The organism is Calidifontibacillus erzurumensis (assembly GCF_013303125.1).
GTDB lineage: Bacteria > Bacillota > Bacilli > Bacillales > Bacillaceae_J > Calidifontibacillus > Calidifontibacillus erzurumensis.
The window spans coordinates 1-57,671 of sequence record NZ_JABTTE010000010.1 but is presented as its reverse complement, the minus strand read 5'-3'; the positions used below and the strand labels follow the sequence as shown (position 1 = coordinate 57,671).

46 protein-coding genes, 16 tRNA genes, 1 rRNA gene and 1 pseudogene are annotated in these 57,671 nt (G+C 34.8%); 14 read left to right on the top strand and 50 right to left on the bottom strand.

What is annotated here, in order from left to right:
- Positions 1–56: 56 nt before the first annotated feature.
- Together HR057_RS08985 and HR057_RS08980 are read right to left on the bottom strand one after the other, a co-directional pair.
- A complete protein-coding gene (locus HR057_RS08985) occupies positions 57–674 on the bottom strand; it encodes a type I restriction enzyme endonuclease domain-containing protein (protein WP_230474405.1) in 618 nt (205 codons plus the stop codon).
- Between the two features lie 4 nt (positions 675–678).
- Positions 679–972, bottom strand: a pseudogene (locus tag HR057_RS08980) (type I restriction-modification system subunit M N-terminal domain-containing protein); the annotation flags it as partial.
- A 264-nt stretch (positions 973–1,236) separates the two neighbouring features.
- On the opposite strand from HR057_RS08980, the gene HR057_RS08975 reads away from it, so the two are divergent.
- The 4 genes from HR057_RS08975 (at position 1,237) to istB (ending at position 4,357) form a co-directional block, all read left to right on the top strand.
- Positions 1,237–1,536, top strand: a complete 300-nt coding sequence (locus HR057_RS08975; RefSeq protein WP_173731091.1) for a hypothetical protein — start codon at positions 1,237–1,239, stop codon at positions 1,534–1,536.
- Positions 1,537–2,281: 745 nt separating this feature from the next.
- On the top strand, positions 2,282–3,091 hold the full coding sequence (gene istA / locus HR057_RS17025; protein ID WP_329955859.1) for an IS21 family transposase: 810 nt from the start codon (positions 2,282–2,284) through the stop codon (positions 3,089–3,091).
- 154 nt (positions 3,092–3,245) lie between these two features.
- Positions 3,246–3,587: a hypothetical protein gene (locus tag HR057_RS17020; protein WP_230474404.1), complete on the top strand. Its 342-nt coding sequence runs from the start codon at positions 3,246–3,248 to the stop codon at positions 3,585–3,587.
- The gene (gene istB, locus HR057_RS08965) at positions 3,584–4,357 is read left to right on the top strand and encodes an IS21-like element helper ATPase IstB (protein WP_173731090.1); all 774 of its coding nucleotides are present in this window, start codon (positions 3,584–3,586) and stop codon (positions 4,355–4,357) included. The genes HR057_RS17020 and istB overlap by 4 nt, the downstream gene beginning before the upstream one ends.
- 290 nt (positions 4,358–4,647) lie before the next feature.
- Here istB and HR057_RS08960 read toward each other — a convergent pair whose 3' ends face one another.
- Both HR057_RS08960 and HR057_RS08955 read right to left on the bottom strand, forming a co-directional pair.
- Positions 4,648–5,220 (bottom strand): copper amine oxidase N-terminal domain-containing protein, encoded by a 573-nt coding sequence (locus tag HR057_RS08960; protein ID WP_173731089.1) that lies wholly within the window; start codon positions 5,218–5,220, stop codon positions 4,648–4,650.
- A gap of 144 nt (positions 5,221–5,364) precedes the next feature.
- The gene (locus HR057_RS08955; protein WP_173731088.1) at positions 5,365–5,526 is read right to left on the bottom strand and encodes a hypothetical protein; all 162 of its coding nucleotides are present in this window, start codon (positions 5,524–5,526) and stop codon (positions 5,365–5,367) included.
- Positions 5,527–5,751: 225 nt separating this feature from the next.
- Between HR057_RS08955 and HR057_RS08950 the strand changes: the two genes are divergently transcribed.
- From HR057_RS08950 to HR057_RS08935, 4 genes are all read left to right on the top strand, one after another.
- The gene (locus HR057_RS08950) at positions 5,752–6,996 is read left to right on the top strand and encodes a GNAT family N-acetyltransferase (RefSeq protein ID WP_173731087.1); all 1,245 of its coding nucleotides are present in this window, start codon (positions 5,752–5,754) and stop codon (positions 6,994–6,996) included.
- 251 nt (positions 6,997–7,247) lie between these two features.
- Positions 7,248–7,469: a DUF1659 domain-containing protein gene (locus tag HR057_RS08945; protein WP_173731086.1), complete on the top strand. Its 222-nt coding sequence runs from the start codon at positions 7,248–7,250 to the stop codon at positions 7,467–7,469.
- A gap of 52 nt (positions 7,470–7,521) precedes the next feature.
- Positions 7,522–7,743, top strand: coding sequence for a DUF2922 domain-containing protein (locus HR057_RS08940; RefSeq protein ID WP_173731085.1), 222 nt, complete (start codon positions 7,522–7,524; stop codon positions 7,741–7,743).
- 239 nt (positions 7,744–7,982) lie between these two features.
- A complete protein-coding gene (locus HR057_RS08935; protein WP_173731084.1) occupies positions 7,983–8,144 on the top strand; it encodes a YvrJ family protein in 162 nt (53 codons plus the stop codon).
- Between the two features lie 1,174 nt (positions 8,145–9,318).
- Here the strand turns inward: HR057_RS08935 and HR057_RS08930 are convergent.
- From HR057_RS08930 to HR057_RS08880, 11 genes are all read right to left on the bottom strand, one after another.
- Complete coding sequence (locus HR057_RS08930; RefSeq protein ID WP_173731083.1) at positions 9,319–13,782, bottom strand: hypothetical protein; 4,464 nt, start codon at positions 13,780–13,782, stop codon at positions 9,319–9,321.
- The gene (locus HR057_RS08925) at positions 13,775–14,533 is read right to left on the bottom strand and encodes a DUF6063 family protein (protein ID WP_173731082.1); all 759 of its coding nucleotides are present in this window, start codon (positions 14,531–14,533) and stop codon (positions 13,775–13,777) included. Before HR057_RS08925 ends, HR057_RS08930 begins: the two co-directional genes overlap by 8 nt.
- A complete protein-coding gene (locus HR057_RS08920) occupies positions 14,533–16,047 on the bottom strand; it encodes a hypothetical protein (protein ID WP_173731081.1) in 1,515 nt (504 codons plus the stop codon). The genes HR057_RS08925 and HR057_RS08920 overlap by 1 nt, the downstream gene beginning before the upstream one ends.
- Positions 16,048–16,065: 18 nt before the next feature.
- Positions 16,066–17,139: a Wadjet anti-phage system protein JetD domain-containing protein gene (locus HR057_RS08915; RefSeq protein WP_173731080.1), complete on the bottom strand. Its 1,074-nt coding sequence runs from the start codon at positions 17,137–17,139 to the stop codon at positions 16,066–16,068.
- Between the two features lie 557 nt (positions 17,140–17,696).
- The gene (locus HR057_RS08910; RefSeq protein WP_173731079.1) at positions 17,697–18,341 is read right to left on the bottom strand and encodes a Fic/DOC family protein; all 645 of its coding nucleotides are present in this window, start codon (positions 18,339–18,341) and stop codon (positions 17,697–17,699) included.
- On the bottom strand, positions 18,334–18,696 hold the full coding sequence (locus HR057_RS08905; protein ID WP_173731078.1) for a hypothetical protein: 363 nt from the start codon (positions 18,694–18,696) through the stop codon (positions 18,334–18,336). The genes HR057_RS08910 and HR057_RS08905 overlap by 8 nt, the downstream gene beginning before the upstream one ends.
- A 619-nt stretch (positions 18,697–19,315) precedes the next feature.
- Complete coding sequence (locus HR057_RS08900) at positions 19,316–20,278, bottom strand: bile acid:sodium symporter family protein (RefSeq protein WP_173731077.1); 963 nt, start codon at positions 20,276–20,278, stop codon at positions 19,316–19,318.
- A 488-nt stretch (positions 20,279–20,766) separates the two neighbouring features.
- A complete protein-coding gene (locus HR057_RS08895) occupies positions 20,767–21,132 on the bottom strand; it encodes a DUF5367 domain-containing protein (protein WP_173731076.1) in 366 nt (121 codons plus the stop codon).
- Between the two features lie 362 nt (positions 21,133–21,494).
- On the bottom strand, positions 21,495–21,932 hold the full coding sequence (locus HR057_RS08890) for an SRPBCC domain-containing protein (protein WP_173731075.1): 438 nt from the start codon (positions 21,930–21,932) through the stop codon (positions 21,495–21,497).
- A gap of 56 nt (positions 21,933–21,988) precedes the next feature.
- Positions 21,989–22,339 (bottom strand): DUF2200 domain-containing protein, encoded by a 351-nt coding sequence (locus tag HR057_RS08885; protein WP_173731074.1) that lies wholly within the window; start codon positions 22,337–22,339, stop codon positions 21,989–21,991.
- Between the two features lie 463 nt (positions 22,340–22,802).
- Positions 22,803–26,585, bottom strand: coding sequence for an S-layer homology domain-containing protein (locus tag HR057_RS08880; protein WP_173731073.1), 3,783 nt, complete (start codon positions 26,583–26,585; stop codon positions 22,803–22,805).
- Positions 26,586–26,893: 308 nt separating this feature from the next.
- Here HR057_RS08880 and HR057_RS08875 point away from each other — a divergent pair, with 308 nt between their 5' ends.
- From HR057_RS08875 to HR057_RS08855, 5 genes are all read left to right on the top strand, one after another.
- Complete coding sequence (locus tag HR057_RS08875; RefSeq protein ID WP_173731072.1) at positions 26,894–28,495, top strand: bacterial transcriptional activator domain-containing protein; 1,602 nt, start codon at positions 26,894–26,896, stop codon at positions 28,493–28,495.
- Between the two features lie 561 nt (positions 28,496–29,056).
- Positions 29,057–31,120, top strand: coding sequence for an ATP-binding SpoIIE family protein phosphatase (locus HR057_RS08870; protein ID WP_173731071.1), 2,064 nt, complete (start codon positions 29,057–29,059; stop codon positions 31,118–31,120).
- Between the two features lie 3 nt (positions 31,121–31,123).
- Positions 31,124–31,474, top strand: coding sequence for an STAS domain-containing protein (locus HR057_RS08865; RefSeq protein WP_173731070.1), 351 nt, complete (start codon positions 31,124–31,126; stop codon positions 31,472–31,474).
- Between the two features lie 235 nt (positions 31,475–31,709).
- Positions 31,710–32,123, top strand: coding sequence for a VanZ family protein (locus HR057_RS08860; RefSeq protein WP_173731069.1), 414 nt, complete (start codon positions 31,710–31,712; stop codon positions 32,121–32,123).
- A 429-nt stretch (positions 32,124–32,552) separates the two neighbouring features.
- Positions 32,553–33,683 (top strand): AbrB family transcriptional regulator, encoded by a 1,131-nt coding sequence (locus HR057_RS08855; RefSeq protein WP_173731068.1) that lies wholly within the window; start codon positions 32,553–32,555, stop codon positions 33,681–33,683.
- Positions 33,684–33,823: 140 nt separating this feature from the next.
- Here the strand turns inward: HR057_RS08855 and HR057_RS08850 are convergent, their stop codons facing one another.
- The 18 genes from HR057_RS08850 to gucD form a co-directional block, all read right to left on the bottom strand.
- Positions 33,824–34,684, bottom strand: coding sequence for a gamma-glutamylcyclotransferase (locus tag HR057_RS08850; RefSeq protein WP_173731067.1), 861 nt, complete (start codon positions 34,682–34,684; stop codon positions 33,824–33,826).
- A gap of 221 nt (positions 34,685–34,905) precedes the next feature.
- A complete protein-coding gene (locus tag HR057_RS08845) occupies positions 34,906–35,895 on the bottom strand; it encodes a tetratricopeptide repeat protein (RefSeq protein WP_173731066.1) in 990 nt (329 codons plus the stop codon).
- Between the two features lie 209 nt (positions 35,896–36,104).
- Positions 36,105–36,263, bottom strand: coding sequence for a hypothetical protein (locus HR057_RS08840; protein WP_173731065.1), 159 nt, complete (start codon positions 36,261–36,263; stop codon positions 36,105–36,107).
- A 3-nt stretch (positions 36,264–36,266) separates the two neighbouring features.
- Positions 36,267–37,718 carry a carbon starvation CstA family protein gene (locus tag HR057_RS08835; RefSeq protein ID WP_173731064.1) on the bottom strand — a complete coding sequence of 484 codons (1,452 nt, stop codon included), beginning with the start codon at positions 37,716–37,718 and terminating at the stop codon, positions 36,267–36,269.
- A 595-nt stretch (positions 37,719–38,313) separates the two neighbouring features.
- Positions 38,314–38,550, bottom strand: coding sequence for a hypothetical protein (locus HR057_RS08830; RefSeq protein ID WP_173731063.1), 237 nt, complete (start codon positions 38,548–38,550; stop codon positions 38,314–38,316).
- Between the two features lie 254 nt (positions 38,551–38,804).
- Entirely contained in the window at positions 38,805–39,143 is a 339-nt protein-coding gene (locus HR057_RS08825) for an FMN-binding negative transcriptional regulator (RefSeq protein WP_268990202.1), read from the bottom strand.
- 4 nt (positions 39,144–39,147) lie between these two features.
- A complete protein-coding gene (locus HR057_RS08820) occupies positions 39,148–39,666 on the bottom strand; it encodes a GNAT family N-acetyltransferase (protein ID WP_173731061.1) in 519 nt (172 codons plus the stop codon).
- 863 nt (positions 39,667–40,529) lie between these two features.
- Entirely contained in the window at positions 40,530–41,204 is a 675-nt protein-coding gene (locus tag HR057_RS08815; RefSeq protein ID WP_173731060.1) for a TetR/AcrR family transcriptional regulator, read from the bottom strand.
- Positions 41,205–41,822: 618 nt separating this feature from the next.
- A complete protein-coding gene (locus HR057_RS08810) occupies positions 41,823–43,778 on the bottom strand; it encodes an oxidoreductase (RefSeq protein ID WP_173731059.1) in 1,956 nt (651 codons plus the stop codon).
- Positions 43,779–44,277: 499 nt separating this feature from the next.
- Positions 44,278–45,021, bottom strand: coding sequence for a (Fe-S)-binding protein (locus tag HR057_RS08805; protein ID WP_173731058.1), 744 nt, complete (start codon positions 45,019–45,021; stop codon positions 44,278–44,280).
- A gap of 2 nt (positions 45,022–45,023) precedes the next feature.
- Positions 45,024–46,298: a (Fe-S)-binding protein gene (locus tag HR057_RS08800; RefSeq protein WP_173731057.1), complete on the bottom strand. Its 1,275-nt coding sequence runs from the start codon at positions 46,296–46,298 to the stop codon at positions 45,024–45,026.
- Between the two features lie 3 nt (positions 46,299–46,301).
- A complete protein-coding gene (locus HR057_RS08795) occupies positions 46,302–47,147 on the bottom strand; it encodes a hypothetical protein (protein ID WP_173731056.1) in 846 nt (281 codons plus the stop codon).
- Complete coding sequence (locus HR057_RS08790) at positions 47,125–48,132, bottom strand: electron transfer flavoprotein subunit alpha/FixB family protein (protein WP_173731055.1); 1,008 nt, start codon at positions 48,130–48,132, stop codon at positions 47,125–47,127. The genes HR057_RS08795 and HR057_RS08790 overlap by 23 nt, the downstream gene beginning before the upstream one ends.
- A gap of 78 nt (positions 48,133–48,210) precedes the next feature.
- Positions 48,211–48,942 carry a cupin domain-containing protein gene (locus HR057_RS08785; RefSeq protein ID WP_173731054.1) on the bottom strand — a complete coding sequence of 244 codons (732 nt, stop codon included), beginning with the start codon at positions 48,940–48,942 and terminating at the stop codon, positions 48,211–48,213.
- A 68-nt stretch (positions 48,943–49,010) separates the two neighbouring features.
- Positions 49,011–49,436: a Rieske (2Fe-2S) protein gene (locus HR057_RS08780; protein ID WP_173731053.1), complete on the bottom strand. Its 426-nt coding sequence runs from the start codon at positions 49,434–49,436 to the stop codon at positions 49,011–49,013.
- Between the two features lie 40 nt (positions 49,437–49,476).
- Positions 49,477–50,604, bottom strand: a complete 1,128-nt coding sequence (locus HR057_RS08775; RefSeq protein ID WP_173731052.1) for an amidohydrolase family protein — start codon at positions 50,602–50,604, stop codon at positions 49,477–49,479.
- A 404-nt stretch (positions 50,605–51,008) separates the two neighbouring features.
- On the bottom strand, positions 51,009–51,911 hold the full coding sequence (locus tag HR057_RS08770) for a DMT family transporter (RefSeq protein WP_173731051.1): 903 nt from the start codon (positions 51,909–51,911) through the stop codon (positions 51,009–51,011).
- A gap of 58 nt (positions 51,912–51,969) precedes the next feature.
- Positions 51,970–53,436, bottom strand: a complete 1,467-nt coding sequence (gucD, locus tag HR057_RS08765; RefSeq protein ID WP_173731050.1) for an alpha-ketoglutaric semialdehyde dehydrogenase GucD — start codon at positions 53,434–53,436, stop codon at positions 51,970–51,972.
- Between the two features lie 513 nt (positions 53,437–53,949).
- Here gucD and HR057_RS08760 point away from each other — a divergent pair.
- Entirely contained in the window at positions 53,950–55,515 is a 1,566-nt protein-coding gene (locus HR057_RS08760) for a BCCT family transporter (protein ID WP_173731049.1), read from the top strand.
- Positions 55,516–55,922: 407 nt separating this feature from the next.
- Here the strand turns inward: HR057_RS08760 and HR057_RS08755 are convergent.
- From HR057_RS08755 to rrf, 17 genes are all read right to left on the bottom strand, one after another.
- Positions 55,923–56,005 (bottom strand) — tRNA-Leu (locus HR057_RS08755).
- A gap of 22 nt (positions 56,006–56,027) precedes the next feature.
- A tRNA-Leu gene (locus tag HR057_RS08750) sits at positions 56,028–56,116 on the bottom strand.
- Positions 56,117–56,138: 22 nt separating this feature from the next.
- Positions 56,139–56,212, bottom strand: a tRNA-Cys gene (locus HR057_RS08745).
- A 1-nt stretch (position 56,213) separates the two neighbouring features.
- Positions 56,214–56,288 (bottom strand) — tRNA-Gly (locus HR057_RS08740).
- Between the two features lie 16 nt (positions 56,289–56,304).
- Positions 56,305–56,379: transfer RNA gene (locus tag HR057_RS08735), tRNA-Gln, on the bottom strand.
- Positions 56,380–56,433: 54 nt separating this feature from the next.
- Positions 56,434–56,506: transfer RNA gene (locus HR057_RS08730), tRNA-His, on the bottom strand.
- 12 nt (positions 56,507–56,518) lie between these two features.
- Positions 56,519–56,592: transfer RNA gene (locus HR057_RS08725), tRNA-Trp, on the bottom strand.
- Between the two features lie 8 nt (positions 56,593–56,600).
- Positions 56,601–56,685, bottom strand: a tRNA-Tyr gene (locus HR057_RS08720).
- Positions 56,686–56,688: 3 nt separating this feature from the next.
- Positions 56,689–56,764, bottom strand: a tRNA-Thr gene (locus HR057_RS08715).
- Between the two features lie 7 nt (positions 56,765–56,771).
- A tRNA-Phe gene (locus HR057_RS08710) sits at positions 56,772–56,847 on the bottom strand.
- A gap of 9 nt (positions 56,848–56,856) precedes the next feature.
- A tRNA-Asp gene (locus tag HR057_RS08705) sits at positions 56,857–56,932 on the bottom strand.
- A gap of 13 nt (positions 56,933–56,945) precedes the next feature.
- Positions 56,946–57,022, bottom strand: a tRNA-Met gene (locus HR057_RS08700).
- A gap of 24 nt (positions 57,023–57,046) precedes the next feature.
- A tRNA-Val gene (locus tag HR057_RS08695) sits at positions 57,047–57,122 on the bottom strand.
- A 7-nt stretch (positions 57,123–57,129) separates the two neighbouring features.
- Positions 57,130–57,201, bottom strand: a tRNA-Glu gene (locus HR057_RS08690).
- A gap of 19 nt (positions 57,202–57,220) precedes the next feature.
- Positions 57,221–57,312 (bottom strand) — tRNA-Ser (locus HR057_RS08685).
- A gap of 1 nt (position 57,313) precedes the next feature.
- Positions 57,314–57,388, bottom strand: a tRNA-Asn gene (locus HR057_RS08680).
- Positions 57,389–57,400: 12 nt separating this feature from the next.
- Positions 57,401–57,516 (bottom strand): 5S ribosomal RNA (gene rrf, locus HR057_RS08675).
- Positions 57,517–57,671 lie beyond the last annotated feature (155 nt).

The following is a 57,671-nucleotide window of genomic DNA, read 5'->3' as shown; positions in this document are numbered from 1 at the left end:
ATCTAACAATAAATCATAAAGAAAAGGTAGTACATTAACGTAGCACTACCCAAACCTTACATTCCAGCAGCTTGAAGTTTTGCTTGCTCTAATACATCTTCAACAGCTTTTGGCACTTTGATTGGAGGATATCCATGTTTCTTCAGAACCTTTTTAATATATAATCGCATTCTTGCTTGGGCTTGTTCTTTTTTGTCCCAATCATGGGTACGGTGCATTCTCACGGTTTCGACTAGATCTTTTGCAATGGCAACTAACTTTTTATCTTCCATGAGTTTTCTAATATCTGGATCAGCACCGAGTACATCAAAAAATGCTTTTTCTTCATACGTTAATCCGAGGTGTTTTCCTTGTTCAATTGCTTCTTCCAAGTCATTTTTGAATTTGATTAATTCCTCAAATACTTCCAAAACATCCATATGATCGTTTCGATTATGGTAGCGTTCAACGATCGTTTCAAATCGTTCCGAAAAACTTCTACTCACTACTAAATTTGTTTTCATTACATTGGTTAACTTTTCTTTCATAACCCGCATTAAAATATTGACTGCGATATTTTTTTGAGGCATCGCTTGAAGCTTGGCTATGTTTTCTTCATGTAAAAGGTCAAAACTTTCTGATGTAGTTGCTTCCGTTAACACTAATACTTCATCACTTAAGATGGCCTCTTCCAACATTTAATGCTTGGTCAATAATTTGACCAATTTCAGGAAGCTTCGCCCGTTCAGCAATATAACCCCAACGAGCATCTTCTGGAACCCAGAATACACCGTCTGCTGTATAAGCATCTCGATCTTCTGCAAAATCAGGATCAATTTCCATTAACTCATTCCATTTTTCTTGAAACGTATCCGAAACATATTTTAAAAAGATAAGTCCTAAAACAACATGTTTATATTCTGCAGCGTCCATATTGTTACGTAACTTGTCTGCTGCCTGCCATAACTTTTCCTCAAAACCAATTGAAGCCATCTCTCTATCTCCTTAACTCTAATATGTTAGTTTATAGTTCTTTTATACCAATTCTATTATAAAGAATCTGATTATATATTAAAATAAAAGGAAGTGAATTACCAGAATAGCAGTCATTTTTTTAACAATAACCAACCTTAAGCACAGAGCCATTGTCAGAAGAGGTAAAGGAATTTATAATGATAGCAATGAATTATATTTTGAGGACAACAACAAAGAAAAGCAAATAAAGAATACACACCAAAAAAGAAAGGATAAAAAAGCATGAGTGAAAAAATTCTTCAACAAATTTTAGAACAAATAACAAAAATGCAAAATAATATTGAATCAATACAAAATGAAATTAAAGATATTAAAGAGAATATGGCAACTAAGTCTGACATTAAACGGCTTGAAAAATCTTTAGACAAAGCCCATATGGAAAGTTTAGCTTCTGATGAAATAATTCTTAAAACACTTAAAGAAAAGGTTTCTAAAATAGATGATCATGAATATGACATACAAGCATTAAATAAACGCATTTTTAAAGTAGAAAGAGAAATTGAACGCTTAACACACCAATAACTAAAAAATGCAGCACAAAAAATATATTTGGAAACGTATTATCTCACTATAAAACTTTGATATATATCTCGGCAAATAAATAGCTTTTTCTTTATCAATTCATAATAAATATTAAAAAAGGTATTCCCATCCAGAATGTTCCGCAAAGATTGTATTTTCATTAATTGTTAGGTTAAAGATACCATTTTGAATATCCTCTAATCTAAATTAAGTTGTACATCAAAAAAGAAAACTAACTCCTTAGGTGAAACTTCCATAACATTATTTATTTTTGAAAACAATTTTTGGTTAATCTAGTCTTTCCGAAGCTAACCTCTTTAGCTGTGCACTCTAATTAACTTGGACATCATCAATTTCCAACTCTGATTGTTTTAATCTTTTATCCTTATCTTCGAAAAACCAGAGAATAATTTTCATTCTGGGGTGTGGTCGATAGGCCATGAATGTTTTTTGTGTTCTTTTGAACTATTCATATCGATGCCAAACAAAGTAATCAAAGGATACATAAAAACTTTATTTTACAAACAAAAAGTTTACATCTATTAAATATTAACTTCCTTTTAGGTGTCTGATATTTTTAATAAACCTTAATTATATAGTAATACTTTTGTAAACGATAAAATAGATTTAACAGTTTTCCACAAATAAGGTTAAACAAATTTCAACAAATAAGAATCAACAGTTTACCTTTAAGAACGCACTTTCTATATACTTGAAGTAGTCTATGGAAAGTGAGGAACAGGAAGTGGAAAAGTTGACAATCTACAATGAGATTCATAGGCTTCGCAGAGAGGGGTTTTCTAACAGTGCGATTGCTAGAAAATTAAAAATTTCAAGAAATAGGGTGATAGACTACGGGAAAATGACCCCAGATGAATTTCACTTATTTGCGATATCCCTGCAAAGCAGAAGTAAGAAACTTGATCCCTTTCGGGAAAAGATCCTAGAATGGCTCAAGGAACACCCTGATCTGTCAGGAGCCCAAGTCTTTGATTGGCTTCAAGAAAAAGAGAATTTCAGTTCTGTCACAGAAGGAACTGTCAGAAATTATGTGAATGAGCTACGAGAGACCTACCATATTCCAAAAGTGCTATCTGAAAGGGAGTATTCTACAGTGCCTGAACTTCCGATGGGACAGCAGCTTCAAGTAGATTTTGGACAGATAAGGGTTCCCACAACGAAGGGCACACACATGCGGCTTTACTTCATTGGATTTGTGTTAGCCCACTCCAGATACAAATATATAGAGTGGCTGGATCGTCCATTTCGAGCAAAAGACCTGATACAAATGCATGAAAATGCTTTCCGTTTTTTTGGAGGAATGACTATTGAAATCGTCTATGACCAGGAACGGTTATTGGCAGTTAGTGAGAATGCAGGGGATCTTACCATGACAACAGAATTTACGAAGTATCAGCAAGCAAGAAAATTCAAGGTGCATCTCTGTAGGAAATCAGATCCAGAGTCCAAAGGGAAAATCGAACAGGTGGTGAAGTATGTAAAAAATAATTTTGCGAAGAATCGCACATTTGATAACTTAATAGATTGCCCCTAATATTGCGTATGTTGAAAGTGATGAAGAGCATATATACATACGCCTGCAGAAAAATGGACAAGTTTTAGCAAAACATAAAATTTCAAAAGGGAAAGGAGAAGTTATTTCGGACCCTTCTCATCGAAAACGCAGTCAGACAAAACGAGATCTATTAATGAAGCAGATTGAGAGTATGTTAGAGGATAAAGAATTAGTAAAATGGCTGATTGAATTATTGTCAGAACAGTATCCACGGCATTTAATTGATCAACTGAAAGTAGTACAATCTGTCATTTTGAAGTATCCTTTTTTCGTTGAAGAGGCCATACATGAAATGAGACGTCTACGGCTGACAAGTGCGAATGACCTACGAGATATCGCACAATCTTTAGAAATTCAAGGACAAAAGAAAAGAAACACCACAGGTGTCTTGAATGAGAAATATAAGGATCTCATCGCTCCAGAACGGAAAGAGGATATCTATTTCAGTATCCTTCAGGGAGGTGGGAACCAATGAGGCAACCATACGAAAAACTTCAGGAGAAATGCCGCACCTTGCGGCTGGCTGAGACGGCCAAAGAGCTACCTAATCTTCTGAGGGAGGCTGAAGCAAAGGGATGGACCTATTATGAATTTATCCATGAAATCCTCAGATATGAATTAAGTTGTCGGGAGAAAAAGCACAGCGAGAAACTAATGAAGTGGGCGGAATTCCCGGAAGTTCTAACATTCGAGAACTTTCGTTTGGAAGAGCAGACTGCGATTGGAGAAAAACAATTAAATATATTAAAACAACTGGGATGGATTGATGAATGTTTTACCCTAATCATGATGGGACCAACGGGTGTAGGGAAAACCCATTTATCGACGGCCCTAGGTATTCACGCAATTGAACATGGATACCAGGTGTCATTTATCTCCATGGATCGCTTAATCTATGTCTTAAAATCAAGGGAATATATCAGTAAATCGAAAACAAGATATCATCGCATTACTAAGTCTGATCTCATTATCATTGATGATGTCATGTATATGGCATATGAACCGCAGGATGCCCACCTGTTCTTTCAGTTCATTTATGAAATGTACGACAAGGCAGCCTTTATTCTAACATCCAATAAAGGACCAGGGGAATGGGGAAAGTTTCTTGGTGATCCTACGCTAACGACAGCGATATTAGACCGGCTTCTTCACCGTAGTGAAATTTTGACCTTTAGTGAAGAGCAAGATAGCATCAGGATGAAGTACAGAAAAGCGTTATTCAGTAATAAAAAGAAAGATAACTAAAATGTGATGAGTTGAATTTAAAGTTAAAAACAATCCCCTACCTATTCGGGAGAAATAGGTGGGGGAAAATCAAAGTGTTGAATCTTAATTGATGAAAACTGTTGATATTTATTTATCAAAAACTGTTGAATTCTACTTGACGGTTACAACTTTTCCTGTTATAAAGTTTAAGCTTAAATTAGATTATATCTCTTACTATAAAAAACTCCCCTTAAAGATGAAACAATACTGTCTATCTTCAGGGGAGCTTGTATGTTGGGGTCAAGACCATCCCTAGCAAAATTCAGAAATTACTTAACTATGATCGTTCCGTCAGGACCTTTTTCGACTTTTCCCTCATCACTTTCAATGACAATGCTTGCATCAGGGATTTCTAACTCTACAGGATCACCGATTTCAATGATTCTATGATCCGGCTCTTCTTTTTTGATTGGCTCATTATTTGATTTAATTCGGACTTCCCTATTCATTCCGTCCCATTCTACCTTGCAACCTAAAGATTCACCAATAAATCGTAATGGAACGAACGTACGTCCATTTTTAATTTTCGCTGGACTGTCCAAATTGACCGGTTGACCATTTACTTTTGCTTGTTTAGAGCCTGTTTTTAACCAAACTGAATTTCCTGCTTTTGTCGCATAAATTTCTTTAGTTGCATCGTCATAATTAACAGTTGCATTGAGCGATTCGAAAATTCCGCGTAAAGGAACGAGTACCCGGTCATTTTCTATCATAGGCTGTTGATCAAAATATTGTTGCTTCCCATCGATGAAAATTTTTATTGTTGCAGCTTCACCAATATGACCCATTGAAAGCCACATGATGACTGCAAGAATTAGAATATGTATCTTTTTCTTGCTCACAATATCTTCCTCCTTTTTCCATATTCCAGCTTTAATTATTTCGACAAATTCCTTAAAATTCCTTTTCGCGTGGAAAAAGTTTCTATTTTTGTCAATAATATTAAGAATAAAGTCACAATACAGGTACAACGTATTCAATTTGTCTCAAACATTGTCTTCTGGACTATTTTTCGTAATATTCTGTACAATAGTCCATTCTCCAGCACATTTAAATTTACCTAGCACTTTCTCATACATACCTATGCCAATTCGCAAAAAATTTTCATCTCCCCATGTCAAAAAAGAAAAAGCACCATCAACTTTCATCAAGCAATGCATCAACGACATTTTTGAAGTCTTTTCAAAAAAGTATTCCTTCCATTATTCCATGTAACTTGCCTATCAAAAAACCATCATGAAATGCAGTATGTAAAGTTTCCAATTTTTTAGGTTGACCCTAGTCCAAATTTAAAAAAACAAAAAAATTTTCGCACCCATGCCCCTTTTTTGCTTAAACTCACTATTTCTATGGTGAAAGGGTGGTGCAAATTTATGAAAATCAAATCTAGCGAAATCGAACAATTCCAAATGTACTCTCAATTCTCCAATTTAGAAGAATTTAACTCTCATACGGAAAAATGGTGCGACAAATATAAAAGGGAATTTACAAAAGGAGAACTCATCGGCTTCATGTGGCTCGCTCGTTTTGCTGCTAAAGTTCCTGGGGTGGCAAATGCGAAGATCGGAACAGTTTTGAAGGCTATTCATGAAGAATATCGTGGCAACGGCATCTCTCGCTCAACATTTAAACGAATGATTGGTAAAGCAAAAAAACTCGGCATTTTAACGGTCTATGAGACTTCAAGAAAAGACGGATCCCAATCTAGCAACTTGTATGTATTCAATCGTTTTCCAAACAATGAACTACCGGATGAAGAAAAAATGAACCAGCCAAATAAAACTAAATATTTATTAAAAACTATTAAAAATATTTTTAATAAACGTAAGAAACGTTCGATTAACAAAGAAAATGTAAAAAGTAACGGTGAAATCAAAGACACTCAGCAAGCAATGACTACCGACTGCAAATCGAAAGAAAATGTAAACCAAAGTTATCAAACTCATAGTTCACAAATGCAAGAAAATGTAGTAGATGATCGGCCTTCCTACTGGAAGTTATTAGATCCAAACGGGGAAATAAAGCGCAAAAATCCCAAATTGAACCAAAAAATGAGCCATCAAACTGAACAGTTAGACTATACATATACAAGCGATCATGTTCCTGCGTCTTTCGCAAAATGGGTAAAAATTTTCTTTAACAATGCCAAAATCATTGAAGAATATTGGAGAATGGTTTTAATCGCTGCCTACAAAAACAATGTGGAAACGAAACATGAACAAGTGTTGAACGCTGCCATCGACGCTTTTAAGCAGCTCATCCGAAAAATTAAAACAAAAGAGGTCCAAAAGCCAATTGCATATTTTTACGGCATCGTCACAAAGAAATTCAAAGAACTTTATTTTGAAGAGTTATATGAAATGGGCTTTCCAGTTGAAACCCCAGATACACATTTTCAAGATCAATCTTTATCAAACTTGAGGACAAGCTTGTCTTTCTATGAAGAACCAAGTTGTAATCCAGATGGAAATTCATCATATCCTGAACAACAAACATGGAATAAAGAATCGTCGATGACATTCGAAAACCGCAGGCAAAATGCACTGGAAAGAGATCATCAAGCTGCCAAACGTGGTAAATACTTTTTGGCAATCTTCAAGGAAGTTTTAGAAAGCTGAATTCGTTGGATATTTTAATTCTAGGTTATAGGGACTGTTTAGTGCGGCCGCATGATGAACCACTGAACACTCCCCTCTTTCACTTCGAGCCTTAATCATATTATTTTTTCTGGAGCTCCTTTTTTCAAGTTCACCTCCTATGGACACTTAAAATGTTCAGAAGAGCTCTCCCTCTTCCAAAAAATTTTTTCAAATCTTTGCCCTCTTTTTCGCAAAACAGCCTATTTATAGGGTGAAGGGAGGTGAAGAGCATGGCTTCTGAATTTCTAGTCGATAGCCAACTTCGTTTGGAATTTCTTCAAGGGATGGATTTGGATGGCAATCCGATCTACAAAACGAAAACTTTTAACAACTTGAAAACAACGGCAACACCTGAAAACATTCAAAACGTTGCCTTAGCTATTGCGAACCTTCAACAACATGAGCTGATGCGTGTGCAACGGACAAACAACTATGACATCGTTGCAGGCTAAATCTTTTGAAAAATCGGAAGACATTCTAGTTTGCTAGAAAGGAGGAATTAAAATGAGCAAGAAGCTTGAGATGCAGTTCATTAATTTCGAAGGAAAAACGTCCACGATTTCTATCGATGATCCAATTGAACCGGTAGATCCAGCGGCTGTGTCAACTGCAATGGATGCCATTATTGCTGCTAATATTTTTGCAACATCTGGCGGTGATCTCGTCGCGAAAAAAGGAGCACGAATCGTGGAGCGTAATGTCACTGATGTTGAACTTGAAGCTTAATTGAATGAGGGGGCTTCCATGCTCCCTATTCAACTCTAAAAGAATATGAAGACGATCAGAATGTATTAAAGAAAAAACGAAACAATAAAACAAACTCTGTAAATCAATGAAATAATGGTAAAAGAAGAACAATCCATATGGTCAATGCAATAAAAATAGTACATGGTAACGTTCACGTTTATTCAAAGTAAGCAAACTAAATAACCTTACAAGTAACCTACCTGAAAGGAGGAAATTCTATGGAACAACTATTGCCATTTATTCAAGACTACGGATTCCCGGTTGTCGTTACGTTTTATCTTCTTCATCGAATAGAAGCGAAGTTGGATACACTCAACCAATCCATCTTGCAGCTTCCTGAAAAAATGAACAGTCGAGTATCAACTGTTAATAAGGATTAAAGGGACGGTTTAGCTGTTCATATACAATCCAATAAAACACCCGTCCCCTAATACATAAGCAATAGATCCCAATTCAACACTGTTATTAGTTGATAAGTCTTAGCCTCCTCAATAGAAATCATTTTAAAACAAGAAAATTATTTTTCATTACTTTTTGAAAGCTTTCATAAACCTTTTTATAAACGTTTCCCTTTCATGTCCATCAAATTCAATAAAGTCAAAAAATAGCTTTTTATTTACTACAAGCACAGGGCTGTCTTCTATAATACAATCAGGTGGTAGAAAGTTAATCATATTTGTCGCTCTTTATAATTTTTATTACCCATTTCCTCTATTTTGATCAATATTGAATTATCTTCCCGGATATCAAATGCTTCTTTATGACTTTGAAATAATTGTCTCCAAATAAATTTTCCTATTTTATTAATATCATTTTGAAAAAGGATTTAAGGTATATTCAGTAGAATATTTAAATGGAAATAAATGTATAAAAATATTTATTGATATAATAGGATTTATTTTTTTAACTACTTTCATAACAATTTACATATTTTGGATTGAAATTACAACAGAAAGGATTCTCTTAAGGTCAAGAATGTGAGGCAACAAATTCTTCATTTAAATAGGAAAACACCATTTGTTTCTTTGACAATGACTTTAAGGGTGAAGAGGTAAGTGTGAAATATTTTAATATCTCTAAAAGTGTTTGTATTTTTTAATATTAAATAGAATTATGGAGAGGGATCATGGTAAATGTGAAGGTTAAAATAGGCATGTTTCTATTATTAATTAGTGCTATTATTTATTGTTCCACACTTATTGCTGCATCAATCTACTCGTTGGTGCTAGTTGAAGGAAATATAGGTTGGAATAGTCAATATGGTATTTTTGGAACTTCATTTCGAGAGATAGGAACTATACCTTTAAGTATATCGATAATATTAATTATTAGTGGTTTGATTTTTATTACATTTTCAATAAAAAGAAAGTAATAAAAAAGGCTATTTAAAAACCCGTAATGAGCTAGAATAGCCTTTATTTCTTCAGTTTTTCAATTTTTTTACCTATTCCCTAAAATAAAAAAAGGCTGTGCCGAAGGTCAACTACAACTTTTCGGACAACCCTTTTGATAAATTTTTCTTCTATTATTCTTCGTTTGTTCGCAAACATCCAGTTAAAATAAAGTCCATTCCACATCTTCGAATGTTCTTCCACCATGTTGAAGTACCTCTTTAATTACTTCACCATGATGATGCTGCTTTAATTCTAATTTCCAATAGACTGGGAAACGGCGACTAACATCCAATTTAATTAGTTCTGGCGGTGCTAGTACGATCCATTGGAATTTTAATGTATCAGCGATTGAAAAAATTGGATCTAAAATATGCGCAGATACGGCTTGTCCAAATGGATTATCTGTAATAAGGACGGACCAATTTGAATTGTTTTCTTGTCGTTTAAATGTCATAATCATCATCATAACAATCGTTCTAGCAGCTAAAACTTGCCCACCGCTTCCTTTCGCCTCTATTTTACAACCTTTATTTAATGTTTCCCACGATGTATAATGATGGTTTCTTGGCTTTTCATAAAGAAAGGCATTTGTCGTTTGCGGTTTATATATACTTAATGTTGGATAACGATTTCTTAGAGAAACAAGCACTAGTTGACTATCTGACATATACTGTTTCAACTTGGCATCCGTTATGTTTTCAATGGTCTCGCCTGTCTCAAGTAATATTTTGATTGTTTTAATAAAGTGTTCACGAAGCAGCCTGCGAAATTCTTCTTCCTCAGTTGAAATAATTTCATGGATCCTTTCAATTTTGACAAGTGGGAAAAGATGCCCTTCCTTATTTTTAATTTTCATTCGATCGACCATCCGTTTGATCGATTGTAAAATGGTTAGAACCCGGAAAACGGCTCGATCTAACCATAATTCTTGAGCCTCTTCTTGTTTTTGTTTATCTTTTTTCAAAAGAATTAATTCATTTTGAATAAAAACGATAACACTTTCAACAATTTGTATAATTGTGTCAAGAGATTCGCTTTCCAATTGCGGGATGAGTTGATTCATTCTGTTTCTTAATGACTCATCCATTTTTTCATATTGTAAAGTTTCTCGAAGTCCTTTTAAGTACTCATTATACTGACTATTAAAATCCTCTTTTGATTTATTTAGCTCATTCTTTTTACCAATCCATTGATGGACAGCTTGTTCTGGATTATTTTGAATTTTTTCTTTTACTTGCACCGGAATTTCCCCAACTTGTTTTAATAAGGAAATATGAGACTTTAGAATGTCCTGTTGCTTCATTAACAATCGCCCGCGTTTGGAGATGTCTTCTAAAATTTTGTTTTGATCTTGCAAGTCACGAGCTATTTTATCTAACCGTTCCTTAATGGATTTTTCTTTCTCTTCTAAATCGAGCAAAAACCAATCTTCAGCCGGGCGGTTATGCTCGTCTAAAATTCTTTTTTCCAAGTTTTGCTTGTTTTTATCTAATTGCTCTAATTTCCCCTGTAACCTTGAAAACTTCCCTTCTTCCTGACGCAGCACAAGTTCTGTCTCTTTTATATATTTTTCTTTTGTTTGAAGATGTTCTACCAATATTTGTTTAGGCAAACTTGGATATTCCCGCTCTTTCCAATTGGAAGAAAATTTATTAAGTCTTTCTTCCAATTTTTGTTGTTCAGATTGCTGATGTTTTCTATCAGCTCTAAGTTCTGTTAATTGGTTATTTGCATTATTTATTTTTTGCCGTAAAAAAAAGATTTGTTTTAAAATTGGCTTCATTTCATTGAATAAAGTTTCATCCAATTGGGGTGCCTCAATATCTTCTTTCGTAATTTCTTTACTTTCAGGGAATCGAATAGAAGGCAGTTCGTCCTTCAGTGCATTTATTTCGAATTCACAGCGGATTTTCCATTTTTCGAACGATTTTTCCCAGCTATCTAATTCTTCTTTTACACCTTTCAATTTTAGTCTGCTTTCCTGGACTTGTTTTTCCAGTCGCAATAACTTTTTGTTCGTTTCTGCTTTTAATTCTTTATATTCATTGTATTTTTCATGTTCTTTTACCCAAGTTTTCAATTCAGGAAGTTCAACATTTAATTGATCACGTTGTTGATGTAATTCTTTCAGTTCATTTGCTAGCTGCTTTTGCTTTTCTGCTAAACGAGTATTTTCTTCCTTTAGTTCGTTCTCTTTGGCAACAAGTTCCATAAGCTTTTGATGAAGTGTTTCTTCCATTGCCAACATTTCATCGATCGTTGAAATCTTAAGTTGCTTAAGCTTTTCTAATAATTCATTCGTTGTTTTTATACGATTTTCTAATTTTTCCAACTCACGTTTAAAGTTTTCTGTTTTTTCCTCCAATTGCCCTTTCCAACGAATCCATTTCTCTTTATCAAAGGCCATTTCAATCCCTTTTTCACGTGGCACTTCAAAAGCATAAAGGACATCTTCGTTCATACGTTCTCGAATAAAAATTGGCACCGCGGAATGGGATAGCATATGCTGAAAAGCGTATTCATCAACACGTTGTTCCCACTCTCTTTCATGGATGACAACACCATAAGGAAGTAGTGGAAAACGATCGATGTAGGTAGCTCTATCTTCTTCCGAAAGTTCATTAATGAGCTCGGTCCCATACATGGCATGAACGCCTAGTTCCTCCAATTGCTCCACTACTTTTCGAATATCGTTATTCGGAATCCAATAGTGATCATTTACTAACATTGTATCTAGCTGATGATTCCAAAAATCCTTTTTCAATCGTTCATCTGCTGATTGTAAACGTGCTAGTTCTTCTCTTAGTTCAGATTCAACCGAATTTAATTTTTCTGTTGTATACGTTTGATAAGGAATGTCCTCATGAAGGAACTTACACCACTCTTTATGGAAATGCTGCTCTTCCTTTTGTCTCTTTTCCCTTTGTTTCTTAGCTTCCTCTTGTTTATCTAAAATGGTTTTCTTTTCGGAAACAAGTTCCCCTTCTAATCTGCTGTATTCTCGTTGCTTTTGGATCAGGGCCTCTTCCTGTTGTTTCAGTACATTCATTTTGTTTTCTACTTCTTTTAGGTCATTGTTCTTTTTGTTAACAACAAATTCTGGGTTGCGGTTGACGATATCCCCATATTGTTGTTCCATTCGTCTTGCCTTTTCGTTATGTGTTTTAATAAAATCCGTGTATTTTTTCATGTTCAATTTCAAATCGCTAATTTCTTTTTCATCAATAGCGATTTGGTTTTCTAATAAATGCAAATTCTTTTGATAGCTTTGTTTCAACGTTTCAAATCGGTCTACTTCACGCTGCAATTCTTTTTCTACTGCTTCCCAAATGCTTTCAAGTTGCTCTTTCATTTGTTGAATTTGCGTTTTCTCATCATGAAGATTTTCTTCATTTTCTAATTTTGAAATTTGCTTATCAATGGCTTCAAGTTCTTTCGTAACGAATAGATATTCAAGGAATTTAATGTCGATTTCCAACTCATTCTTTTCTAAAGTGTAAGTTTCGAGCTTTTCTTTAATTGCAGCTACGTTTTCTTCTATTTCTTTTAGCTGTTCGGACGCTTCATGATGTTCTTTACACTGCTTGGCATATTCCAGATTGTCTTTTTCCCAAAGTGCTTCCTTTTGCAAACTTACTGTCTTTTCATTTTCCTCTTTCCACTTATCCTCTTCAAAACGTAAGCTATTGAGCTTTTCTTCCATGGCAAAATATAGGTAGTTCGCATATTCATAATGTTCTTTTCTTGATGTTTCAATTAATAGCCCTTTATTTAATTCATCTTGTATTATCAATAGTTTTTCTTTTAATAGCTCATATATGTTTTCCCGTTCCAATAACTTAGGCAGCCTTTCAAAAATAATGAAATTATCTCGGAAAATTTTCATCAAATTTTCTTCTTGCTCTTCTTCTAAATAATGGCTAATTTCTGGGATTATTAAGTTATGAAACAAGCCAAAATTATCTAGCCCTTTTTTAAAATAATGCTCAATTCCGCCTTCATCCCGATTAATTTCTCTCATATGGCGCCATTCATTTTTTTCGATTCCGTAGGAAGATAAGTACTTATGATAAGCTGATAGTTTTGATTTTGGATAATATTGAAATTCATTTTTATGCTTTTTAAGCCAGCTATCCCACTCTTCAAATGAAACGGCTTGTTTTTTTTCTTCATCATAAAGGGGAAGGGTATCGATACTCCAATTTGCAGGTTTTTGGTATTTGCTAGTATAAAGGAAATATTGCGGTTCCGTTTCCGCCTCTTCCGTATCTTGACCTACTTTTCTTTCCGATGTTATACAAATGCCCGAAACTAACCATTCGGTTGGCTCCGTATCTAACCGCCATTCGATGGCAACGTGGAACGTATATGGAACAAACTGACGTTTTTCATTATAAAATAATGCATCAATATGGTTTTCTCCATTTTTCCCCCAAGTGGTTAATGGCATCATCGTCTGAAATATTAATTGCAAAAGCATCCCTTTTCCGCCGCCATTCACTAATGTTAACAACGTATGTTGGGGATCTTCCTCATTAATAAAATCAAAAATTGTATTTTCATAATGTTTTCGCATTTTATCATATTGAACACCTGTAATTCTCACTTTCTCAATTCTAGGCATCGATTTCACCTCCAGATCCTAAAGTATCTAGGATTAATTCTCTCATTTCTTTATACCGTGCTTGTTGATGGTATCCTTCTTCTAGCCGTTCATACAATTCTATTTTTGGATATACCCGCTTCTCGTCCTCCACTATATATACAAGTCCTTCATCTTGCAGTAATCGCATCGCCCTATGAATAAGTCCAATACGTGTTCTCCGCGTATTTACGATACGTTCTTCATTCGTTTCCGAATCAGTATCTACTGGCATCGTCCGCCAAAGATCATACATATCTTGAACAGCTAACCCAAAAGCCTCGCTAAATTTCCCTTCCGTATCATCATGTTCCTTCTTCCATTGGTCCAAAAGTTGTGTCATATTTTTCTCTAATAAATAGTAAGAGACGCCAGCATGGTCCCAACGTAGATTTGTTGTGGAAGAAATATCGATTTCTGCTAAAAAGACAACGATGATCGTATTCATTAAATGGAAATACTTTTTATTTTCTACATCGGTGTATCTTTTCTTAAATTGAGTAAAAGAAGTCGCAAAAATCGATCCTTCAGGCCGGGCAACGAGATGGATTCGATCTTTCGTTTGAATGATGCGCGTTCTAGATTCCTCAGTTAAAATTTTGAGCGCATCCCGAACCCCATCTTCTTCAAAATAAGGAGTTAAAATCGGGTCATTCGTTGAAACAATTTTTTTATTCACTAAGTAAAAAAATATTTTGGCAGCATCTTGCAGCTGTAAAGTTGAATAGCTCATCATTTCACTTCCTTATCATCGACTAACTGTAAAACAAAAGGAGATATATTCAAACCTTGCCAATGAATCATAGGTTCTTCGGAATCAATAGTTGAAAAAATCGTCTTCCCTTCTAATGCAAGAAAACGCTTTTGTTTTTCAGCTAGTTTTTGAATTAATATTAATCTTTCATCTGTTTGTTCTTTTGCGATATCGATAGAGGAAATTTCCATAGCCTCACTATGAAATAATAGCCATAGGTCAATAGCTTCTTTCTGCTCTAACCATTTTTCTTGTAAAGTAGCAGGAATGTTGCGTAGACTAGCTAAGCGATATTTCCCTTTTTCAAGTAATTCGACAAATATAGGTTCCCATAGTCTCGTAATCTTCTCCCAATCAACTTCTCGCATTTTATAAGTAACTTCTTCTTTTTCTTCTATTACTTCCTCTTTTTTCTGTTGTACTTGTGCATCCAGCTCTTGCTCGTTCCAGCTCCAATCAAGGGGATAAATAAAATGAGGCTGAACAGAAAATAGCGGCTGAAGTAAAGTAGCTATATCATCAAGAGTGGGAAGTCCTTCTGTAACGATCCAGTCTTGATAAAATGTTTTCTGGAAGGAAACTTGCTGATTTTTCCAAAACAAATTCGGAAATTCATATCTCAATTCAATTTCTAAACGCATATTTTCGATGACACAGCTAGCTAATTGGTCATGAATACGCCGGGTTTGTTCCAATTTCTCAGCTATTTCATAAGTTTTATCAGAATCGGTAATACGATTAATTAAAGATCTCATCTGTTCAAACCTTTGCTTTTCTTCCTGAAACTGCTGTTTCACTTCATGCTCTCTTTTGCTTCTGAGCTCTGCTTCTTTTTGAAAAATAATTTTTGGATTTCGTTTCATATTTTCTCGATATTCTAGCTCCCGAGCAATCATCCGTTTTACCCGAGCTATTAAATCATCTAAACCAGATAAAGCTTGTTGAAAGTGCCCATTATTGACTAAATACTCAATGTATAATTGGTCAATGGTGATTTCCAATTCTTGTATAATTTCTCTACTCATAAAGATGAGCTCTTTAGCTTCATCTGAACATTGGTAAACGGTTTTTCCACCCTTTGCCCATTCTGCACGGGATCGTTCCATATCTTCAACTAAAAATCGAAAACGATGATCTTTAATTTTTTGATCTTTTTCATCAAACCATTTTGCAGAAAAAGGTTGTTGGAGATCGGCTTGCCCGCTCCAAAGTAGTCCATCTACAAACCGTTGAATAATATCATCATCTAACTCGGTATCGAGTAAACTTCTTATTTTTAAATCTTCCATGCATTCATATGTAATCTTTTTTATATCTTGTTTTTTCCGTTCAGGATTATTTTCCAGTTCTCGATAAAATATTTCTAGTAACACACTAAGTGCCAACATTTGTGCATACTCATTAAGTACGGATAACTTCATGCCTGATCCTAAATTCCATATCGGGTTTAACCGCCTGATTCTTTCCCCGAACCCTTGCCAGCGTCTGTTCATTCAACTGAACTCCTTTCTTCACAAATCCATAGTATCTAGAGATAATGCTTCCTGAGGAATACGACGGTTCTGTTCCCAAAGCTCTTTTACAACTGTTCCTATATCTGATCTCCCCACGTTTGCCAACTCATCTATTACATCAGTGAGGTATCTTTTATTATCTGTTTGGTCCGTTTCAATTTGATTGGTCTTACCTTTTTTTATTAACGCTTCATAAATAGGAATAGCCAGTTGAATATTTTCTTCAGGATAATTTTCTTTTAATCTTACATAGATCCCCCAGCCTTCCGGATCGATGTCCCCTACATAGTAAATCGCTTTGTTTTTATTGATCGTAATTTCATTTAAAAAACCGAAGCTTTTCTCTATTTTCTTCCCTTCCCCATAAATAAGCAGATCCGGTTGGATCCCTTTGATGCCAATGCCTTTGTTTAATAATTGTCTACATGTATGATAAAAGGATAAGTTTTCCACTATGAGCACTGTCTTTGCTTCTGTGATTGTGGTATTCGGTGAAGGCCAAAACACAAACGGTTCACCATAAACCTTTGCCTTTAAATCATTTAACGTAAGCTGCAGCCGCTGTAACAATACTTTGCCATCATGAGAAAAATATTTTTCTTCCCCAAACAACTGGAATGCCCTTTCTTCTCTAGTTACCCACTGAAATTTATCTTTTTGCTTTAAAAATTTGTAAATAATCTCAATATTTTTCCATTCCTCTTCTGTTTGCCATTCTGGGTGCTGCAAGTATTTCGACAGATTTAGTTGATCGGAAACAGCCAAAATTTTATTGTAACTCCAACTGTTCTTAATGGGGGCAGGTAATACCCACCATTGTGTATGAATGCTTGGCCGCCTTCCATTTAACGGGCTTTTCTTTACAGGAGTGATAATCCCTTCCTCTTCGAGTTCCTTTAAAACTTGAACAAAATGTTGATAACCATTTTCTATTTGGTAATCAATAGGATTTGAAAACCGTCTTTTAATTAATTCGTCCTCAATACTTTGAGAATCAATTTTTTTCCTACTTTTAGGTGACTGCATACTGATTAAATACTCTGTCAACCATTTCTTAATCTTCTGCTTCATTTTGAAACCGCCTTTTTTGTCTTTCTTACAATATTCTATTAAAATATACAAAATTAGCCAATGGCTGATCACTTTGTTATGTTACTAATTTAGAATTTGCTAAATAAGTAAGCATCAAATAGGCCCCACCAGTGTTTCAGGCCGGGCCATAGTTATTATTACGTTTGTTTATTAAATTTAATACAATATATAGGTAAGGATGTTGACCAAGTAGTCGGTCTAAAGCTTCGATATCTGTTAAATCAATATTTGGAAGTTTATCCAAAAGATAGCGGGATAATAGTATAGATGTAAATATTTTAAACAAAAGTGAACTACTCGCTTTCTTGTTCATACATATAACATACAAAAATAAAGTACATATAGTTTATAATTGTATAAAAAGAGCGACGATTCATCTCCTCTTTGAAATGGAAAGGATTCTCGTCGCTTTATATTAAAAATCCAACTTTAATGTCTGAACTATAGAAGAGCCTGCTATAAAACTCGTGGAAACATTGGGATTCATAAGATACTCCTACTTCAATAATATAAGTGGGAGCAGTCCATATTAGTCATTAATAGTTTAATTTTCTACTATTATATTTTAGTATTAGATCTCTATTTGGAATATGATTAACAATTGATTGTTCTATTAATTTTCCTAATTTTTCTGACGAATTTAAAAAAGATACTTTGAAGGCATGTAAGAGTTCCTCAGGATTTACTAAACTAAAGTCTAATTCAAATCCATTTATCAAGGCTAAAGTACGAATAAATTCTCTCTGTGCCCTTCCATTTCCTTCCCTAAAAGGATGAACTGCATTTATTTCTCCTAAATAATGAGCTGCTCTATGTGAGAATTCCTTACGATTTAATCCTTTTAAATATTTCTCTAAACGCAAAGGTTCAGTTATATACTGATAAAAGTAATTTTCTATCTGGGAAACAAATGCAAACAAACTATTTTCCTTTGATATTTCCTCAGTTCTAATCTTTCCAGCAAAATCATATATATCCTGAAATATATACTTATGAATTCTTTGCAAGTGTTGTAAATCAAAATTACCGATGATTGGATTATCATGTAATTCCATTAATCGAGCTGCTGAATAAATTCTTTCTGCTTTTTGAAGTTTAACGTAATCCTGAATGTTTAGTTTATTAATCAACACATCAGTTCCAGGATAGCAGTATTTACTAGATTTTTCTGATTTACTCATTATTGATTAACTCCATAACCCTGCGATTAAACTCTGCTTGTGTAATCTTCCCTAATGCTTTTGCTCTTATTAACTCCTCTTCTGTTCCTGTAAGAAAATGTCCTTCTATAGCTAGTGAAGCTTTAACAGATTTTAATTGTTGATCTACTCTCATTTTTCGCCCAGCTAACAAATAACTCCCTCCTCTCACCAAAACACGTTTAATATTAGAAGGGCGATTTCCGATCGTATTCAATGGTCGATCAATTAAATTTACTGTTCCTCTATTAGATATATTTACTCGACCAATTTTTCTACCTGTTAACCTTTTTCTCTTTGAGCATCCAACTCCTAGACTGATTTTTTTTAAAGACATAATACCAAGGAGCCCTCCCTGAATTTATTTTCAATAAAATTAAATAAAATGTAAGTCGAATTTTGTTAACTTTATTATAACATTTTTCTCCACGATCTTACATTTCAGACCCCAAATGTTTGTGTCGATTATTTTGTCCAATTATTTTTGGTTCTTATGTTATTTGGTGAAACATCGAATTTCAATTAAAGTCTTTGAATGATTGTTCGCCTTTCTGCATCTGATATGAGATCTAATTGTTGGAGAATAGCATTCACTCTTCTCTTTACGAACATTTTTTGAGTGATCACCAAAAGAACGTAAGAACCTTATTTTTACTACAAACAGATAGCAAAATAGCCTAATATAGAATTTGTTTATTTTTGGGAAATCCTAATTTTGCCCCCACTTCCTTCAATAACCCACGTCATCATAGATTAGCTACTACTCCTTCTACCTCCTCTGTTCGGACCCCTCACCCTATTAAGTTCTATCCCCAGCAGAGCAAAAAAAACATGCGTTAAAAACACATGTTTTCATTTCCCTATTAATTTTTAAGGGCTTCTGGGGCTGTATTCTAGAAGTAATTCCTAGCTCTTGCAACAATGACGCTGTTCTTCACTAACCTCACCAATAAATGTTATTTAGAACTTGCAACATTCTGAAACTCTTCCATAATTTCTTTCTTAGAAAAATAGTTGGATATAAAAGCTCCCAATGATAAATTAAATACCATCCCTAAAATTGGAGCAATTACAGCAACTTCACCGATAAATTGATAAGCTAATATGGCAGCCAAGGCTGTATTGCATAAACCAACATGGAATAATATCGCTCTAGCATCACTTTCCCTGACTTTTAGTTTTTTTGCTAAATAATAACCTAGAATCATAGAAAGAAATACTTGAAGAAATGAAACTACCGCTAATAAAGGAAGGGAAGATATTTCTGAGGCGATTGCTTCTTTCCCACTCCCAACGATTGTATGTACAATGAGCAAAAGGGCTAAAGCAGAACCTAATTTTGTTGCGCTTTTTGAATAAATCGTAAGCTCTGGGAACATTTTTTGCGTTGTTAAACCTAAACTGATCGGTATTACAACTATTAGAATAAAAGACTTCAATAAGCTAAAAAATGAAATCGAAACTTGGTCATTTGATAATACTAACATCGATAAAGGTGTAACTATAGGGCTAACGACAACATCGATTAATGAGCCGAGTACAACTAAAGAAGCGTTGCCACCCGCTAATAAGCTGTAAACAGTGGCAGCTGTACCATTTGGAACCGTTCCAGCTAAAATAAGTCCGGCAGCCATTTCTGGGTTGGAAGAGAAAAACATTAAAGCGAGTATAATAGAAATAATTACAGTAACCGTATATTTCAAAACCGTTGCAATAATGATCTCTCGTTTCTTATTACGAATGTCTTTAATCGAATTTATATTCATTGAAACCCCAGTAAAAAAAATGACGATCCCTAAAAATATACTTGGTATGATGGAAGGTGCATCCCAATAATAAGGAGAAAAATACGTATAAATTGCAACTAAAAGTATAAGGATTGGCAATTTTTGCGATATAAAATTTATTACAGCATTCATAAAATCCAACCCTTCTTTACAGAATTGGCATATTTCTAGGAAGCTCAAGTTTAGTAACGACTCTAACCCTTTGCCTTGAGTCATTTTTATTTTTTAAAGAAAAAAATCGCACCAATAATTCCAATGAAGACATTTTAAGACCTAACACATAAAGGTAATGATTTATTCGTTAAAATATAATTTTAACACAAAAGCAATATCATTGTTGTACAACAGGTCAAGTTTACTAAATCCCTTATACGTCAATTGATTCATTCATCCTTACATCATTGCATAGAAAGATTGATCGTCTTTTTATGTCCCGAGCTGTCATCTAAAATTTCAATTTTTGTGACGTTGTCGAGGTCTTTTCCATAAAAATCAACGAACGTTTTTGTTTTTGAACTACAACCCGCTAAAAAATAAGAACAAATACCAAAAGTTTTTTATTTAACACATACTTTCGCCTCTCTCTATCTCATTTCTTAACTAATTCTCCTTTTAAATGATTACCTTAACCTTTTATCAAAACCAGTTAATATGATTAGTGAATATGCCCATAGCAGCCATGAACCAAAGTATTTATCTGATTCAAGATTGAGGTTTGTAAAAATATCTTGAAAGAAAATCAGTGCAAAAACATCTAACAGCATACCTGGAAGAGCGATACATATGGCTGCCTTCAATTTTCCGTCTGACTTGATTTTTTTCCATTTATAAACCGGTAACGTTATAACTAAAATCAAAGGAATAACAAAAATATAGGAAGCTGTCATAAGAACGACGTTATCTGGAGTAAAAAAGTAATGTCCTGCGAATCGAAAAATGAGAGTAGCACTGAGCCACACTATAAAGCCCCAAAATAGAAAAAACATACTTTTCCTCCTACAAAATTTTATTTTTTATAATTTTATGATTAGATTTTTTAAATCTTGAAATATTTCATCAATCAAGTAAGGGAGATACATTTACAAAAAATGGATTTGTTTGTTTTATTATAATTTAAAGGTAAAATTTTTAAATCAATATGTGATGCATAAAAGTTAAAACAACATAATAAGTTAGAATCCTAGAATAATTAAACGAGAGACTTTGAAAAGTATGAAATGGAGTAAATACGATGACCTGATTGCCTGAATTTTTGATTTTGTAAAAACAAAAAAACCGTCTGAAATGCCCACATCTCTGACAATTCAGACAGCCAATCTTCTCGTAATAGTTCCATTCGAATATATCCCTAAAGACTTTCAGCTAACTCTTTTATCACTTTTTTTGCTTCAGATGCGAATTGCACCGAAGCATCATAATAGTCTTGCCCATTCGTTAATAAGGCGAAGTCACCAATTTCAATTTTCAATAAAGTGTTCCCATTGACTTCATCTAATTTATACGTATATGCCACGTCACCTTCATTCGTTTTTTCTTCCCAAGTGGATACGTATAAAGCAATTTTTAATTCTTCCATTTCTTCTGCTTTTATAATAGTTGTAATCGTTTGTCCTCCGTTTGGAAGATCCCAAACTACTTTACTTCCTACACCCATCTGTTCAGTAGGATAATCTTCCGGAAGTTCATCCCATTGGGCAACATACTTGGGATATGTTAGAACCTCCCATACTTTTGAAGGAGCCGCATCGATCAGAATTTCGTCTTTTACGACCAGTTTATTTGTCATTATGAACCTCCTAGGAATAAACGAAACAATCATGTTTAATTGAACGTATTTTTTTATTATTTACGCAAAATTTTCTCCATCGCTTTTCCTTTCGCTAACTCATCAATCAGCTTATCCAAATAACGAATTTCCCGCATAATTGGTTCTTCAATGTTTTCCACTCGAACACCGCAAATAACACCTTTGATTAACTCCCTTGCAGGATTCGGTTGAGGTGCTTGTGAAAAGAATGTTTCAAAATCTGTCTTTTTTGCTAAATGTTCTTCTAATTCTTCTTGGCTGTATCCAGTCAACCAACGGATGATTTCATCAACTTCTTCTTTCGTACGACCTTTCTTCTCAGCCTTCGCAACATAATGAGGATATACGCTTGCAACACTCGTTGTATAAATTCGGTGTTTCGTCATAGGAATCCCTCCTTGTTATCGTTTTCATTATAGTGGAAAAAATAGTGTGGTTCAAACGAATGGAATAGTGTTGTTGTTAGGTCTATGAGATTCATCAGTCTCTTTTGCAAGCTAAAATAATAACCCGTTGCAATAATTTCATCCAAAATTCGTAACCCGTTTCATTTTTCAGTTCTTATGATTTTTAGTAATCGTATTTTAGAAGATGTCTTACCATACCCTAAAAATATTTCTTTGAATCTTTTTACACATATTGGATAAAAATAAAAGTCATACTCCCAAAATTGAGAGCATGACTATTTATAAATACGTAATGAAATGTAAAGGTCACTATTTTGGGACATGGAGGCAAATTCTCTGTTCTAATGGCAAAATCTGCAGTACATTCAATCTCCCCCATATACCTTTGACAATTAGATATATCCCAAATCTTGGCCGTTTCTATCTTCGTGTCCTTAAAGTATTAAGTTTCATCCCACAATTCCAAAATCCATTGTCCATCAGCGGTTAACGTCGCTTTATAATAATTATAGTTGCCCGCGAAATCATAAATTACAAACACGAAGCTATTATCCGTTTGTACGCCACCGTTTTCATTGGTGATGTGCATTTCTACATATCTTAAATCTTGTGGAACAATGGTGATCTCTTCACCATTAATATTTTCAAGGCCAGAAACAATGTCTATTGAATCTATATCTTCTGAAAACCTTAAATCCAATTGTATGGTATCATTAGTTGTTCCAATATATGCTTTTGGGGAAACTCCATCAAGCCTCAGGGATTCCTCTACTATTTGAGTTATATTTGGTATTCCATTATGATCTGTAATTGCCCCTGCCTCAATTATAAGTGACGGTAATGCTCCTGTATCTTCAATTTCTTCAAATTCAAGCCAAAACAGATTATCATTTGCTGAATTTACTCCGTAACCGGTAATAAATGCAGTCGGCTTTTTATCATTTACGGTAATTTTGTTCAAAACTTCTACAGGGTCAGGATCGATTATACTACGATTTACCATCACTAAATAAGAATCAATTGTACCGTCCTCAAATGAGTCATAGGTAGATGCACTAATAATATATAAATCTTCTACTTTTGCTTCCACAGAAAGAACTTGCTTTATCATCATTTGAATATTTGGTGTTTCTTCATTATCCTCTGCGGCAAAATATACATCGTAAAGTTCCCCTGGTATTAAACCTTCTACTACCTCCACAACCTCTGATACCGGATCATCAACTGCAATTGTTCCACTTGCTGAAACAGTAACATCGTCATAATCAACACCTGCAATGATTTGTTCGACTGTTGGCGATTTACTTCCATTTGGAACTACTACATAATAGACTTTTCCTTCTTCATCTAAATCTACAGTTAAAGTGATTTCGCCTATATTGTCCCCTGTTTCAGCCATCCAAGTTTCAAATTTTGGAGGGAACGATGCTGGTTTTGATAGCGTAATTACTATGTCCTCTACTGGATGAATATTTTGAGTATCATAAACGATCTCTTTTGGAAGTGTAATATATTCATCTTCCATAATGTTGAGGAGTCCATCAATTCCAATGATCACTTGCAAAGTCCTATTATCTACCCATTGAATTTGCATTCCATTTTCTTCCGTACCTATCCAAATTATAGTTTCTGCATCTGTTTTCAAATACGTATTAATTTCAATTTGCGATTCAGTATGAATATCATTATTAAATACCACTTGGAAACCATCACCTGGACCGAAGGATTTGCTGTCATCTACATCTAAAGTAATAATTTCTTCAACAGCAAGTTCACTAGGTTCAGGCAATAAGATATTTTCCTCTGTCAACGTGATATCAACGAAACCAACAACTTTCCCATTACTATCTACTTCATATAGTCCAGCGTGATCACCAACTGACACATTTTCGATATCAGAACCCGATGTATATGGTATTGCATCTTCTGGTACATCAGACCCAACTATAGGAATGGCAAAGTTTTTTTCTTGAACTTTTATCATTGCTGAGTTTCCAGGATGGATCCCAAATGTTAGAATTTGGGTTGAATTTGGAACATCCCCTTTTAGTGGCAATACAAAAAATCCTGGTACATTATTATCAAAAGTACCGTTCATATCCCAAATGACTGTTCCATCTGTTGGTAATTCAGATTTGTTAAATGTAACAACAGACGTTTTCTTTTCAATAGTAAATGTTCCATCTTCTTCAACAGCAGTTAAAAACGTATTTTTCGTACCCCATGAATGAACTGGAATGACCACTTTCGGACTTAAATCTTTAATAGCCTTAATAACGGCTTCACTATTAAGAGAATTTCCAGCCCAATCTCCAATCGGAACAATCAAAATATCTATTCCTACTGAGCCCTTTAATGTCTCAATTTCTTCATTCGTTAAACCATCAAGAATCGTTCCCATGGCATCACCCATGTTTACCATTCGCATATTTGCAGTTTGATAAATGAATCCACTATTTTCAATACGTCTTGAACCATCTTCCAGCTTAAATTCATCTGTATTCGGGAAATGGTACAGATTCATACTGCTTATAAAAACATCCCCATATTTTGCGTTCTTAATTTCATTAAAATAAGATTCCAATTCTTCTTCATCCCATATGACTCCTTGAATAATTTGACCAGCTTCCAAGGCAGTTGGTGCGGCTTTCGCATAAGAATGGTCGTCATGAAAATGTGTTATATTAATGAGATTTATTTCTTCTTCATTTTGTAAAATATAATTCGGCAGTCCAAAAGATATTGGATCCCAAGGATCGATTAATATTTTCTTCTCATCTGTTGTTAAAATAAAGGCAGAATGACCTAAATACTCTAAAGTGATTGATTCAGGTGTCGTTGGTTCCGGATTTTGATCATCTGGAGGGTTTCCACCACCAGGGTTGCCACCACCACCTCCTCCACCGCCGCCTGACGGTAGGATCGCCATATTATTTGGCTTTTTCTCATAAGTTGAATCGTTGGCTGCCTTTCCTTCAGCTTTTTCAATTGTACCTTGCCCAATTACTTTTACTACTGAGTCCAATATTAAAGATACAATCTTAGCATCCTCAGCCACAGTAATATTGGCATCTGTCGCGTTTTCCGCAACATTCATTTCTTGAATGGAACCTTTAGGAATTTCCACTGCAAAGGTTGTTGCTAGAATATTTACAGATTCGAAATTTCCGATTAATGTTACTTTCGAATTCGCTGGTAGATTTTCAGCAAGTGTTACTTCTTTAAAAGCAATCCCTTCCGTACCGTCTTGCTCTACTTTTGCACTTGAGTGAAGAATTACTTCTTGAACAGATGTTTTTCCTGTTGCAACGATACGTACTGTACCATCTTCTTTATTAACGATAACTGTGATTAGAACAGTGTCTTCAAAGTGAATACTGTTTTCTCCACCACCGTTGACATAGGTTTTTCCCTTAACCGTTACGCCTTTCAAGAAAGCATCGCCATTTCCGACTTCTTCCGAAATAGTTAAGTCACCTTCAATGACCATATTTCTTAATGTTACACCTGATGCGGTTACTTTGACATTGCCTGCCACTGTCTCTAAGCCTTCTTCAGGACCATAAACACCGGCTGTGTCATACACTTTTTCCTGCTCGCTAGGTTTTTGTGTATCCTTTAAAGCACGATTTAAAATGACAACAGCTTCTGCTCTCGTCGTGTTATGAAACGGTTTAAACGTACCGTCTTCATAGCCTCTCATGAAACCTGCATCTACAACACCGCCGACAACTCCGCGGCTCCATGTCGGAATATTGTCTTTATCGTTAAATTGATCGACACTTGACGCTCTGCTTTCCACACTTGCCAAGCGTGCTAAAATAGCTGCTACCTCTTGGCGGCTAATATTATTGTTGGGTTTAATAGAACCGTCCTCATAGCCACCAATGTAACCTGCCGCTTTCGCCTTCAAAATTTCACTGTAATACCAGTCGCTTGGGAAGATATCAGTAAAACCACCTTCACTTGATTCATCAAATCCGAAAGCACGATTGACTAAGGCAATAAATTCAGCTCTTGTAATCGCCCCATTTGGCTTAAAGCTGCCATCACTATAGCCTCCGATTAAACCCTTTTCAAACCATTCATTAATTTCTTTTTCTGCCCAATGGCCACTAATATCTGTCTTTTGAGCAGCAAACACGGAAGTACTAAAAAACGAGAAAACCATCATCAAGACCATTGTGATTGATACTAATCTCCTAAACCTTCTACTTCCCCCCATAAGGTCTCTCCTCCATTTCTTTAAATGGTATTGATTTACAAGAAAAGCTTATAAATCTTACCTTACAAGTCGCTTACAAACGAGACTATTTTCTCGTCAAATCAAAAAAATATTGTGTCCTTCCGCCTATTTACCGCATGAAATTCATCAAAAATACCTATAACTTTTGCGAAAAGGTAAAGGATTCTATTTTACCACGTCGAAATATTTATGATATTGCCTGCATTTTTTTATAAAAAAATATAAAATATATCTTTTTTAAACTTGATTGAGATTTTCCCAGCCATCATATCGAGGTGAACAGTAAGATGAATGAGGACTATCCATCGCATATTACACTTTTCTTACAAGGAGATTGGCTTAAGTTAGCCGATTTATTAAAAACAAAAATAGAAAGCAGCACGAATGTTGGCGACAGTGTTCAATTAACCTGTTGGCTGAGCCATTACGGGTGCTGTCAAATTAATTTAGGAAACCAATTTGAATCTCACATCATTTACCAATTTTTTAAAAATGAAAAGACTTCGGGCTCAACGTTTTCGATAAAAGAACAAGCCTTTGTTTATAGATTTTTAGCGTTGTATACATTATTTGACGGAGACCTCAAACAGGCGAAGCAATACTATGAAAAATCGATAGCAGCCTTTCAATTGTTAGATGAAGCAGAAGAGGAAGCGATCATGCTTCTAGAAGCTTACCGCTGGCTCTATTGCCTTTTGCAAGATCGGGCAAAAAATACGTATATTTTTGAAAAAATTCAAAACTTGCCCGCTTTTAAGCAAAACTTTAGTTTTCAAATGAATCTAACAAAATCAGGCTATGATTGGATTGCTCAATTTTGGAATTACATTGATTTCTTTTCAAAAAAAGAACTTCAATCCCATCCGCTTATCACTTTGTTTCGGCAGCTACATAACGAATTAAAAACAGAGGGGATCACAGAAGGCACGATATATTCACTGATAGCTAAAGTAAATCAATATAAGCACCCTTTACTGAAAATATGGGCCTATCTTTTAGCAGCATCCACCCTAAATAAATTGGATTATTTAGAAGAAGCATTGCAACAAATCGATTTCTTAGGCTTAACTGATTTGAAAGCTGCTTTAAATAAAAATACAATAGTGCCGCTAAAAATGAGAAACAACTCTACGAAACTATCATTTTCTCTGTTTCGGGATTTTGCCATTTTCTCTGATGACAAATGCCTTAAAAACTTGAATTGGAAGCGGAAAAAAGCGGAAGAAGTGCTCATTTATTTGTTAACAGTACCAAACCAAAAGATAGAAAAGGAGCAAATCATTGAAGAATTTTATCCAGAGGTTGAGCAAAAGAAAGCAGAAAACCGCCTTTATGGCCTTCTCCATGAAATCAATAGACAATTTGTAGCAAAAGAAATAATAAAGGAATCCTTTGTGACCATTAAAGGCGGCAAAGTACAAATCGACTTGAACATCATAAATGAAATTGACCTTCAATCGTATTTAAAGTTATATTCAGTTGGGAAGCAACTTTGGTACATCGATCGCAAGGAAGCGGTAAAGCTTTTTGAAAAGGCACGGAGACTCTATGATCATGAATTAGTACCTCACATCGTCTATGCAGATTGGCTTATTCAACTTCGGAGACAACTGAAGGAAAAACAAATAGACTTACTGCAAAAACTTTATAACTACTACGAGGAAACTAACATAAAAGAGCAACTATTGAATGAATTGCTGGAATGTGAACCATTCAATGAAAATATTATTCATGAAAAAATTTCATTGTTGCACTTACAAGGACGAACAATGGAAGCTAAACAATTTTACGAAAAACAAAAAGAACTGTTGAAGGAAGAACTAGGGTTGGAACTTAAACTTAACATAGACTCACAAACGAAAAAAACAAAAGGGAATACAAAACGTTGACAAACAGAGTGTGTTTGAGCACTCATTACTTAGGAATATCTGACACTTTAACATCGATAAACATTACCGAAAGTGTGAGGACGCACATAATGGGCGATACCCTAACTAGTAATCCTATTTTATTGTTAGGAAAAAGTTTAAAGTAAATATACAAAAACAATATTGATGGGATTGTAAATTAAACCCTTACAGTGAATATGAGACCAACAATTTCAAGGGGAGCCCAGTGCGTTTTCAAACCTTTACTTTTTGCGGAAATGCTATCACCAAACATCAAGTGAAGCCAGTATTGTTCAAACCTAACTTTGTCATGGATGGCTAGTACCGATCATCAATGGGAGCCATTGATCGCCCAAACCTAACTTTGTCATGGATGGGCTAGTACCAATCATCAATGGGAACCTTTATCGCTCAAACTTAACTTTATTGTGGATGGACTAACATCGATCATCATTTGAAGCCATTATCTCACTAACTTAACTTTGACGTAGATGGGCTAGTACCAATCATCAATGGGAGCCATTGATCGCCCAAACTTAACTTTGTCGTGGATGTGATGAAATGAATTGGAAAGCTCGGATTTTTTTATTATATACACTTGTCGGCCTGGCCGGCGTCGTATTTGTTGAATTTCAAAATCTAGTTATTTGGCGTACCCCATGGCAAGATGTTTTGAAATACAATTTACCGTTTGTAATGGCGCAAAATCTTATTTTTATCACCATTTATTATTTTTACACAGTAAAAAAACTCAAGGGTATTTTTCAAATGGATGAGGCAGAATTACAGCAACTTCCCTCTCCCGAAAGAAAAGTTTGGTTTGACCGCCTAGTTTTATTTCCTTATAAAATGTATCGATTTTCGATTATATTTATGATGTCGTTGGCATTATCTTTCCATATATATGAATTTTTCCTGCTTGAAGAAATAACAAGGGAGTTTTTCGTGAGCTTAATTTTAAGTTTATTGCGCGAAACTTGCCTCATTATGATGATCACTTTGTTGATTGTCGGTGTTTTAAGCCAATTATTAAGACCCTATATTTTAAAATTAAAAATTTCTGCATCTCCCATGGTTCAACTTCCTTTAAGCAATAAAATTTATTTTATTTTCTTTTCCATATTTTTTGTTGTTGTCACCGATATTATTTGGCTTCTCATTAATATTGAAGGCAGCATAGAGGCGCAAATTATAGAAGTTGTCTTAACCATATGTTTCTTAAGTCTTTTTTCCATCGTCGTGATCAAATTAACCGTATTAGATTCTATTAACCACATTCAAACGATTACCCAGTTGATTACGAACGAGAAAAATGAGGATCGGAGTTTACTGCTCAGGTCCACCATTCCAGTCACATCCATTGATGAGATTGCATTTTTAATTGGAAGCTTCAATAAGCTGCAATCAAAGGCACAAAGATTATACGCTGAATTGGAAGATGAGTTGAAATTCGCTTTAACGGTGCAGCAAAATTTGTTGCCAAAAGGAACGATATCGGTTGGGAGTTTCCTATTGGAAGGGTTGTCATTGCCTGTGAAAGAAGTAGGTGGAGACTTTTTTGATTTTATAAAAATTAATGATCAAAAAATGGTCATCGTCATCGGTGATGTATCAGGCAAAGGCGTGCCGTCCGCATTATTGATGTCAGCTGCAATTGGAGTTATTCGCGGCAAAACTCAATCGGAGGAATTATCACCTGCCGAATGGCTGAATGAATGCAACCGTTTGCTCATGCCAATGCTTTCAGATGGTATGTATGTGACGATGGGAATTGGAGTATTAGATATTGAAACAAATACATTTACTTATGCAAGTGCCGGCCATGTTCCTCCGTTAATGAATATGCAAGGAAAAATTGATTACTTTAATACATCCACCTTGCCGATAGGCATCGATGAAAATGAAACCTATGAAGAGCAAATGATCCCGCTTAATGATTTAGATGGCATTATTTTTTATACAGATGGAATCATCGAGCAAGTTAACGATAAAAAAGAAATTTTCGGATTTGAAAAATTTCACCATGTGGTTCAAAAGCAATGGAATAAAGGCATCCACTCGATTATTGAAGACATAAAAAAATTTTATGTCAATACCAAACAGTCGGATGATATGACCATTGTAACTATGAAGAAAAAAATCCATGCATCAACGTGGAAAAAATCAGATGACGTTTCTTCCGATGAGGAGTCGGAGAAAAATATAACATTAGTAGATATTAAAATTCAAAGTAAACTCGGTGAAGAGAAAAAAGTGTTAAAGGAACTCGATGAACAACTATCCAAATACTCTTTTTTAAAAGAAGATTGCGAAGAATTTAAAGTTGCAGTGGCAGAAATTTGCACAAATGCGATCGAACACGGTAATGAAGAAAAAGAACATAAATTGGTCCATATAGTAGTCACACTAAAAGGAAACCTCATCCAAAGCACCGTTTCAGATGAAGGAACCGGATTCATATTTGAAGAAAAAGAACAAGATTTTAGAGGTTGCGGCTTAAAAATTGTCAAACATTTCGTTGATGATTGGACGATGTATCATAGATTGGGAAATCCCCCGCAATTCTGTGTACATATAGAAAAACGATTACGACCAATGGACATGTTAGTGAAGAAGGATGTGTGAAAAGTGGAAGCAGAATTAATAATCTCTTTAAATGATCATAAAGATGTTTGTTTACTTCAATTAACTGGAGACCTTACAAAAACCTCTGGCGAGAAACTGTTAAAATACTACGACTGGGAAAATGGACTTCCAAATGATAAAAACATTTTAGTAGTAGACTTTACAAAAGTAAATTATATAAACAGCGCCGGTATCGCCTATCTATTTCGAATGTCGAAATTATTGCACGAAAAGCAGGTTTCCATCCGCACTTTCGGTCTTGAATACCATTATGAAAAAATGTTTCAAATCGTCGGTTTAACAAAATTCCTCAAAAACTACCCAAGCGAATGGGCTGCCATTGAGGATTGGTAATGTAATGATTTAGAGACATTGAATAGTGGTGTAGTGGTAAGGGGCAGTACACCGGCTCTGTCCCTTCCTTTGACACTCTTTAAAGTTTAAAAACCCCCCATCTCTCCACACCACTCCCTGCATAATTTTACAAATCAAAACCCTCCATTTAATGATTGAGGTGCGAACTTTCATAATTTTAATGAATATTCCCGCTTGATTTTGTCAAAACAAGTACTGTAGGGAGTTTAAATGGATGGGAATGAAAAACGTGGTGGAGTTTAATACGAAAGTATTGTTTGGGCATGATAAGCTCATGCATTTTGAGCTATTTGCCATCGTTTCTTTTTGCGTCAGCCTTTTGATTGTCACCTTAACTTGTAAAAAATTTAGGTTAAGGGGTCTGGCGATTATTTGGTTCACACTTTCATTGATTGGAATAGCTGAGGAATACCGGCAATTCATTTTACCCAATCGAACGGCTGAGCTTTGGGATGCAGTTGCCAATCTACTTGGGGTATGTACTGGAATGCTGCTCCCATATTTATTTTCATTAAATAAAGAAGCCTTGCCCGTCGCAAGGTACTTTCTCTTCTTTTTAATGATTTTATTTCCATTGCTGCTGGGGCTTGTAGAAATCAATGAACGGCATTTTATTATTAAAAATTAAGTAAAAAAGATCCGTCATCTCCCATTAGCCTCCAAACAAAAAGTAGCTATCCTACCTTATCCTAAGGTCGGGATAGCTGTTTTTTTATCATCCAAATAAGACATACCAACATTATCTATTTAATGAAGAAAAAAATCCGCTTACTCCACATGGATCATCTAATGTATTTTGCATAACAAAATGAACTCAGTCTGAATTTCTCCACTCTTAAATTATTTGCTTGATCTCACCCATAAAATTTTAATTTTCTATCAAGTTATAAATGTACCTTCAAATTGCTTATTCTCAAATTTTTAAACCATTCAGGGAGGTCATAAATAATTTTTATTGGGGCCCAAAAAAATATTCTATTATACAAATTTTCGGAATTTTACTATATTGTAGTTATCTAACCATCATAAAGAGAAAATATTTCGAAAGAAGGATTTTATGAAAGGTTATAGAACTTTTTTCCAAAACATTTGTTTTGTTGCCATAAGCAGTATCGGGGGATTTCTCCTTTCTCTAACAGGCCTGTCAATAGGCTGGTTAATTGGTACAATGGTATTTGCAACCTTGCTATCTATTCTACAACCAAGATTTCTGGAGGTCCCCATTGGATCAAAAGTTATTCAAAAGCATTGGCTATATACCGGTCAGTTTATTATAGGGATAGAATTAGGTCAAAAAATGAATACTTCCATTTTGTTTATTTTAAAAGACAATTGGCTAATTATTTTAACTTTGCTGCTCATTTCAACAGCTTTATCTTTACTGTTCGGTCTGATCTTATGGAAATTCACAAATTTGGATTTATTGACTAGTTTTTTCTCAACAGCACCCGGAGGCCTTTCCACAATTCCTGGCATTGCTGAAGAAGTAGGGGCGAATACGGGAATTGTCAGCATTATTCAATCGATACGTGCCTTTTTAGTGATATTATTTATTCCTGTTTTCCTTTCTACCTTATTTTTCCATACAAATTCAAATCATGTAACTTCTTCGTCCTTAAGTTTCAATACGAATCAATTGACTTGGACAGCTTTGTTTATCCTTGTAGCTGTAACCGGATATTATATAGTAAGATATTTAAAATTTCCTGCACCTTGGCTCATTGGAAGTATGGCATTTATTGCCTTGTTTAAATCAATTGTATCCTTATATTTTGGAATTGATATAATCGCCTGGTGGCCTCATTGGTTTATCGTTATCTCTCAAATTTTTATAGGTGCAAGCATCGGTTCCAAATGGAAGAAAAGTATGTTTATAGGTTTAAAAAGGATACTAATAGTATCTTCCATATGCACGATTCTATTCATATCTTCTATGTTTTTATGTGCATACTTAGTTTATGTTTTTTCAGATTTGTCATTTATCACATCAGCTTTGGCTTTTACGCCAGGTGGCATTACCGAAATGGCAACTACAGCACTAGTCCTTCAAGCAGACGCCACTTTCGTTGTCACGATGCAAGTACTCCGGGTAATTTCTGTTTGTATGTTACTCCCTCCCGTTTTTAGAATGTTAAACCAATGGGAGTTAAAAAAGAAAACTCAATCACGAATTTCTGTACAAAAATAAATCCAGATGGCATAAATCACAATTTCTATTAACAATAACACTCTTTTAGACAGTTTAGTTTTAAAGTTTTTCAAAAAAAAAAGCACAACGAGTAATAAACAAACTACTTGTTGTGCTCGTTTCGTGTAAATGTACCCATTTTAACGTCCTCTAATTTTTAACATATGGATATGTTCTCTTACCCTATCAATATATTCTTCTGATAAAACCTCACTTCCACCGCGCAAAATTTCTTCTGCATACCAGTCTGGTGGTGCGGTTTCGTTTTCCTTGTTTTTAACTACAAAAGTTAGAGCTTCGACCATTTTTCCGTTTAAATTAACCGTTACAAATGTCGGTCGATAAGCAAACGGCACACCTTCGCGACGATATAAATAATCTTTTAAAGCTTGAATCGGAATTTCGTACACTTTCCCCTCTACAATACCGCCCTCTTCCACTATATCAGCCCTTCCCATCCCATCTTGGGATGATTTACGTGTAAAGCGAAGGGTATAGTTGCTTAATATACCTACACCTTTCATCTTTTGAAAAAAGTGATTAGCTCCATCTTCAATAAACCGTTTATTATCCATGCAACTGCCATAAGCAAAATAATGAACAGTCTCTTTTAGATCTCTATTTATTAAGCGATACTCCTTCCAATCGCCGCTCGAAATTTTTTTGACTAAAAGATCTTTACGACCTGCCACATAAACATACGCCATTGTTTCACCTTGGTCAGTATAGACGGTCTGCTTCACTCTATCATATAAATTATTAGTGCTCCCTGGGGAATACCCTTCTAGGTGATCTAAACTTTGCAGTTCACTTTCTGTTACTTTATATAATTCTCCAAAAACATATCCAGTTGAAGATTGCGTCATAGCTGGATAACCAAAGCCCGTATCAAATAATACTCCCTCTGTCCACGCTTGCTCAGCTAGACAAAATGCATTTTTTAATAAACTGGCATTGGATTCATTTTTTCTTAATGTGCCATATACAAATACATTTACCATTAAATCACCCTTTTAACTTTTATATTGATCTTAGCATTCAACAAAGGATACCCATCTACATTTTATATAAAAGGCAAAGTCAACATCTCCTCCTCAAACTTTCCTTTTGCAAGAGCATGATATCAATTTTGCTGTGACACCCTTGTCACACAAAATTATTCTGTTTTTTCGTTCAGAGCTAAGATTTAAAATTTTTTCTTCTCATTAAAAAAGCCTCTGGATTAATCCAGAAGCAGATCCGTACTTACATCACGACTGTGTTTAAAGATTCTGTAGTTGTAACTAGAATTCCATCGATAACCACCATCGATAGTTTCAATCAACGTTTCGTTTGCATGGATACTCCTTAGGCGGCTTCGTAATCTTGAAATATCTTTTCTTAATTTTGCATGGGGATCCCTTGAGTACCGATATTTTCTTTGAATAATATCTTCACTGCTTACCCCATCAGGATTTCGCATTAAATATTCAATCAAAGCAACGAGTGCCGACGTAATGAAAATTTCTTTCCCATTTAGCGACAATGTCACATCATTCGTACTTTTGAAGTTTAAAATAATCATACCTTTATTTTCAAAAGGATCTGAAAGCTTTTCATACTCTCTTTCACTAATATTTCGAACCTCTACTCCATTTACTATCATTTGGTAAGGCTTTTCTTCAACTTGCCTGCTACTTTGCATTTCTTCTAGCAACAGTTTCATTTCACCAAAATTCTCTAAATCCTTTGGTGGAATCTTTTCAACTTTCTTGAAGTTCTCTTCTAAAATCATTTTTGCAACTTTAAATATATAAAAATGCGCTTTCATTTGTTGATCCTTTTGCAGTTGATTCCGTAATTTCCTCGGCAATGAATTTAAAGACATTTGAAAAGAATCAATAGATTTTGTCCATCTCTTTTGAAAAAAATAAAGAAATCCTAATCTATAATGGGCTCTTGCATTGCTGGAATCAAGTTTTACAACCTGCTTCAAACACTTGATTGCATCTTCATAGGAATGCTGGCGCAGCTTTAAATCTTCTCCTTGCAAAAGAAGCAAATAGCTTAGGGTTTCTTTATAACGGATTTCTTTCGGATTCGCCTTCGAAAGACTTTTAAAAATTTCAACTCCTTCGTAAATCCAGTCAGAATTTAATTCGTCCTCCCTTTTCCACCAAGCCTCTTCCTTCTCTAAAAGTTCATCCTCTGTTAGGTTAGAAAAAGTATCCAATTGATCGCCCCCTCTTAAATATAAATGTAACACGTTGGATCGGATGATACATTGAATTTTAAAGAGAGGGCGTTTTGTCACGAAGAAATGCGCTTCTCGAACTCGTAAAAATTGTCATTATAAAAAGGAGCCGTTCACTTTTTGAACAGCCCCTACTATACACTAGAATTAGATTAAGCGATGATGCGGTCTTTCACCTAATCTATTATTCAATTCAATAAAATTATCCCCATAATCGTAACAAATATTATCGTAATACCAACAGCCCCTATTTTTGCTGCAACAGGCAGTTTTTCTTTTCCATTCCTGTTCACTTGTTCTTCCTGTTCCTTTGCTTTTTCCCTCAGCAAAGGATTGCAGCAGCCCATTGATTAGGCAACCCCTTTCCAATCTGAAACGTCTTCTTCAAGAGGAAGATTGTTTGCAAGGTTTTTATTTGCCGCTCTAAAGAACAATGCTAAAAGAATAACGGTTCCTATTGCTGAGCCAACCCAAGCAATGTTCATTGGCAGCCTAAATCCAATAGGTGCATTTAAGATGTAAGCTAATACCATCACTAAAATAAATGTTCCTGGGATAAGAGCGATAAAGTAGTTTTTCTTGGCAACATATAAATACATTGCTCCGACAAACAATGCGATCACCGCAGTTGTTTGGTTTGCCCAGCTAAAGTATCTCCATAAAATATTAAAGTCAATTTGTGTTAACACAATGGAAATTGCAAATAACGGAATAGCAATCCATAAGCGACTTGTCAATTTCTTTTGAGCATAATTCAAATATTCAGCGATAATCATACGTGCACTTCTAAAAGCAGTGTCTCCAGAAGTAATTGGCAATACAACAACACCTAAAACAGCTAACGTTCCTCCAATACCGCCAAGCATCATTTTGGAAACTTCACTAACTACAAGTCCAGGTCCACCGGCAGCTAACATTTCTTTCAAACCGCCATAACCATCAAATAAACTCATAGCAGCTGCAGCCCAAATCATTGCAATGATTCCTTCTGCAATCATCATGCCGTAGAAAATTTTTCGACCTTGTCTTTCATTTTCAGTTGTCCGAGAAATAATCGGTGACTGTGTTGCATGGAAACCAGATAAAGCCCCACAAGTAATTGTGAAAAATATCAATGGGAAAATAGGAGTATTATCTGGATGGAAATTCTTTAAAGAAATTTCTGGAATTGGTGCTCCTTTTACAAGAAGACCAATAAATACGCCAACAGCACTAATGATCAGCAATGCACCAAAGTACGGATATAAACGTCCGATAATTTTATCAATCGGCATTAAAGTTGCTAATATATAGTATAGGAAAATAGCTCCTACAAGAATTAAAATAGGTACTTTACCGTCCATTAATACGTAAAGAAGATCGGCTGGTGTAGTGACAAATACTGTTCCAACAAGTAGTAATAGTAAAAGGGCAAAAGCATTGACAACATGTTTCATGGCTTTCCCTAAAAATTTCGTTGCAAGTTCAGGTAAGTGGGCTCCTTTATTACGTAAAGAAATCATTCCTGTTAAATAATCATGAACAGCACCTGCAAAAATGCATCCTACAACGATCCAAATGAATGCGACCGGTCCATACAAAGCCCCCATAATAGGTCCGAAAATCGGTCCCGTTCCTGCAATATTTAACAACTGAATCAATGAATTTCTTGTAACGTTCATCGGAACGTAATCGACACCATCACCATGTGTATATGCCGGTGTTGGTCTCTCTACATTTACACCAAACACTTTTTCTACAAATTTCCCATAAGTAAAATATCCTAAAATTAATAGAGCAATACATACTAAAAACGTAATCAAGAGAAAACCCCCTTTTAAAATCATTGAATCCGCTTCCATTATAAAGGGGGAGAGTTTCATAGAGTCGTTTTTGAAACTAACATGTTAGATTTTAAGGTTAAAAAGCATAAATTAAAAATTAAAATACATGACCAATAATTTAAAATTCAAAAATTATTTGTAAAAAGCTAAAAAATTAATCTTTACATTAGTTTTCCAAAACTATTTTTTGATTCCCTTCTATTATTTTCTGGCCCATATTAAAACTTTGTTTTTTTCGTCCTTTAAATACATTTCATTGATAGTTCCGAAAGAATTATCTATTGAAATTTCAATATCACCACTACTTTTCAAAAAGAAACTAATACCGCCCTGAATTTTTATGAAAAGAGTTTCATCGATAACTTTTATTGAAATAAAAATTCCTACTTTTTAAAAATGAACATTTTTGTTAATACAGCACTTAATAAAGTGATAATTAGCAGTAGTATTCCGTCAGAATGAGAGAAGTTGGAACCATAAATAATGCTTCCACAAAGTACACTACCAATTGTGTTCAGTCCAAAAAGCATACCCAATATAGTCCTTTTAAATTTTTGGTATGTTTTACTTCCTATTAAAAATTTGTTGTAAAAAAACAAATGATTGCTAATCCTATTACAAAAGACAAAGAAGTTATAAATGATGATGTAAGAATAATTGGTTCTTCCCAAGGCATATCGACAGTAATAATATTCAATAAATTAATCAAATTTAAAGCAGCAATGCAAAGAGCAACAAATAAGAAAAGGGCGAAATCAGCTAAATAAATAATAGGGATAAAAAATTTTTTCAACGCAGGTTCATTAGTCACTTTAAAACCTCCAATAAATGTAAGGTTATTAATATATACGTGAAAAGAACATCCAAAGTTTCCCAATAGAAGCTTAAGAAGCACAATTAAAATGTCCTGATAGGCAAATGAGCATTACACATTGAATTTCGATAAACGCAAACTTTGGTAAGTTTCTGTCATTTCAAAAACAAAAAATGTCAACAGAAATTTTTTAATATTGTGTTTGATTATATTCACTTTTTTTGAAGATAATCCATTTTCAACATCAAGCTTTAACATAGCCTTTTTAATAATAATTTCAAGTCTTCCTCCAGCTCTTGGTCGTTTAAAATACCATCCTTACCATATACATGCAAAGCTTGATAATTCCACGTTGGTACATTTTCATGTTCATACCAAGAAGACGAGATATCACGATCTGAACCTTGATAGATTACTAGAACATTATGATCTTCGAACGTTTTCCATTGAGAATTATTAATTTCCATATGATTGGTAATATAAAAATCATCCTCTTGTTTATGTACCTTCAAAGGTACATCGGTGACATTTGGCTTATTTCCTTGTACCGTAACAATTGTCCCAAAAGAGTTCTCCTTCATAAATTCCAGGATTTCACCAAGTCCGTTTGATCATTATATAATCTGTTTGTTCTTCATCCCCTAGAATAAAAGAGTGAGTGCCGGCTTGGACAAACCCCATTTTCTTATAAAAGCCAATGGCATTTTCATTTTTTTCCCAAACACCGAGCCAGACCTTTTTCTTGCTGCTTTCCTTTGCAATTTCCTCCGCTTTATTTATCAAACATTTACCAAGACCAAACTTTTGAAATTTTTCTCTAATATAAATCCTCTCAATCTCAAGGGATTCACTACCCATTTGTTCCGTTTGTGCATCATTCGTATTGATCTTTAAATAACCAGCAAGTTCATTATCAAAATAAACAAAGAAGAATTGTGAATAAGTATTAGATAGCTCTTTCTCTAATTGTTTCTCACTAAAGGCTTTTTCTAAATAAGCTTTCATATTTTCATCTGTATTTTGATCCTTAAATGTTGCATAAAATGTTTCAATAGCAACCTCTTGAAGTGTTTGCAAATCGTCAAGTGTACACTTTTTTATCTTGATAGTCATACTGAAGAGATTCCTTTCATACCTAAATTTCATTTATCTTGTATGTTATTTTTCGATTATTTTACCATAAACATAAGCGGCCATTCCTACGCAATATGTGATAAGTAAATAGTTACGACTTTAGAAGCAATGGTTAATTATGAGGTTCCCATTAATAGCATTATTAGAAAAATAATATATCTATGCATAAATGCCACATCCTAATTTTTTATATAAAATAACAGATCCCAATCAATTATAATTAGAAATGTCTTTAAAATTTAGTCATTAGTATTGTAGGACAAATAAAAAAGAAAAAAGATATATTATGTTAGAAAAAGAGGAAGTTAAAGCTGTTTAGAAAATGATAGAGATCAAGGCAATTGAATCTTAATTTTCAAATGCTCTGTTTCCTCCACTTTTGAAAGGGAAAATATCGATAACATTCATAAGAAAGGCGTTTATTAGTAATTATTAGTGAACGCCTTTAAAATACCTTTTACAATGCAAAATTATAAAAAAAAACTATTCCAGATTTAGACCATGGGATTGTGTGTTTAGGAAGGGTAGCTAATGTCCGAAGGACTGGCTTGACTTGGAGTAAGCTGCATGATTACCTTGGTTTACTATGCCAATGTTGTGGCACCTCCTATTCGGGTCCCTTGTCAAGCCACCCTAATACTACATAATAAGAGCAGCAATTATAGAAAGAATTGGGAAATGAAAGGTTAAATAAGTAATTGTTTAAAAATTTTAGAGGATTTCTGTTTTTACTAAAAAGTCTATGGTAATTGGACAAAAAACACCTAATCAATAGTGAACAAAACTAGTTTTAAGAACCTAAATTGAAAATAAATAAGCTAAGCTTTAATTAATTTTTTGTATTATATACATATTTCTATAGGCTTTTTAAGTAAGCTGAGGGTTATTTTTCTAATATACCTCATAGTCTCTGCAACAGCTTCATCTGGTTCATAATCTCTACGGTTATTCATTATCGTTGTTAACATACCTCTCCAAATAAGAATCGTCATATTAGTAATTTCTTCGATATCACTCTCTTCAAAATATCCCTCTTCAACTGCTTTAATAAGCACAGCTTTACTTCTTTTAGATATATTATGTTCAAAAATTAATGGTTTAATTTCTTCAGACAAACCAGTCAAATCATTTTGATACACTTTAAAATAGTGTTTTAATAATTCCTCTGGTTTTGCTCCCAAATCTGAATTGAAAATAGCATGGTAAATTTGGGGATTATTAAAGGAGTGTTTACAGAAGCATTCCCAGCTTAACAAATACTTTTCAACCGGGTTTTTACCAGTTGTCATATAATGAGATAATTCCTTTATATATGGGTTAATAAATCTCATTGAAGCAAAGAAAATTAAATGAGACAACTCCTCAAAATAATTATAAATTGTTGCACTTGTATAACCTGCAATTTTGGCTATCTTACGGATAGTGACACTTTCTATGCCTTCTTTCTCTATAATTTCGGCAGTTGCATCTACAAAATATTTCCACATCCGCGTCATTTGTATTTCTTTTCGGTCCATGTCCGCCACCTTAATCACCTCAAAACAAACTAATACCGTAAAAAACTTTCACAAGCACACTAATATACTAGAGAGGATTAATTATTTTAAAAGTACAATATTTTAAATATTTAGTCAACCAAACTTAAAAGTATGATAACTACAGTGTTTTCGCTTGGAAGCCCCTTCATTTGGAAATTAAGCAATTCCTCTCTCACAAAATGAAGGGGTTCAATTTTGTCCACAATAATTTTACTCATACAAAAAGTATCTATAATTTATCAGGAAGCCTTTTGTAAGCGTAGCAATTTTGGGTTCTAATTACACCTCTCATGCTGTTAAACCGCAGAGACATCTCAAACAACAAAGCGGCCTAAGCCCTAATTAGAATAGAGCTAAAGCCGCTTAGACCATTTATAAAATTAATTGTCAATTTGCCAAGGGGGGCATACCTTATTACTATATTCTCTTTGTATGGTAGGCAGATACTATAAAATTAGTGATTTTCAATCATTATGATATTACGGATGTCAAGATTTAATTATCTTTCACAACTATGCATATAGTATTCCTTGTTGGCCATCTATCGTGAAATGAAAAATCCTAAAGAATTAATTTTTCTTTCTCATCCAAGAGTTTTTATAGATTGGCTGCTAATTCGAATCCTTCCAAAATAGCTTCCTCTACAGTTCGTGGAATTAAACAGTCACCAATTCTATGAATATTAGATACATATTCCTTTAATTGATGAAATAAACTATTTTCCTGGAGTAGACCATACGCTATTACAACCGTATCAATGCCATATCTTTGAAGCTTTTGTCCTGTATATATATTAGAAAATGCTACTGTACCTTCAGTAACTTCTGATATTTTATATTGAGAAGTCATTTCAACCCCATTTAAAAATAACTGTGTAAGAACAAAAGATCTAACCTTTTCTTGAATAGAATGACCTACTTGGTAACAAGAAGTAACTATTTCAACGTCACACCCTAGCTCTTTCAAATATAGTGCAACACCAACCCCAGTCATATCACCTTTCCAATCAGCAACTACTACTTTTTTCCCTGGTTCTTTTCGTCTTGATAAAATATCCCACGCAGTTACAACATGGGGCAAATCCATCCCCTTAACATGTGGAATATATGGCTTACCACCTGTTGAGATAATGACTTCATCTGGAGACAAATTCAGAATCAATTCTTTCGAAGCTTCAACATTTAAACGAACATCGACCCGATAATATTGTAGTTCACGCTTTAAGTTTGAAACTAACTCACCAAATTCCTCTCTACCAGGAACTTTCCGTGCTAATTTCACCTGGCCACCTAATTCATCACTTTTTTCAAAAAGTGTAACTTGATGTCCTCTTTCCGCTGCAACTACTGCTGCCTTCATTCCTGCTGGACCGCCGCCAATAATAGCAATTTTTTTTATTTTCTTAGCTTTAGGTATCTTTGAATATTGAATTTCTCGTCCTGTCACAGGATTTTGTAAACAACTAATGGGTAAATCCATTTGCATATGACCAATACAAGCCTGATCACACCCGATACAGACTCGGATTCGGTCAAATTCTTCTCGTAATGCTTTATTAGGCATATGCGGATCACATATCAATGCCCTAGTCATACCCACCATATCTGCCTGACCATTCGCTAAAACATTTTCAGCAATAACAGGATCATTGATACGACCAGCTAAAAAAATTGGTACGGAAACTTGCTCTCTAATTTTAGCTGCATGTGAAGCAAAATGAGCAGGAGGAACAGGTGCTGGTGGTACAATAAAAGTTGAACTAGCATAAGTAGCAGAACTACCACCTGTTAAATTAAAATAGTCTAGACCACCAATTTGATTATCAATATATTTTAATATCTCTTGGACTTCTCCATATTCTGCACCTTCATCATCCAAATCATCGACACTTAAACGTAAACCAACAACAAAATCGGTACCCACTTTCTTCCGAACTTCTTCAACTATCTCTTTTAGAAACCGTAAACGATTCTCAATTGATTGTCCTCCATATTCATCTTTTCTAAGATTTAATCGTGGAGACCAAAATTGACTAGGTAAATAACCATGGGAAGCAACAATTTCTACTCCATCAAGTCCACCTGTCTTTACTCTTAATGCAGTATCTGCATATCCTTTAATAATATCTTTAATTTCTTCTCTTTCCAGCTCTTTTGGTATTATTCGAAAACGGTCAGCTGGTACAGAGGAGGGAGCGACAGCGACAGAGGTTCCTGATGGAAACACTTCTCTTCCAGGATGAAAGAGTTGTACAAACATCTTTGTACCATATGGATGAACAGATTCCGCTAATTTTTTATAGTAAGGTATTATTTCATCATTAAAGGCACAAATGGTTTTCGCTGTAAAATAGGCTGTCGGGTGAATGGCATTTGCTTCCATAATAATTAGTCCAACTCCACCTTTAGCTCTTTCCATGTGATAGGCGATTAATCTGTCAGTAGGAAGACCATTTTCTACATATGAAGTCATGTGACCTGTACTTAATATTCGATTTTTAATCCATATTGAGCCGATCTTCTTAGGGGTAAATAAATATTTAAAAGTGGACATATTTTTTCCTCCCTCAATAAAGTTTTTCCGTACTATACTTAAGTAACAAACCCATACTAGGTTTATTAATTGCTGTTCTATATCTATATTTGCTTATATCTCCAATTTAGAAAATCTTTGGACAAAAGTGATTGTATCTAAACCATTTATATCAATCTTTTATTTGACCTAAAGTATTGTAGTTTAATAGGGGTTCTATTTAGAAACCATCAATATTTTTTGCTCTTATTGCTTGTTTGGAAATGATAATATCTAAATCCAATTAAACAAATTCAATATCAATCTGAATACTAATGCTCTTTAGAATAGTTTTAAAAGCTTATTCATTCTATTTATTCCCATGCCATGTTGAATATTCTTTGTTTTCAAAAAATTTCTCATCAGGCTCTATTTTGATAATTAACGTGATATTTTATGGATGCAAAAGACAGCGTTGCCTTATACCAAAAAGACTTATTTGTTTAAACCTCTAATTTCATCATTATAGGAAAAATCCTTCCTATTTACTGCTGCTTTCCACTAAGTCGTTTACGATTTCAGCTATATCTCTTGTAGCCATATTAGTACCTTTTGTTTGGTTTAAAGAACCAATTGCCTCTTCCATCATAACAAGGCAGAAAGGACAGGAAGTCATCATAGTACATGCACCTGTTTTCACAGCTTCCTCTCCTCGAAGAGTATTTATTTTCTCCCCTCTTTGGATTGTTTCAAACATAGCCCCTCCACCAGCTCCGCAACAAAACGATTTTTCCCTACTTCGTTCCATTTCGACAATCTCATATCCTAGCATTTCTAATATATCCCTTGGGGCATCGAAGATTCCATTTTGTCTTCCGAGATAACATGGGTCATGATAAGTTACAATTTCTCGTTTTTGTTTCTCAGGTAATTTTAAACGCCCATCACGGATTAAGTTATAGATAAAAGTTGTATAATGTGTAACTTCAAAGTCCCCACCAAACGCTGGGTATTCGTTTTTAAACATATTGAAACAATGGGGACATGTTGTTACAATAGATGTCACGTTGTTTTCCTTGAGGGTTTTAATATTATGGTGAGCCAATTCTTGAAATAAGGCTTCATCACCCATACGACGAGCAATATCACCAGTACAGCGTTCTTTTGTACCTAAAATTGCAAAATCGACATTTGCTTTAATCAAAATATCTGAGAATGCCCTAGCTATTGATTGTAATCTTGTATCATACGCTGCAGCACAGCCAACCCAAAATAATACTTCCATTGCTAAGCTCCTTCTTTCTCTTTATTTTTTTCTACATTTTCTATTACTGGAACATTCAAACCCTTACTCCAATTTTCACGGTCTGACCATGGTTTTCCAAAAATATTATGTTGTTCCTCAAGATGAACCAGTGTATTTTCAGCTTCCTGATCGATTATTTGATTTTGAATTAAACCTCGCCTCATTGATAAAATTAAATCAATATGATTAATTGATACCGGACATACTTCCACACAGGCCCCACACGTTGTACAAGATTGAAGTTCCTCAGGCCCAATGAAAGAAAGCACTTCTTCATCATTTTGCATATGGTCACGGATTTTCATCACGATCGACCTTGGTGCTAGTGGTTTCCCACTATTATTGGCTGGACATTGACTATCGCAACGGCCACACTCCGTACAAGCATCTGTACTGAGTAACTGCCAATTTGTAAAATCTGAAATTTTTGTCACACCTTTAATTTTTAAAGACTCATAGCGTTCTTCTTCGGACATCTCTTCCAAATTATACGGTGTATTAATTTTTCCAGTTCGTTTCACCGGTTGAAAAAGTATATTGATAGGTGCAGTTAAAAAATGCAATAATTTTGTATATGGGATAATAGCAATAAGAATAAATGCTAATATACTATGGCTCAGCCACCAAATGGGATAGTATTCAATACTAAAAAAGGAACTCCCTTGGAATAAACCTGAAAGTGCATAACCCACAATTGACCATTGGGCATAGCTATTTTCCGCTTCAGTTAACCGAATTCCTTCTATTATATATCCCCCAATTCCGATAAGTAGGAGCAGTATAAGAAAAGCTTGGTCTACTAAACCATTTCTTAGTCTTTCTCTTTTTTTTAGGACACGAACTATCATAGCAATCAATAAACCAATTATAAAAAACACACCAAAAATATCTAAAATTAGCTCATAATAAAGATAAAATTTCCCTTTTAACAACGGTATTTTAAAATCATAATCAATCATTACCAATACTGTACCGATGAATAAAATCACAAATCCGTAACTAGTAAATCGATGCATCCATCCATATAGGGGATCCCTTTTTATTTTCTTTTGTTCAATTACCATTTTATAAAAAAAGCCAATATTAGCTTTTACATCATTCCATCTAACTTTTTCCCTGACTCCTCTTTTCCATAAACGGTAACGACGATAGAATCCATAAATAAAAAATCCAATAGCAATAGCTGCTAGAATATACAAAGTCAATTTATAGTTCGTAGAAATCATCCAAAATGTATCACGTTGTATGGTTTGCATTCGCTAACCCTCCTTTAACCATTTTTGTAACTTTTGCGTAAGGAAATGAATCGTTTTTTCATTGACATCTGTAGCAACCTTCAAGCTAGACTGTTCTTTTTTATCCTGAGCAATACCCATAATTTTTAGCAACCGCTGCTCAGTTGAAAGACTGCCATTTGGAATATCGAAATAACGTATATTCGGTTTCGGCTCAGAAACTTTCAATATTTTTACCTTTGTGTCTTGAATTGTATCTTTTAATTCCCTGATTACTATATGTTTCTTAACATTAATAGAATTGCTATATCGTGGAATGTAACGTCTTCTTCCTAATGAATGAACTACTCCTATCAAAGCTGGTAATTTTACTTTGTATAATTGAACAATCCCTCGTTCTACACTCCGATATACCTTCCAAACTTTTTCAGTTTCAACTTCTATTTGATGTATATTGGTTATAGAAGGGATCTGTAATAGCTCTGCAACCATTGTCGGTGTTATTCCTAAGTTTTCATCCTCGCTAACAGAACCACTTAATATAACATCAAATGGTCGTTTTCTTATTTCCATTGCTAGCAATCTTGCACTTTCATTTCTTTGTTCCTTTAGTCTTGGTTGCTTTAGAATAATACAGTGATCCAAATCATATTTAAGTAATCCTTTTTCATCTATTTCCATTTTAGAATCGACTGCAACAATGACGGTAATAGTAGCACCATTTTTTCTCTTATAATCACAAGCCCATTGCAAAGCAAGGAGATCAGCAGAATTGAAGGTATAGCTTAGGTACGAAAATTTTTGATTTTGATAATCCCACTTAACAGAATTTGAATCAATTATAGGTTTAACTAATATGCAAATATTCATTATTTTCTTCACTCTGCCTTTCTTGTAAAAGAGATTGCACGAGTTTTGGGACCACTTCGTTAAAATCACCAACTATACCAATGTCACATCGCTTAAAAATCGGTGCAGATGGATCATTGTTTATTGCGACAACATACTTTACTCCTTTAATCCCTTCTAAATGTTGAGAAGATCCAGAAATTCCGATTGCAACATAAATATCCGCTTCAATAGTTGATCCACTTGCACCAATGCGTTTTTCTCTTGGGATTAATCCCAATTCATCAGCAACTTTACTTCCTCCAATAGGGGCATTTAAAATTTCAGCAAGCTGTAATATCGAATCAAAAGCAACTCCTCCGTATACTCCTCTTCCAATGCCTATAACGGATTTTGCTTCTGTTATTTTCAATTCTTTCCAATCTAACTGATGCTCAGATATGAACTTGATAGGGCTTTGATCATACATTACTTTTATTTCCTCTATAATGTAAGGTTTTCCAAACGATTGTTTTCCATATAAATTCTCTTGTTCTATCGAAATCATTTGCTTTTTATCTTCTAAAAAAGTACAAAATTCATTAGCTTTCGCTTTATAAATTTCTCGCTTAACTGTTAAATGTTTATTTTCATAAGTAATCTCCATAGCATTTGTAATTATTGGAATTTCAGATTGCACAGCAGCTTTTAATGCAACATCTAGATAAAGTGGATTTGATGAAAATAAATAAACTTCTTTTTGAAAATTTAATCTAGCTTGCATCCTTCGAAAAGCCTGGAAATGGTAGTCGGATACTTTCCATTTATCATATTCAACATTTGCATAATAAACTTCATCAAATGGTAATTGCTCAAGTTGATTCCTAGGTAAACTTGAATAGACTACAAAACCTATTAATTTAACGTTATTAGGAGCAATGGACTTTGCTATTTCCACTAATCCCCATGTTTCTTCAGTAAAACTTTGTCCATTTTTCAATGGAAGGTAGCATATAACAGCATCCATCTACCTTTTTCACCTCACATATAAAAATATTTTTAACGAGCCCATCTATGATCGATGGGCTCCTATCTTTCTTTAAAACTATTTTTGCAACTCTCTCCAATTTACTGGATACAAAGTAAAATAAAACTCTACTTCCTCATCTGTTCCATAGGTAATTTCCGCTCCGTTTTTCATAAAGTAAATGTCACCTTGTTTGGCTTCAATTTTTTCTCCATGATGGGTAATATACATGCTTCCCTTCGAAACATAAATCATTTCATCATACTTAATCTGCCAATCAAAATTACATTTTTTCATGCGACAAATACCTCCACCCATATTAGTGGAAATTTTATTTAAGACAGGAGCTATTTTTCCATTTTGACACTCAATACCTAATGGACTATATTCAATTTGTTCCCCTTTAATCAAGGTTACTAAATCCTCTCCTGTTTGTTCATATACAATATCTTTTTTAGATTTCTTCCAATCAACCGGATAGGTAGAAAAGAAAAATTCTACTTCAGTATCAGTACCGTACGTAATCTTAGCTCCTTCTTTCATAAAGAAAATATCACCTTGAGCAGCTTCAATTTTTTTACCATTATGACCAATATACATACTGCCTGATTGAACAAAGATGATTTCGTCATATCTAAGCTGCCAATCAAAGTTGCATTCTTTCATTCTACAAATTCCACCTCCCATAGTTTCGGAGTATGGATTAACTGCTAAAGCTATTTCCTGAACTTCAGCCTCAATACCAAGTGGACTAAATTCAATATCCTGCGCCTTTATTAATGTGACTAAGCCTATGGTTGAATTTTTCATAATCCCTTCCTCCTAAAATATTGTTAATTTAGAAAATTCTTTTTTTGTTAGTCTAGCAATTTAACTTTTTAATGAGAGCAATTGAAGTTTCTAACACTTACATTTTTAGGCTCTCTATTAATTTTTAGAACAATAGAACCATCCTCTTCCTGAACATCATAGCTGCCAATGGAAACCTTTTCAGGATTATGTAAAGATTTCCCTGTTGACACTTCAAATTCCCAACCATGTAATGGACAGCTTATAATTTGGTTATCACAACCGTATTTATATTCTCCTGGCTCAGATGGAAGTAGGGTACCACCTATACTTCCATAACCCATTTCTACACCTTGGTGTGGGCAACGATTTCGAAAAGCATAAAGATTTCCCTCAACATTAACGATGGCAATTTCTAATCCGTCAACAATTACTAATTTCCTTTGCCCTGGTCCTAACTCTTCAGTTGGACATACTACTATGCTATTTAATGTTCTTTTTTGTATAGCATCCATCTGAATTCCTCCTTTTTATTATTGATTTAACCAAATACGATTAAAGTCGATATGAATTCTTAGCATTCTCATAAAAAATCTTATGTTTTAAATCTTCCGGGAAGTGTAAGAAAGCCCTGTCACTCTCATCTCCATCCCAGTGAGGGTAATCACTAGCAAATAACAGCATGTCTTCTGCTTTCACCATTTTGATTAGGTCAACTATATCTTTTGGATGGAAAGATTCTTCAATTGGTTGAGTTCCTAAACGAACATTTCTTCTGATATACTCACTTGGTAATTCTTTAACCCATGGAATTTCACTGCGAAGCGCCTTCCAGTTTTTATCAAGTCTCCACATAACTGATGGCAGCCAAGAAAAGCCATATTCGATAAAGCAGAATTTTAAATTAGGAAACTTTTCAAACACTCCCTCGCAAACAAGACTCATAATTTGCCTTTGGCCAATTGTCGTTAACGATGTATGCCACTCCGCATACGTTGAAGCTGGCCCTACAGCACCAGGAGGGGAATACTCTGAAGTTCCTTCGCAATCCGGATGTAAAACGATTGGAAGGTTATATTCCTGGGCAACTTCATAAAGCGGCCAAAAATGCCTTTTCCCGAGCGGAATATTAATATTCTGTAAATTAATTCCAACAATTCCCGGTTTATCTCCAATACGTTCAATTTCCTTAATAGCTAAATCCGGTGCAAGCGGTGTCACTGACATGGTCATTTTATAACGAGGATCACTCTTTACCCAGCGGTCATAGAGCCAATCGTTTGATGCTGATGTATACCCAGCAGCAATGTCAACATTATGATAACCAGCCATTGTACCATGACCAATATTTAAAATTGCAAATGTATGATTATGACGATCCAATAAATCTTTTGCTGCAAAAACTGGATCAGATCCAGGAACACCTCCATTAGGTGTGATAGCATCTAAACGAAGAACATGGTTTGGGTTTGCATATCGAGATTTCGGAAATGTAAAAGCACCAGCATTCATATTAGTTAGCCATTTTTTTTCAAATTTTCCGATATTCATATGGCGTTGAATACCTTCTTCTAAATATGGGATTAATTCATTGAAATCCTCTAAGTATGGATGGACATCACAATCAATTAACCCTGTCAAGTTTTTCTTAGGTACCTCATTTTCTTTTAAAATAGTTTCCATTTTTCCTCACCTCTAATTATTTTTTATAATCGTGTTTAAAATATAATCATGATTATTTAATAGCATGAATTTACCTATAGAGATGGAATGTCATCGAATTCTTTCATTATAGATGCCTATCCCATTACATTTTTCCTATATACTATCATTCTGTATTTTTTATAAACTTATACTCCGCATAAATATTTTAGACTTCCATATGGTATTATTATGAAATCTTAATGCAATCAAATTTAATTTAAAAACTCATTCATAAAATAGTTTTCATTTTCCTCACCTCCTTATAATGGTTATTTCAAGATAATATATTAATCAAGATTATCTAACTGCATGAATTTGCCCACAGACATTGCTTTATAAACACTTATTACATTTTATTTTTGTATACCCACATTCTGTATTTCTTATAAACCATCACTTCGTATATAAATATTAGATTTGTTTAGAAAAGGAAGAAATGTTCCTATAAATATTAGTAATCCACCAAAAATAAAACTATTAGAGATTTTTTCTCCTAAAAATATAAAACCAAGCAGACCACCAATAACTGGAGCAAAGAAGTAAAAGATTGATCCTATTCCTGCTTCCATCAATTCCATTCCTTTATTCCATAAATAAAAAGCTGCAGTTGTAGCAATTATACCTAGATATAAGATGCCTGCTTGAATTTGAATGTCTTTTAAGTTAATAAGATCTTGTTTTTCTATGTCTAAGAGCATAACTGGAGTTACTAATAAAAGAGCTATTCCAGTCGAAAAAGTGGTAATTGTTAATGTAGAATATTTTCTATTAATTTTTTTAATATTCACACAATATAAAGCCCAAGATACGGCACCTATGATTAAAAGTAAATTACCAAAAAAACTTCCACTTCTTTCTCCCTCTTCTAATCCAACTACTAAGAATAAACCACATGTTGCTAAAATAATAGAAAGGATTTTCCTCCAAGATAGTAACTCTTTATTCAGCAAATACGCTAAAATAAGTGTAAAAACTGGTGAGGAGGAAGAGATCAGCGCACCAATATGTGCATTTGATAGGTGGGTACCGATAAAACCGCAACCATTTGAAACTATATAACCAGTAAATCCTAACCAAATAATAAAAGGCATATCTTTTTTTTCTACCATTTGTTTATCCTTTAAAGTCCAAAACAACCACAAAACTGCAAAAGCTAGGATGTAACGAAACCATAGAAGGACAAAAGGTGAAATATACTCTAGTACGTACTTACTAACAACGTACATCCCTCCCCACATTCCTGCTGCTAGTAATAAGCAAAGACAACCAATAATGCCCTTGGACATTTCATCAATCTCCTTAAATAACAACAGATCCAACAAAAATTTCTAACATTCATAGATTTTATGGCCTTACTAAAACAGTCTTAATAGAAGTAAAGAATTCAATAGCTGCCTGTCCTTGCTCCCTTGAGTGTGAGCTAGATTGTTTCATACCGCCGAATGGAGCTTGTAGCTCTACTCCTGCACTCTCTGCATTCACACGAACTAGCCCTGCTTCGATATCTTGGATAAATGAAAGCATATTTCCTATATTTTTGGTAAAAATGGATGCGCTCAAACCATATTTCACATCATTCGCAACTTCAATTGCCTCCTCCAACGTATTTACCTTTATTAAAGCTAAAACTGGTCCGAAAATTTCTTCCTGAGCAATGGTCATATGCGGCTTAACATTTTCAAAAACAGTTGGCTGAACAAAAAATCCGTGTTTAAGGGCACCCTCATCTAACCTTTGTCCTCCATAAAGGAGTGTTGCTCCTTCCTTTATACCTTTTTCTATATAAGATAAAATGGTATTAAGCTGATCTTCACTTGCACATGGTCCCATCCAAGTATCCTTTTCTAGTCCATTCCCTACTTTTATTTCCTTAATTTTTTTTATTAATTTCTTCTTAAATTCTTCGTACACTTCACTAACAACAATCACTCTGCTCGTTGCAGTACATTTTTGGCCAGTGGAACGCAAACCACCATTAATAGTCGCATCTACAGCTAAATCAAGGTCTGCATCAGCAGCAACAATAACAGGGTTTTTTCCTCCCATTTCTAATTGGTATTTTGCCCCACGTGCAAATGCTCCCTGTCCCACTCTTTTTCCAACCGTATCAGATCCAGTGAATGTGATACCATTTATATCAGGATGATCAATAATTCCTTGACCAATAACACTTCCAGAGCCAGTTACAACATTTACAACTCCTGCCGGAAACCCTGCTTCATGAAAACACTCTATCAATTTAATTGCAGTTACAGAAGTTTCCCCTGCTGGTTTTAAGACAACAGTATTTCCATAAACGAGAGCTGGAGCCATCTTCCAAACTGGAATAGCAATTGGAAAATTCCATGGTGTAATGATCCCGACTACTCCTAATGGTGTACGAGTTGTAAACATTAGAGCCTCTTGATCAGTAGATGGAATAAGATCCCCAATTTTCCGAAGTCCTTCCCCAGCATAATATCGAAGAATATTTATAGCACGGATTGTCTCTCCTTTTGCTTCAGGTAAAGTTTTACCCATTTCACGTGTTATTGTTTCGGCTATTTCATCTACTCTTTTTTCTAATATAGCAGCAACTTTATAAAGATATTCCCCTCTATCAGCACTAGATAACTTTCTCCATAATTTAAAAGCTTTTTTAGCCGATGAGACCGCTTCATTAAGTTCATTTATTGTTGATTTTGGTAAATAACCAACAATATCATTTTTGTTTGCAGGATTTACACTTGCGTAAACTTGTTCATCTGATGATGACACCCAAGATCCGTTTATATAGTTTAGATAGATTTTTGATTCCGTTTGAATAGTCATTGATACATAATTCACCCTTTCATAATTATTTGTAAAAATCATGATTTTTTAATTATCACGATTTTCATGAATGTATGTTAGCATGTCACAATTTATTAAGCAACCCCCTTTTCAAAAATTTTTTAATAATTTTATATTTTTTAAAATAAATACTATGATTATGTTTAATACAACCTCTTATCATGACGCTTTTTAAATTTTATTATTTAAAAAGTATTTAAAATTTTGAAAATTATATATTGTCTATTGTGAAATTTTATAATAAAATCACTATCATAATATTATTAACTGAACATGATAAATAAAAAATCGCGATTTTTTAATATTAGACTGTGTTCAGAATTTTTCTTTGTAAGCGTTTTTTTATTGTAAAATAGCCATTTTTGTTAACTACTAAAAGAATAAATAAATGGGAAAGGATGTGATCTTCTTTATCGAGAGAAGTAATCTTTTTACAGACCAAAAAAGAATAATTATTATATCACCTAATCAAAATGTAATGGAGGGAAAACAATGATTAACAAAAAGAATAGTATTGCTGTGGGCTCAATGGCTATTACCTTGCTTTTCATTTTTTTGGGTATATTTTACAATGAGTGGTTAAATAAATTTTTTTCATCTATCTTAGAATTTACTACTAAAGATTTTGGCTGGTTTTATTTATTAGCGGGATTTTTATTTCTCCTTTTATGTATTTATTTGATATTTTCAAAATATGGGGATATAAAACTAGGGATGGATACTGATCAGCCTGAATTTAGTAGAGGATCATGGTTTGCTATGTTGTACAGTGCTGCCATGGGTTGTGGTTTAGTATTTTGGGGAGTTGCTGAACCTGTTTTGCATTATATTACACCACCAATAGGAGAAGGTTCTACTGATCAAGCTGCAAATACATCAATGAAATTTGTTTATTTTCATTGGGGACTCAATGCATGGGCAATATATGCTTTGGTGGCTTTAGGTCTTGCCTACTTTCAATTTAGAAAAAAACTACCTGGTTTAGTAAGTTCAATTTTTTATCCAATACTAAAAGATAGAATTTATGGAACAGTTGGTAAAACAATAGATATATATATTACTTTCATGACTGCAATTGGAGTATCAACAGTTCTAGGCATTACAACTTTGCAATTAAATGCAGGTCTAAATACAGTGTGGGGAGTTTCTAACACACTGACCACACAAATTATTATTATAACTATTGTAACTGCCATCTTTATAAGCTCTGCCTACTCAGGGCTCAATCGTGGTCTTAAACGTTTATCAAATATTAATATGATTGTTGCATTTGCTCTAATGTTATTAATATTATTTCTCGGTCCAACCTCCCAAATCATGCGAATTTTCGTCAATTCTGCTGGAGAATATTTACGAGATATTGTACCAATGAGCCTACGATTAGAAACTTTTTCTGAAGATAATTGGATAGCTACTTGGACTATATTTTATTGGGCGTGGTGGAGTACCTGGGCGCCATTTGTTGGAACATTTATTGCTAGAATTTCAAAAGGAAGAACAATTAGAGAATTCCTTGTTGGAGTATTAATAATTCCATCAATTTTTACATTTTTGTGGTTTGCAGTTATGGGGGGATCAGCCCTTCATATCATACATGATTTAGGACAAACTGCATTAGTAAATGCAATAAATAACGATATCACAGTAGCACTATTTTCATTTTTTGAATATTTCCCTTTCACTGACCTACTAAGCTTTATTGGTATTTTATTAATTTGTAGCTTCTTTATTACATCTGCTGATTCTTCGACCTTTGTATTAGCAATGTATAGTGGAAATGGAGATCTTAATCCTTCTAACAAATTAAAAATAATTTGGGGTTTAATCATTTCAGCTTCAGCTGTTGTTTTATTAATTAGTGGAGGAGTTACAGCTGTACAAACGGTTGCCACAGCCGTTGCTTTTCCATTTTTCATAATGATGACCATTATGGTATACACAACTTTAAAAGCAGTTTGGGAGGAAAAAGTAACGGTTTCCAACGTTGCTAACGATCATAGGACAAAAAAGTTTGCAGCTGTTCCACAATCAAAGGCTGAGATTCAAAAAGCAGAGTAATTAATTATCAAATAAATTGGAATTTAAAGGCAATTTTCTAATGTTGGAAAGTGTCCGTCACCTTTTCCTGCTATTTAAATGTTTTATAAGAAATTAATTATTAATCAGTATAAAAATTGAAAAAATATTTCTGTAATAAAGAAATTTGGTGAATAGTTATACACCTATCTTCTCTCCCTTTGTATTCTTTTGTGTCGCAACTTTAGATTATCAAAGAGAGAGTAGAAGGTGTTATTTTTTATCAATTTTTTTTATTGTCAAAGTCCTTGATATGATAAGCATGACCACCACATTGTATAGAGCCTGTTTGATTTCGGCCTTAAACAACTTCAGACTCTCACCTTGATAGACAAGATCCATTCCAATGCAAAAAAGGATTCCCACTTTTGTGAGAATCCTTTTTAAAGTGCCGGTGGTGGGAGTCGAACCCACACTCCTTTTGGGAACACGATTTTGAGTCGTGCGCGTCTGCCAGTTCCGCCACACCGGCGTGTAATATGATTTAATTTTAATGGTGCCGAGGACCGGAATCGAACCGGTACGGTAGTCACCTACCGCAGGATTTTAAGTCCTGTGCGTCTGCCAGTTCCGCCACCCCGGCATTAAAAATAATCCTATTGTTGTGGAGGCGGCAACCGGATTCGAACCGGTGATAAAGGTTTTGCAGACCTCTGCCTTACCACTTGGCTATGCCGCCATGGAGCGGAAGACGGGGTTCGAACCCGCGACCCCCACCTTGGCAAGGTGGTGTTCTACCACTGAACTACTTCCGCAATTTTAGGGATAAAATGGCTGGGCTAGCTGGATTCGAACCAGCGCATGACGGAGTCAAAGTCCGTTGCCTTACCGCTTGGCTATAGCCCATTCATAAAACTATATATTTAATGAACAAAATTTAATTTATTTTATAAAAGAAAGGGCGACTGATGGGAATCGAACCCACGAATGCCGGAGCCACAATCCGGTGCGTTAACCACTTCGCCACAGTCGCCATTTTACCTACTGGCAGGGGCAGTAGGAATCGAACCCACACTGGAGGTTTTGGAGACCTCTGTTCTACCATTAAACTATGCCCCTAATTTAAATGGTGGAGGGGGACGGATTCGAACCGCCGAACCCACAGGGAGCGGATTTACAGTCCGCCGCGTTTAGCCACTTCGCTACCCCTCCGTCTGGTGCCGGCTAGAGGACTTGAACCCCCAACCTACTGATTACAAGTCAGTTGCTCTACCAATTGAGCTAAGCCGGCTCAAATATGGTGGCTCGAGACGGAATCGAACCGCCGACACGAGGATTTTCAGTCCTCTGCTCTACCGACTGAGCTATCGAGCCAATTTTTCATGGCGGTTCCGACGGGGATCGAACCCGCGATCTCCTGCGTGACAGGCAGGCATGTTAACCACTACACCACGGAACCGCTTTATGTATTTTGGTTGCGGGGACAGGATTTGAACCTGCGACCTTCGGGTTATGAGCCCGACGAGCTACCGGACTGCTCCACCCCGCGATAATAATATTTTGTAAGTCCTTATGGTGGAGGATGACGGGATCGAACCGCCGACCCCCTGCTTGTAAGGCAGGTGCTCTCCCAGCTGAGCTAATCCTCCATTAAAATGACCCGTACGGGATTCGAACCCGTGTTACCGCCGTGAAAGGGCGGTGTCTTAACCACTTGACCAACGGGCCAAAAGATATATGTCAACAGTGGCGGAGAGCGAGGGATTCGAACCCTCGAGACAGCGTTAACCGTCTACACGATTTCCAATCGTGCTCCTTCGACCACTCGGACAGCTCTCCATGGCTCCACAGGCAGGGTTCGAACCTGCGACCAATCGGTTAACAGCCGATTGCTCTACCGCTGAGCTACTGTGGAATGAAGGCGAATGCTTGGCAACGTCCTACTCTCGCAGGGGGAGGCCCCCAACTACCATCGGCGCTGAAGAGCTTAACTTCCGTGTTCGGAATGGGAACGGGTGTATCCTCTTCGCCATCGCCACCAAACATTCAATTTCAAAGGACATGTTATATAGTATCAACTTTCTTTATAAAAGTCAATACTTTTTATTCCTTCAAAACTAGATAATCTTCATTCACATTTACTGTCCAGTTCTGGTCTTACGGCACCGGACTTCGTTTTTCTATTGTCTAGCTCCGGC

Bases quoted from the DNA above. Each gene is read 5' to 3' on its own strand.
- HR057_RS08975 (WP_173731091.1), top strand. From the start codon at position 1,237: ATGAGTGAAAAAATTCTTCAACAAATTTTAGAACAAATAACAAAAATG.
- HR057_RS17020 (WP_230474404.1), top strand. From the start codon at position 3,246: ATGAAGCAGATTGAGAGTATGTTAGAGGATAAAGAATTAGTAAAATGG.
- istB (WP_173731090.1), top strand. From the start codon at position 3,584: ATGAGGCAACCATACGAAAAACTTCAGGAGAAATGCCGCACCTTGCGG.
- HR057_RS08955 (WP_173731088.1), bottom strand. From the start codon at position 5,526: ATGAAAGTTGATGGTGCTTTTTCTTTTTTGACATGGGGAGATGAAAAT.
- HR057_RS08950 (WP_173731087.1), top strand. From the start codon at position 5,752: ATGAAAATCAAATCTAGCGAAATCGAACAATTCCAAATGTACTCTCAA.
- HR057_RS08945 (WP_173731086.1), top strand. From the start codon at position 7,248: ATGGCTTCTGAATTTCTAGTCGATAGCCAACTTCGTTTGGAATTTCTT.
- HR057_RS08940 (WP_173731085.1), top strand. From the start codon at position 7,522: ATGAGCAAGAAGCTTGAGATGCAGTTCATTAATTTCGAAGGAAAAACG.
- HR057_RS08935 (WP_173731084.1), top strand. From the start codon at position 7,983: ATGGAACAACTATTGCCATTTATTCAAGACTACGGATTCCCGGTTGTC.
- HR057_RS08930 (WP_173731083.1), bottom strand. From the start codon at position 13,782: ATGCCTAGAATTGAGAAAGTGAGAATTACAGGTGTTCAATATGATAAA.
- HR057_RS08925 (WP_173731082.1), bottom strand. From the start codon at position 14,533: ATGAGCTATTCAACTTTACAGCTGCAAGATGCTGCCAAAATATTTTTT.
- HR057_RS08920 (WP_173731081.1), bottom strand. From the start codon at position 16,047: ATGAACAGACGCTGGCAAGGGTTCGGGGAAAGAATCAGGCGGTTAAAC.
- HR057_RS08915 (WP_173731080.1), bottom strand. From the start codon at position 17,139: ATGAAGCAGAAGATTAAGAAATGGTTGACAGAGTATTTAATCAGTATG.
- HR057_RS08910 (WP_173731079.1), bottom strand. From the start codon at position 18,341: ATGAGTAAATCAGAAAAATCTAGTAAATACTGCTATCCTGGAACTGAT.
- HR057_RS08905 (WP_173731078.1), bottom strand. From the start codon at position 18,696: ATGTCTTTAAAAAAAATCAGTCTAGGAGTTGGATGCTCAAAGAGAAAA.
- HR057_RS08900 (WP_173731077.1), bottom strand. From the start codon at position 20,278: ATGAATGCTGTAATAAATTTTATATCGCAAAAATTGCCAATCCTTATA.
- HR057_RS08895 (WP_173731076.1), bottom strand. From the start codon at position 21,132: ATGTTTTTTCTATTTTGGGGCTTTATAGTGTGGCTCAGTGCTACTCTC.
- HR057_RS08890 (WP_173731075.1), bottom strand. From the start codon at position 21,932: ATGACAAATAAACTGGTCGTAAAAGACGAAATTCTGATCGATGCGGCT.
- HR057_RS08885 (WP_173731074.1), bottom strand. From the start codon at position 22,339: ATGACGAAACACCGAATTTATACAACGAGTGTTGCAAGCGTATATCCT.
- HR057_RS08880 (WP_173731073.1), bottom strand. From the start codon at position 26,585: ATGGGGGGAAGTAGAAGGTTTAGGAGATTAGTATCAATCACAATGGTC.
- HR057_RS08875 (WP_173731072.1), top strand. From the start codon at position 26,894: ATGAATGAGGACTATCCATCGCATATTACACTTTTCTTACAAGGAGAT.
- HR057_RS08870 (WP_173731071.1), top strand. From the start codon at position 29,057: ATGAATTGGAAAGCTCGGATTTTTTTATTATATACACTTGTCGGCCTG.
- HR057_RS08860 (WP_173731069.1), top strand. From the start codon at position 31,710: ATGGGAATGAAAAACGTGGTGGAGTTTAATACGAAAGTATTGTTTGGG.
- HR057_RS08855 (WP_173731068.1), top strand. From the start codon at position 32,553: ATGAAAGGTTATAGAACTTTTTTCCAAAACATTTGTTTTGTTGCCATA.
- HR057_RS08850 (WP_173731067.1), bottom strand. From the start codon at position 34,684: ATGGTAAATGTATTTGTATATGGCACATTAAGAAAAAATGAATCCAAT.
- HR057_RS08840 (WP_173731065.1), bottom strand. From the start codon at position 36,263: ATGGGCTGCTGCAATCCTTTGCTGAGGGAAAAAGCAAAGGAACAGGAA.
- HR057_RS08820 (WP_173731061.1), bottom strand. From the start codon at position 39,666: ATGACTATCAAGATAAAAAAGTGTACACTTGACGATTTGCAAACACTT.
- HR057_RS08815 (WP_173731060.1), bottom strand. From the start codon at position 41,204: ATGGACCGAAAAGAAATACAAATGACGCGGATGTGGAAATATTTTGTA.
- HR057_RS08810 (WP_173731059.1), bottom strand. From the start codon at position 43,778: ATGTCCACTTTTAAATATTTATTTACCCCTAAGAAGATCGGCTCAATA.
- HR057_RS08805 (WP_173731058.1), bottom strand. From the start codon at position 45,021: ATGGAAGTATTATTTTGGGTTGGCTGTGCTGCAGCGTATGATACAAGA.
- HR057_RS08800 (WP_173731057.1), bottom strand. From the start codon at position 46,298: ATGCAAACCATACAACGTGATACATTTTGGATGATTTCTACGAACTAT.
- HR057_RS08795 (WP_173731056.1), bottom strand. From the start codon at position 47,147: ATGAATATTTGCATATTAGTTAAACCTATAATTGATTCAAATTCTGTT.
- HR057_RS08790 (WP_173731055.1), bottom strand. From the start codon at position 48,132: ATGGATGCTGTTATATGCTACCTTCCATTGAAAAATGGACAAAGTTTT.
- HR057_RS08785 (WP_173731054.1), bottom strand. From the start codon at position 48,942: ATGAAAAATTCAACCATAGGCTTAGTCACATTAATAAAGGCGCAGGAT.
- HR057_RS08780 (WP_173731053.1), bottom strand. From the start codon at position 49,436: ATGGATGCTATACAAAAAAGAACATTAAATAGCATAGTAGTATGTCCA.
- HR057_RS08775 (WP_173731052.1), bottom strand. From the start codon at position 50,604: ATGGAAACTATTTTAAAAGAAAATGAGGTACCTAAGAAAAACTTGACA.
- HR057_RS08770 (WP_173731051.1), bottom strand. From the start codon at position 51,911: ATGTCCAAGGGCATTATTGGTTGTCTTTGCTTATTACTAGCAGCAGGA.
- gucD (WP_173731050.1), bottom strand. From the start codon at position 53,436: ATGACTATTCAAACGGAATCAAAAATCTATCTAAACTATATAAACGGA.
- HR057_RS08760 (WP_173731049.1), top strand. From the start codon at position 53,950: ATGATTAACAAAAAGAATAGTATTGCTGTGGGCTCAATGGCTATTACC.